This is a genomic window from Streptomyces sp. NPDC049597, from assembly GCF_040675505.1.
In the GTDB taxonomy this organism is placed as follows: domain Bacteria; phylum Actinomycetota; class Actinomycetes; order Streptomycetales; family Streptomycetaceae; genus Streptomyces.
Map to the genome: position 1 here is coordinate 1 of NZ_JBFAOY010000012.1, position 57,149 is coordinate 57,149.

Below are 57,149 nucleotides of genomic sequence, written 5' to 3' on the forward strand. Positions count from 1 at the left end.
TGCGGATGGACTCGTCCATCTCGCTGTACCAGGTGGTGTAGAAGTAGTCGAAGCGCTGGTCGACCGGACAGGCGTCGACGGCCTCGGCGCGGGGTCGGCGTTCGGGGGTCAGGCAGCGGCCTCGGTGGCCTGGGCGCTCACCTGCTGGATGACCTCGGTCAGGGAGGCCACCACCTCGGCGTCGTCGGCCGGGTGCGTCGCGGCGAAGCGCGTCACGGAACCGGGGATCGACAGCTTGACGTCCTCCAGCACCGCGGCGCCCGCGATACCGGCGGCCTTGCGGGCCTCGTCCTGCGCCCAGACACCGCCGTACTGGCCGAAGGCGGTGCCGACGACGGCGACCGGACGGCCCGAGATGGCGCCGGCGCCGTACGGGCGGGACAGCCAGTCGATCGCGTTCTTCAGGACGGCCGGCATGGTGCCGTTGTACTCGGGCGAGAACAGCAGGAGCGCGTCGGCGCGGCCGGCGGCCTCGCGCAGCAGCGCGGCGGCGGCCGGTACGGAGCCCTCGACGTCGATGTCCTCGTTGTAGAAGGGCACGTCCGCGAGCCCCTCGAAGATCTCGATGTCGACGCCCTCGGGAGCGTGCTTGACGGCGGCCTCGGCGAGCTGGCGGTTGTGCGAGCCGGTGCGGAGGCTGCCGACCAGGGCGAGGATGCGAACGGACATGGGAACTCCTGAAGGCGCTGGGGAGAGTAAACCGGACCGAGGTCCGGTTACAGTTGTACCACCTAACCGGACTACGGTCCACTTCTCGCTTTTCCGGGCTACTCTGGAGGCATGACCGGCCGCCTCCCGTCCCTGCCCCTCCTCCCGCCCGACGCCGACGGCGCGACGGATCCCGCTCTCGGCACGGCCGTCGGCTCGCCGGCCCTGCGGGCGGACGCCGCCCGCAACCGCACGCGGCTCCTGGAGGCCGCCTCGGGGCTGGTCGCCGAGTGCGGGGCGGCGAACCTGACCATGGAGGCGCTGGCCGCCGCGGCCGGAGTGGGCAAGGGCACCGTCTTCCGGCGGTTCGGCGACCGGGCCGGCCTGTTCCTGGCCCTGCTCGACCACCGTGAGCAGCAGCTTCAAGGGGCCTTCCTGTCCGGCCCGCCGCCGCTCGGTCCCGGCGCCCCGGCAGACGAGCGCCTGCACGCCTTCGGACCGGCCGTGCTGCGCCACGAAAGCGACCACCACGAGCTGATCCTGGCCGCCCGGACGGCGCACCCTGTCCGCCCGTACAGCGTGCCGGCGGCACGGCTGCGCCTGACCCACGTCATGATGCTGCTGCGCGCGACGGGCGCGGCCGGGGACGTCGAACTGATGGCGCACACCTTGCTCGGATACCTCGACACCGCCCTGGTCCACCACCTGGTCGCCGGACGGGGAATGCCGCTCGATCGCCTGGAGGCGGGCTGGCACTCGCTGGTCGACCGCCTGGCGCCGGGCCGCTGACACGGCCGGGACGCCGCCGTCGTGCCGTCCCGGCCGACCGGCCCGCGGCTCACAGCACAGCCGCCTGATCCCCCCGGCGCCGCCTCAGCCGGGACCGGCCCCCTTGACCGAAGGACGTACTCCCCGTGCTCGTCGCCCGCTCCGTCGCCCTGTTCGCCGTCGCCGCCCTCTTCGAGATCGGGGGCGCGTGGCTCGTGTGGCAGGGAGTGCGGGAACACCGCGGATGGATCTGGATCGGAGCGGGCGTGATCGCGCTCGGCCTGTACGGATTCGTCGCCACGCTCCAGCCGGACGCGGACTTCGGGCGCGTCCTCGCCGCGTACGGCGGCGTCTTCGTCGCCGGATCGATCGCCTGGGGCATGGTCGCCGACGGCTACCGCCCCGATCGCTTCGACGTCGCGGGCGCCCTCATCTGCCTCGCCGGCATGGCAGTGATCATGTACGCACCGCGCGGCGGCTGACCACTCGCCGGCCCGCCCCGGGACAGCACCTGCCAGGGGCGGCCCCCGGCCCTACAGGGCCCGGGCGGCGAGGAGTGCGACGTCGTCGTGGTCGTCGGGGTGGCGCAGGCCGTACAGCAGGAGGTCGCAGATCTGCTCGAGGGGCCGGTGGGGTTCGTCGAGGAAGCCGAGGAGAACGTCCAGGCGGTCGTCGATGGGGTGGTGCCGGGTCTCCACCAGGCCGTCGGTGTAGAGGACCATCAGGTCGCCGGGGCCGAGGTCGGTCGTCGTGGTCTCGAAGGGCAGTCCGCCGACGCCGAGCGGGACTCCCGAGGGCAGTTCGAGCAGCGCGGGGGCGCGGCCGGGGCGGGCGAGCGCGGGCGGCATGTGCCCCGCGTTGGCGATGCGGCACTGCCCCGTGCGGGGGTCGTACACCGCGTAGAGGCAGGTGACGATGTAGTGCTCCAGGTCGCAGGTGATCTTGTCCAGGTGCTGGAGCACGTCGCCCGGGTCGAGGTCGAGCTCGGCGTAGGCGCAGGTGGCGGTGCGCAGCCGGCCCATGGTGGCGGCGGCGTCGATGCCATTGCCCATGACGTCGCCGACGACCAGGGCGGTCTTGTCGTCGCTCAGGGGGATGACGTCGTACCAGTCGCCGCCCACTTCGCTGGTGGCCTGGGCGGGCTGGTAGCGGGAGGCGACTTCCAGGCCGGTGTGGTGAGGCGGGTGGTCGGGCAGCAGACTGCGCTGGAGGGTGAGGGCCGTGTTGCGCACGCTCTGGAACCAGCGGGCGTTGTCGATGGCCACGGCGGCGCGGCCGGCCAGCTCACTGGCCAGGATGACGTCGTCCTCGTCGAACGGAAGCGGGTTGCGGGTGCGCTTGAGGTCGAGGGCGCCGAGCACCTCGCCGTGGGCGATCAACGGCACGGCGAGATACGAGTGGACGCCGGCGCGGGCCAGGAGCGCGGTGGCCTCGGCGTCACGGCCGATGCGCGGCAGATCGCGGTCGCCGACGTGGCGCACCAGCACCGGCCGCCCCGTGTGGACGCACAGGGTGACCAGGCGGTCGCCGTCGTAGGCGGCGAGGTCACCGGGCGGGTCCGCGGCGCGCACGGCCTCGGTGGGGTGGGCCGCTTTGAGAGCGAGGGCGCGGAAGAGCTCCGGACCGCTGTCCGGTCTGGCGGTGCGGCGGCAGGCCAGGGCGGAGTCGAGGACGTCCACGGCGACCACGTCGGCGAGCTCGGGGGCGGCGATCTCGGCCAGCTCCTGGGCGGTCCGCTCCACCTCCAGCGTGGTGCCGACACGGGTGGAGGCGTCGGCGATGAGGGCGAGGCGCCGCCGGGCCCGGTCCGCCTCGGCGGCCGCGCGGTGCCGCTCGGTGACGTCGACGACCGAGGTGGCCGCGCCCAGGACCCGCCCGCCGGGGTCCTCCAGCCGGTAGAAGGACAGGGACCAGGCGTGCTCGTGGTCGGGGTCGGCCGGAGGGCGGCCCACGTGGTACTGATCGAGCAGCGGGGTGCCGGTGGTGAGCACCTGACGCAGAGCGGACTCGACGGTGTCGATGTCGGGGAGGGGCAGGGTCTCCCTCAGGTGACGGCCCACGTGCTCCTCGGCGGGTATGCCGTCGATGCGCTCCAGTGCCGGATTGACCAGGAGATACCGCAGATCGGGGTCCATGAGCGCCAGACCGATGGGGGACTGGTTGATCAGCCGCTCGCACAGGGCCAGATCGGTCTCGACGCGCTGGAGCAGGGCGTGGTCGGCTGCGATGCCCAGACCGTAGACGTCACCGAGTTCGTCCAGCAGCCGCATGTTGCGGAACTCCACCAGGCGGCTGCTGCCGTCCTTGTGCCGGACGGGGAAGGCGCCGGCCCAGCTCCGGCCGGTCTCCAGCACCTCGGCGAACAGACTCACCACAGCCTGCAGGTGCTCGGGGTGGATGAACAGTCGCGCCGCGTACTTGCCGAGGGCCTCCTCCGCGGTGTAGCCGAAGAGCTCACCGGCCTGTGGGGTCCAGAAGACGATGCGCCCGTCCGCGTCGACGACCACCGCGGCAACGCTCAGCACATCCAGCAGGCCGGTCGGCCGGGCCGGCTCGGGGCTGTACTCGTCACCGCTGGACGGGAAGGATTCGGCTGTCATCCCAGATCCTCCTCCACCGGCCGGCAGAAGGTGCCGACCTCTGTCGGCATCGGCGCACAATCGGTGTCCGACCACCGGCACCTTCCATGCTGCCCCCGGCCCTCCGCCTTGCCCAGCCGAGCGCACCGCCGTGCCCGGCCGAGCGCAACGGCCCGTCCGAGCGCGGTCCGGGGGCGGGGCGCCGCTCGGCGAAGCCCCTGCGGCCGGACCGGAAGCCCGCCGCCGCAGCCCCGACGGAATCCGCCGGGCCGGAAGCCCGCCGCCGCCCCCGCCGCATCCGCCGGGCCGTGCACATCGGGCGGACAAGCAGGACCATGGTCGTGTAGAGGATGGGACCAATGGATTCTGCGCGAAAAGGTTCCGATGCGCCCGCGTCCACCACGTCGCGCGATCTCTTCGACGCGTCCACCGACGCGGCCGCGGTGGTGTCCGCGGACGGCGTGGTGGTCGGCTGGACCCGGGGCGCTGAAGAACTGCTCGGCTACCCGGCCTCGGAGGTGGTCGGCGGCTCCGCCGCACGGCTGCTGGCGATGCCCGGCGATCCGGTGCGCGTGGCCGCAATCGCGGAGCGGTGCCACGCCGGGATGGGGTGGAGCGGCTTCATCTCCGTACGGCACCGCGACGGCTCGGGCATCGATGTCGACCTGAGGGTCTCGGCGTCCTTCCGTGTCGGCGAAGCCGTGTGTTTCCTGATCTCGGCACGGGAGCAGCGGCAGCAGTGGACGGTGGGCCAGTCCGTCCTCGAAGGGTTCCTGACCCGCTCGCCGGTCGGCATGGCGGTGATGGATCTGCAGCTGCGCTACGTGTGGCTGAACGACACCTTGGAACGCTTCGGCGGTGTGCCCCGTGAGCAGCGGCTGGGACGACGTCTGAGCGAGCTGTTGCCCGGGCTGCAGACGGACACCATCGAGGGACTGATGCGCAAGGTGCTGGCGACCGGGGTCCCGGTGACCGACTACGAGTACGTGGGGTGGAGTTGGGCCGATCCACACCGCCAGCACGCCTATTCCACGTCCTTCTTCCCCCTGGTGGACGCGGACGACTCGGTCACCGGGGTGTGCTACATGGTCCTCGACGTCACCGAGCGCTGGAACGCCCGCCAGCTCCTGTCGCTGGTCAACGACGCCGGGTCCAGCATCGGCCGGACCCTCGACGTGATGCGGACGGCTCAGGAGCTCGCCGACTTCGCCGTGCCCCGTTTCGCCGACTTCGTCATCGTCGATCTCCTTGAGCCCGTCCTCAGCGCCGAGGGGCACGGCGCATGGCTGACCGACGCGGGGCCGGCACCCGCCAGGCCCGTGCTGCGCCGCGCCGGGATGAGTTCGGTGCGCGAGGGCTGCCCGGAGGCGGTGGCACGGATCGGCGACCGGGTGGACTTCTACCCCCCGCAGTACGACGTGCAGATGCTCATCAACGGCGAGCCGGTTCTCATCCCGGTCCTCGACCTCTCCGACGACGTGTGGGCCGCCGAGGACCCCGCGAGAGTGGCGAAGAACCGTGCGTTCGGACTGCACTCCCTCATCTCCGTGCCCATGCGCGCGAGGAACACCGCCCTGGGCATCACCACCTTCGCCCGGACTCTCAATCCCGTCTCGTTCACGCCCGACGACGTCCTGCCGGCCCGGGAGCTGGTGGCACGAGCGGCGCTGTGCGTCGACAACGCCCGCCGCTACACCCGGGAGCACACGGCAGCGGTCACCCTTCAGCACAGTCTGCTGCCCCACGCCCTGTCGGGCGGCACAGCGCTGGAGGTGGCCTCCTCCTATCTGCCGGCGCACGCGCCGGGAGGGGTCGGCGGGGACTGGTTCGACGTGATCCCGCTGTCCGGCGCCCGCGTGGGCCTCGTCGTCGGCGACGTGGTGGGTCACGGCATCACCGCGGCGGCGGCCATGGGCCGGCTCCGTACCGCGGTCCAGACCCTCGCCGACATGGAGATGCCCCCCGACGAGCTGCTGGCTCACCTCGACGACCTCGTGCTCCGGCTGGGTGAGGAGGAGACCGAGGGCGACCCGGCCCACAGGAACACGGCCACCTTCCTCGGGGCCACCTGTCTGTACGCCGTCTACGATCCGGTCACCAGGCGGTGCACGATGGCCCGGGCCGGCCATCCGCCGCCTGTCGTCGTGGCACCCGGCAAGGGCGCCTCCTTCCCGGAACCCCCGGCCGGTCCTCCGCTCGGCCTGGGAGGCATGGCGTTCGAGGCCACCGAGATCGAGCTCGCCGAGAACAGCCTGTTCGGTCTCTACACCGACGGCCTCATCAGGGGGGCCGGCCACGACATGGAGCGGGGCATGTCCCGGCTCGGCGAGGTGCTGGCCCAGCCGGACTCCGACCTCGGAGCGCTGTGCGCATCAGCGGTGCGGCAGCTCGTCCCCGTACCCCAGGGCGACGACATCGCCCTTCTCCTGACGCGCGCGCACGCCCTGGGCGCCGAACAGGTCGTCTCGTGGGACGTGCCCGCGGATCCGGCCGCTGTCGCCGATGTCCGCGCCCGGGCGACTCGTCAGGTGGAAGCCTGGGGCTTCGGGGAACTGGCCATGACGACGGAACTCATCGTCAGCGAGCTGGTCACCAACGCGGTTCGCTACGCCGAACCGCCCCTGCGACTACGGCTGCTCCGCGACTCCCGACTGACCTGCGAGGTCTCCGACGCCAGCAGCACCGCCCCGCGGCTGAGACACGCCCGGAGCACCGACGAGGGCGGCCGCGGCCTGTTTCTGGTGGCCCAGCTCGCGCGTCGCTGGGGTGCTCGGTACACGGCCGGCGGGAAGATCATCTGGGCCGAACAGGAGATCCCGTGAACGGGACGACGCGCCGCGGCCCTGTCCCCGGCGCCCCGAGTGGCCGCCGCGGTCAGGGGTGTTGAGCTCCCGGCCGGGTCCGGGCGGCGCGAGAACGCGTCGAGGCCACCCCCCCCGCGACCGGTGCCGCCGGGCCGGGCGTACGCAGTCCCCGACGCGTCCCTCGTTCTCCCGCCGACCCCGACCGTTACAGGGCGCCCTGGGACCAGGGCCCGGTGATCGCGAACGTGATGCCGGGGGTCTGGATGTTCACGAACAGCCAGTTCCCGTTCTTCGGTTCGAACACCGAGCCGGCCCACTCCGAGCCGCGGTGGTCGGCCGCCGGGACGTTCTTGCCCGCGGTCCCGCCGCGCAGATCCACGTTGTTGGCGGCGAAGCGGAAGATCTGGCCGTCCGTGGTCAGCCCGTGGACGTACTCCGTCCCGCCGCCGTCCTCGCAGAGCACCAGGCCGCCGCGCGGGCTGACGCACATGTTGTCCGGCGCGTTGAGGACCTCGGCGCCGGGCGAGGCGAAGAGCACCCGGAACTCGTCGGTGGCCGGGTCGAGTTCGAAGACCTGGCCCTGGCGGGCGGGGCCGCCGTCGGTGGTGATCACGTAGATGCGGTCGTTGCCGTACCAGGCACCCTCCAGGCGGCTGAACACCGCGGCGCCGTTCGCCTGCGCCTGGAGCCGCACCGTGTCCGCCGCCGGGTCGACGTCCTCCACGGGCACCCAGGAGACGGTGCCGTACGCCTTCTCGCCGTCGAGGCGCGTGTCGTACGACGCGGCGCCGATGCGCAGCGCCTGGAGCCGGCCGCCCTTGGACAGGTCGCCGGGCACCGACGGGACGAACCGGTACAGCGAGGCGTCGCCGCGGTCCTCGGTCTCGTAGACGTAGCCGCTGGCCGGGTCGATGGCGATCGCCTCGTGGTTGAACCGGCCCATGGCCTTGTACGGCTCGGGGTTGCCCTTGCCCTGGGAGGCCACCTCGAAGATGTACCCGTGGCGCTTGCCCGCGGTCGTGGAGAACGTTTCCTCGCAGGTCAGCCAGGTGTTCCACGGAGTGGGGCCGCCGGCGCAGTTGCGCAGCGTGCCGCCGAGGCTGCCGTAGGACTCCAGCCACCGGCCGGCGTCCGGGTCGAAGACCAGCGTGGTGGTACCGCCCCCGGCCTCGGGGTTGTAGGCGGGGGCGGTGAAGGCGGGCCCGGCGCCGCGCTCGTGGTTGCGGACGAGGTGGACCTTGTCGCCGTAGCGGAAGGCCGCCATGCCGTCGTGCGAGCCCGGCGTGCGCACGCCGTCGTCCATGAGGTCGTTCGTCCACCCGTAGGAGATGTACTCGAACCCGCGCGGCAGCTGGAGCAGTTCCAGGCCGGTGGCCTGGTCCTTGACCGGGCTCAGGGGGCCGTATCCGGCGTCGAACGCGAGCCTGACCGGGGCGGCCGCCGCCGTGCGCGCGGCGAGGGCCTGGAACGGGACGGACGCGGCCGCGGCGACCGCGACTCCGCGCAGGAGGGTGCGTCGTTCGAAACCGGGGCCGGTCGGTCTTCCGGCGGACGTGCCTGTCATGGGAGTCCTCTCGATGCGTCGAAACGGGGAGAATGAGGGGGCGGCCGCCGGTCACCCTAGGAGCGAATCCTCCGTCCGGTCCCCAACGGCAAGTGAGCACTTTGAGAACCTCTTCGGATCGGCCGGAAAGCGCCGCCAGGTGGCGTGCCGCGGTCGTGAGGTGTCCCAGGGTCCGGGCCGTGAGGGAGGGGCGTACGCGCTCTCGGACCCGGCCTCGTCGCCTGGTCGAGGACCATGTCCGTCGTGCACTGCCTCACGGGCCCTCCCTCACGGGCGCTCTCGCCGCGAAAGCCGCGGCACCTGGTGGCCGGGACCGCGAGGCGTCGAGGACAGGAACTGTCCGCAAGGCTCGGTAGCGTGCGGGCCATGGCGACCAAGACGGTGAAGACGACGTACCCGAGGCTCGGCACCCGCGAACTGAACCGCGCCACCCTGGAACGGCAGATGCTGCTGCGCCGCGCGCCCCGCTCGGCGGTGACCGCCGAGGGTGCGGTGCGGCACCTCGTCGGGCTCCAGGCGCAGAACGTGAAGCCGCCCTACTACGCGCTCGCCGCCCGACTCGACGGCTTCGACCCGGGTGAGCTGTCGGCGGCGATGGCCGACCGCCGGGTCGCCCGCATCGTGACCATGCGCTCCACCATCCACACGCACACCGCCGACGACTGCATGGCGCTGCGGCCCCTGGTGCAGGCCGCGCGCGACCGCGAACTGGGCCAGTTCAGGAAGGGGCTCGCGGGCGTGGACCTGGTGCGGCTCGCGGCCGTCGCGCGCGACCTGGTGGAGGAGGAGCCGCGGACGATGAAGGAGTTGAGGGAGGCACTGCTCGCGCACTGGCCGGACGCCGACCCGTTCGCCCTCTCGGTCGCGGCCCGCTGCACCCTGCCCCTCGTGCAGGTCACCCCGCGAGGCCTGTGGCGGAGCAGCGGACAGGTCGCGCTGACCACGGCGGAGCACTGGTTCGGCAGGGAGACGGAGCCGGTGCCGGCTCCGGGCGAGACCGTTCTGCGCTACCTCGCGGCGTTCGGCCCCGCCTCGGTCAAGGACTTCCAGACGTGGTCGGGGCTGACCCGCACGCGCGAGGCGTTCGAGCGGCTGCGGCCGGGGCTCGTCGTCTTCCAGGACGACGAGGGCACCGAACTGTTCGACCTGCCGGAAGCGCCCCGGCCCGATCCGGACACCCCGGCGCCGCCGCGCCTCCTGCCGGAGTTCGACAACCTGCTGCTCTCGCACGCGGACCGGAGGCGGGTCGTGCCCGAGGAGCACCGGACGCGCACCTGGAAGGGGAACCAGGCCTACCGCACCTTCCTGGTCGACGGCTTCCTGGCGGGCATCTGGCGGCTGGAGGAGACGCAGGACACCGCGACGCTGACGGCCGAGCCGTTCGCCCCGCTGACACGGGAGCAGCGCGAGGAACTGACCGAGGAGGCCGCGGGTCTGCTCACCACCATGACCTCCGCACGGACGCACGACGTCCGCTTCGGGGCTGTGGGGGAGACGGGCTGACCGTCGCCGCGCCCGCCCCTCACGCCGTTGACTCGCACCCCTACGGCAGCACGCCACCCCGGCGGGCCGCCGCGACCGCCTCGCCCCGGCTGTGGGCGCCCAGCTTCCGCATGGCCGAGCGCAGATACGCCTTCACCGTCTCCGGCTTCAGCCCGAGCCGCTCCGCCGCCGCCGCGTTCGTCGCACCCGACGCCACACAGCTGAGCACGTCGACCTCGCGCGGGGCGAGCGTCACCCCCGCCGTTGGCGCGGCGCCGTCGGCGCGGGCCAGCCGGCCGCACACCGCCAGCAACTCCGCGCGCAGCGCCGGGTCCGCGATGCGCGGGGCGAGCGCCCGCAGCTCCCCGTGAGCCTCGCGGACCGTCTCCCAGGACCGCCGGTCCCCGACCGCCCCCGGGCCGGCATCCGCCCCCTGGCCGCGTGCCCCGGCCAGCAGCTGTCCCGCCTCCTCGCGCAGGAGGAGCGCCTGCTCCACGTCGCGCGCCGCCGCCACGGCCTCGTCGAGGATCCGGTCGCCGAGCGCCACGGGCCGGCGCAGCGCGCCGTACAGCACGCCGCGCACCCGCCGTCGTACGACGACCGGCACGGCGACGAGCGACCGCAGCCCCTCCGCCGCGACGGGCGTGTCGTACTCGTGGCTGATGTGCCGCGCGACCGGGTAGTCGGTCACGCGGCACGGCCGGGAGAGGGCCATCGACTTCCCGCCCAGCCCGTTGCCGGTGCGGATGGCGAGCCCGTGCAGCACGTTCGTCGCCGCACCGCTCACCTCGGCGATGCGCAACTGCCGCGCGTCGCGCGTCAGCCCGCCGAAGGCGACGGGCAGCCCGGTGGCCCGCCGCAGGCGCACGAGGGCGGCCCGTATCTCGACCGCCTCTTCCGGTCCGCTCACGCGCAGCTCCTCCCGCCGGTGCCCAGCTCCGGGACGACACCCCCGTATGGGGGTAGTGAGACCTGGGTCACCGATTACACGATGTGTGAGCCCCGTCCCGCAACGAGGAGGAAACATGACGTCTGGCGGCGCGACCGAGAGGTTCCGGGCTGCCCGGGATTTCCTGCTGGAGCACCGGGAGGACTACGCGGGCGCCTACGAGGGCTTCGAGTGGCCCCGCTTCGAGCACTTCAACTGGGCCCTCGACTGGTTCGACGTCATCGCCCGGGACAACGACCGCACCGCGCTGCACATCGTCGAGGAGGACGGCGGCGAGGTCAGGCGGACCTTCGCCGAGCTGGCGGAGCGTTCCGGCCGGGTCGCCAACTGGCTGCGCGGGCTGGGGGTGCGGCCCGGCGACCGGGTCGTCGTCATGCTCGGCAACCAGGTCGAGCTGTGGGAGACCGCGCTCGCCGCGATGAAGCTGCGGGCCGTCGTCATCCCCGCGACGCCGCTGCTGGGGCCGGCCGATCTGCGGGACCGGGTGGAGCGCGGCCGGGCGCGTCATGTGATCGTGCGCTCGCGGGACACCGCCAAGTTCGCGGAGGTGCCGGGCGACTACACCCCGATCGCCGTCGGCGACCGCGTCCCCCACTGGATCGCGTACGAGGACGCGTACGGGGCGTGCGCGCCCTTCGTGCCCGACGGGCCCACCCGCGCCGACGACCCCCTCATGCTGTACTTCACCTCCGGTACCACCGCCCGGCCCAAGCTCGTCGAGCACACCCATGTGTCGTACCCCGTCGGCCACTTGGCGACGATGTACTGGATCGGTCTCCGCCCCGGCGACGTGCACCTGAACATCTCCTCGCCCGGCTGGGCGAAGCACGCCTGGTCCAATCTCTTCGCCCCGTGGAACGCGGAGGCGACCGTCTTCATCCACAACTACACCCGCTTCGACGCGGCCCGGCTCATGGCCGAGATGGACCGCGCGGGCGTCACCAGCTTCTGCGCGCCGCCGACCGTGTGGCGCATGCTGATCCAGGCCGACCTGGGCGGCCTCGCCCGGCGCCCGCGCGAGGTCGTCGCCGCCGGCGAACCGCTCAACCCCGAGGTCATCGAGACCGTGCGGCGCGAGTGGGGCGTGGCCATCCGGGACGGGTTCGGCCAGACGGAGACCGCCGTGCAGGTCTCCAACAGCCCCGGCCAGCTGCTCAAGGCGGGCTCCATGGGCCGCCCGAGCCCCGGCTACAGGGTCGAGCTCCTCGATCCCGTCACCGGCGAGCCGGGCGCGAAGGAGGGCGAGATCGCGCTCGACCTGTCCAGCGCACCCGTCGGCCTGATGACCGGGTACCACGGCGACCCGGAGCGTACGGCCGAGGCCATGGCAGGGGGCTTCTACCGCACCGGGGACATCGCCGCCCGGGACGACGACGGGTACCTGACGTACGTGGGCCGTTCCGACGACGTGTTCAAGGCGAGCGACTACAAGATCAGCCCCTTCGAGCTGGAGAGCGCGCTGCTGGAGCACGAGGCGGTGGCGGAGGCGGCGGTCGTGCCCGCCCCCGACCCGGTGCGCCTCGCCGTGCCCAAGGCGTACGTCGTCCTCGCCGAGGGCTGGGATGCGGGGCCCGACACCGCCAAGGTGCTCTTCGAGCACTCGCGCGCGGTCCTCGCCCCGTACAAGCGGATCCGCCGGATCGAGTTCGCCGAGCTGCCCAAGACGGTGTCGGGGAAGATCCGCCGCGTCGAACTGCGCCGGCTCACCGCCGAGGGCTCGGCCGCCGAGTACGTCGAAGGGGACCTGCGATGAACCCTTCCTACACGCACGGCACGAGCGGCACCGCGCTGCTCGGCGACACGATCGGCGCGAACCTCGACCGCGCGGTCGAGGCCTGGCCCGACCGGGAGGCGCTCGTCGACGTGCCGTCGGGCCGCCGCTGGACCTACGCCGAGTTCGGCGCGGCCGTGCGCCTGGTGGCGCGCGGACTGCTCGGCTCCGGCGTCGCGAAGGGGGACCGGGTCGGCATCTGGGCCGTCAACTGCGCGGAGTGGGTGCTGATCCAGTACGCCACCGCCCGCATCGGCGCCGTCATGGTGAACATCAACCCGGCCTACCGCGCCCACGAGCTCGAGTACGTCCTGAACCAGGCCGGGATCTCGGTCCTCGTCGCCTCGCAGACCCACAAGACGAGCGACTACCGGGCGATGGTCGACACCGTCCGCGCCTCGTGTCCGCGCCTCGTGTCCGTGCACTACATCGGCGACGCCTCCTGGGACGCGCTGGTGGCGGCGGCCGCGTCCGTCACGGAGGACCGGCTCGCCGCGCGTGAGGCGGAGCTGTCCTGCGACGACCCCGTCAACATCCAGTACACCTCGGGGACGACCGGGTTCCCCAAGGGAGCGACGCTCTCCCACCACAACATCCTCAACAACGGGTACTTCGTGGGCGAGATGATCGCCTACTCCGAGCAGGACCGCGTCTGCATCCCCGTACCCTTCTACCACTGCTTCGGCATGGTCATGGGCAACCTCGCGGCCACCTCGCACGGCGCGTGCATGGTGATCCCCGCGCCCTCCTTCGACCCGGCCGCGACCCTGCGGGCCGTCGCCGACGAGCGGTGCACGTCGCTGTACGGGGTGCCGACGATGTTCATCGCGGAGCTCAACCTCCCCGACTTCGCCTCCTACGACCTCAGTTCACTGCGCACGGGCATCATGGCGGGCTCGCCGTGCCCGGTGGAGGTGATGAAGCGGGTCGTCGCGGAGATGAACATGGCGGAGGTGTCGATCGGTTACGGCATGACGGAGACGTCGCCCGTCTCCACGCAGACCCGCCGCGACGACGACCTGGAACGCCGTACGGGCACGGTCGGCCGCGTCATGCCCCACGTCGAGGTCAAGGTCGTCGACCCGGTCACCGGCGTGACACTGCCGCGCGGCGAGGCGGGCGAGCTGTGCACGCGCGGCTACAGCGTCATGCTGGGCTACTGGGAGGAGCCGGAGAAGACGGCGGAGGCCATCGACGCCGGCCGCTGGATGCACACGGGCGACCTGGCCGTGATGCGCGAGGACGGATACCTCCAGATCGTCGGCCGCATCAAGGACATGATCATCAGGGGCGGGGAGAACGTGTATCCGCGCGAGATCGAGGAGTTCCTCTACACGCACCCCAAGGTGGCGGACGTGCAGGTGGTGGGGCTGCCGGACGCGCGGTACGGGGAGGAGATCCTCGCGTGCGTGATCCCGCGCGACGCGGGGGACCCGCCGACGCTGGAGGAGATCACGGAGTTCTGCCGGGAGCGCCTTGCGCACTACAAGATCCCGCGCCGGGTGGAGATCCTGGCGGAGTTCCCGATGACGGTGAGCGGCAAGGTCCGCAAGGTCGAACTCCGCGACCGCTTCAGCTGACCCAGGGGCGTCGCGCCCCGGGTAGGCCTCGCGCACGCGGCCCGTTCCGCCGGGTGGTCGTCCCCACGGTCGGGATCGATGCCCGTTCCGGGCCGGTGCGGGCGGCTGCCCGACGGAAAGCCACCGCGCACCCGGCCGCGTCACGCGCACGGACCGGGCCCGGCACCCGAGAGCCGGTCACGCCCCGGGTGCGCCGCGCTCACGGAATCGGCCGCGCACGAGAGTGCGACCCGGTCCGGGCATCAGCAGACCGCCGTCCCGCGCGAAGTGGGGCAGGTGCAGCACGAGCGCCCTGTCGCCGTGCAGCGCCACCGACATCTGCACCCGCGGCACACTCGCGCTGCCACGCAGCGGCCGCTCCGGCGGCGGGTGTGCCTCGCGCAACGAGGCCAGCAGGTGGCGCGCCGCCGGCGTCTGACGCGGAACGAACCAGAGCGCGACCGCTCCCGCCACCGGCACCGCCGCCGCCGCTGTCGGCGCCGGGGAGTCGGGCGCGACCACCAGGCCGGCCGCGACCGTCACCGGCACCGCGACCAGCAGCGCACGGGCCGCGTGCCGGCGCCTGCGGGGCCGCAGCAGGCCCTGGGCCGCGAGTTGGTCGCTCAAGCCGTCCAGGGCGCGCCGCACCCGCGGCACGGTGAGCAGCACCTGGATGCCCACCGGGCGGCGCAGGGAGGTGTGGACGGCGAGCTGCAGGGGATCGCGGACCGCGGTCGCCCAGCCGTCGATCCGCACCGTGCCCCTGCGCCCGCTCGTGACGACACCGCGCTGTTGGAGGGCGACGAGCGCCACGGTCACGGCCGCCCGGCGTCCGCCGCGCAGGAGGGCCACGGACTGCGGAGCGGGCGCACCGGTCGTGTCCGCGCCCGGCGTACCGGCCCTCAGAAGCACGGCCGCCGCCGTGAGCGCCACGCACGCCGCTCCGGTGAACCACCACATGTCGAGGGGCATCACGCCCACCTCCCCCGAGCCGTGTCCGCGGCTGTAGGAGGTATCTGCCCATGCGCAGGGGGGCGCGAAGCCCGAAACGGCCGATTCTGAGCTTTACTTGAGATTCCGCCCGGTTGCGTGGGCTACGTGCCGATCGCGAGCAGCTCGTCCGCGGGCGCGTTGACCGGCTGGGGGCAGCCCGTGAGGTCCATGACGAACAGCGGGATGCCCAGCCGGTCCGCGCGTGCCCGCGCATCGTCCGCGTAGCCCGCGAGGGAGAAGAAGACGCTCTGCGCGGACGCGTTGAGTCCGTTCAGCCACAGGCACTCGACGGCGCGGATGCCGGCCGGCCGGGTCGACGGATCGACCTGGGCCACCACGCCCCGCCCGCGCAGGTCGATGCCGGACGCGGGTCTGACCTCCGGCTGGACGACGTCCTTGAAGCCGAGCCACCGCAGATACATCGCGGCGGCCGTCACCGCGTCGCGTGCGGTGCGGATGGTCACCGGCCGGAAGACGGGACGGGCCGCCGTCCCGGTGGGGGACAGGGGCAGCCGCGTGGGGCGGGGGGCGTCCGGCGTCGTGGCCGGGGTGGCCTGGCCCGGGTCGGGGGCGGGTGTGCTCACCGGGCGCACCGCGATGCGCAGCACGGTTCCGCAGGCGCAGTCGAGCTCCGGCTGCGGCCACTGGTCCTGCCGCTCGCAGAAAGGGCAGCGCACGGTCACCCAGTCCTCGGTCCAGGTGCGGTGGGTGATCGGCTCCGGGGGTGCGCCGCGCAGCAGCGGGGGAGCGAGCGGCGCGCCGCAGGGGCACGGATAGACCGGCGGTGCGTACAGATGGTCACGGCGGCAGGCCGGACAGCGCACCGGCACGCTCTCGACCGTCACGGCACCTCCCCCTCGTGGCTGCCGTCCATCGTCCACCAACGGCGGCGAGTTGGCGAGGCACTTCGCGGACTGCGCCCCCTGCGCTCCGGAGCCGCCCCCTCGCCTCCCGCCTCCCTTGACGCCCGACCGGGCTCGCCCTACATTTGCTTCCGTATAGCAGAACTAGACTTCCGTAATACGGAATACTGGACACCGACGCGGGACGACGCTCTCAGGTGGCGCGACAGAGCCGATCCCCAAGGCCGGAGCAGGAGCACCCCATGCCTCGTATGACCGCCGCCCGAGCGGCAGTTGAGATCCTCAAGCGTGAAGGCGTCACCCACGCGTTCGGAGTGCCGGGCGCCGCGATCAACCCCTTCTACCGGGCGCTCAAGGAGGGCGGTGGCGTCGACCACACGCTCGCGCGTCACGTCGAGGGCGCCTCGCACATGGCCGAGGGCTACACCCGCGCCAAGGCGGGCAACATCGGGGTCTGCATCGGCACCTCCGGCCCCGCCGGCACCGACATGATCACCGGTCTGTACTCCGCGATCGCGGACTCGATCCCGATCCTGTGCATCACCGGCCAGGCCCCGGTCTCGAAGCTCCACAAGGAGGACTTCCAGGCCGTCGACATCGCCGCGATCGCGAAGCCGGTCACCAAGAAGGCCACCACCGTCCTCGAGGCCGCCCAGGTCCCGGGCGTGTTCCAGGAGGCCTTCCACCTGATGCGCTCCGGCCGCCCCGGCCCGGTCCTCATCGACCTGCCGATCGACGTCCAGCAGACCGAGATCGACTTCGACCCCGAGACCTACGAGCCGCTGCCGGTCTACAAGCCGCGGGCCACCCGGGCCCAGGCCGAGAAGGCCATCCGGTTCCTGCTGGAGTCCGAGCGCCCGCTGATCGTCGCCGGCGGCGGCATCATCAACGCCGACGCCTCCGGCCTGCTGGTCGAGTTCGCCGAGCTGACCGGCGTCCCGGTCATCTCCACCCTGATGGGCTGGGGCACGATCCCGGACGACCACGAGCTCAGCGCCGGCATGGTCGGCGTGCAGACCTCCCACCGCTACGGCAACGCGACGTTCCTCGAGTCGGACTTCGTGCTCGGCATCGGCAACCGCTGGGCCAACCGCCACACCGGTTACAACCTCGACGCCTACACCAAGGGCCGCAAGTTCGTCCACGTCGACATCGAGCCCACCCAGATCGGCAAGATCTTCGCCCCGGACTACGGCTTCGCCTCCGACGCCAAGGCGGCTCTGGAGCTCTTCATCGAGGTCGCGAAGGACCTCAAGGCGGAGGGCAAGCTGCCGGACTTCGGCGAGTGGGCCGCCTCCGCCCAGGAGCGCAAGGCCACGCTGCTGCGCCGCACGCACTTCGACAACATCCCGATGAAGCCGCAGCGCGTCTACGAGGAGATGAACAAGGCGTTCGGCCCGGAGACCCGCTACGTCACCACCATCGGCCTCTCCCAGATCGCCGGCGCCCAGATGCTGCACGTCTACAAGCCGCGCCACTGGATCAACTGCGGCCAGGCCGGCCCGCTCGGCTGGACCATCCCGGCCGCGCTGGGCGCCGCCACCGCCGACCCGCAGACCCCGATCGTCGCGCTCTCGGGCGACTACGACTTCCAGTTCATGCTGGAGGAGCTGGCGGTCGGTGCGCAGCACAAGATCCCGTACGTCCACGTCCTCGTGAACAACGCCTACCTGGGCCTCATCCGGCAGGCGCAGATCGGCCTGGACATCAACTTCCAGGTCAACCTGGAGTTCGAGAACATCAACACCCCGGAGATCGGCGTCTACGGTGTCGACCACATCAAGGTCGTCGAGGGCCTCGGGTGCAAGGCGATCCGGGTCACCGACCCGAACGAGCTGGGGGCCGCCTTCGAGGAGGCCAAGAAGCTCGCCGCCGAGTACAGCGTCCCGGTGGTCGTCGAGGCCATCCTGGAGCGCGTCACCAACATCTCGATGAGCAAGACGGTCGACATGAGCAACGTGACGGAGTTCGAGGAGCTCGCCACCGAGCCCGGCCACGCCCCGACCGCGATCAAGGCCCTGAAGGTCTGATCCCCCGGCCCTGCGAGGCCACATGGCCCGGTCCGCACCCGCGGACCGGGCCTTCGTCGTACCGGGCGCCCGGCGCGGTCACAGGGGCACCTGAGGGGGGCAGGTCCGCCGGCTCTCGCAGGTCTCGGGTGCGGGTGCGGGCAACCGGCCGCGGCTCCCGCTCTGTCTCTTCCCCCGGGCGGCACACGCCGTCCGCGGAGCCACCGCAGGGAAGCGGATCGACGGGGGAGGACGCCGTGGCGGGATTCCGGCCGAACTGGCGGGCGTTGCTCGTCGCCTTGCCGCCGGTGGTGGCCGCGCTGTGGCTGTGGGTCGCCTTCGTCGAGGACATGGGGGCCGGGGAGGCCACCTGGACGGCGATGGCGGCGGCGGGGTTCCTGTGCGTCCTCTCCGTGGCGGAGGACGCGTGGGAGCACTGGCGGAGGTCGCCGCGGGGGCGACCGAGGCACCGGCGGGGACCGCGAGGCGCAGACGGATCAGGGCCCGGTCTCTGTGCGCGGACCGGGCCCTGATCACCGAGCGCGAAGTACGGGACCGTAACCGACTCCGCGCTCTGTCTGTGAAGTTGTTGCCGCCCGACGGTGCGAGGCTGGCGCGACAGGACGTTCGCGCCGCCGGGCGGGTCCGGGAATGGCCGGGGACCGCGGCGGGGCGATCGGCCGCCGGTCCTCCTCACGTCAGGTCGGAGAGGGGGACCGGCGCCTTCACCACCGCACTGGCATCGCAGGCCGCCGCGGTCCTCAAGCCGTCCGCACCGGTGACCACCCCTCATCCGGGCCACCGATCCGGACTGCGCACCGTCACCGGCAGGACGCCGGCTCCGGTGCGCCGTCTGTGACTAGTCCTCGCGCAGGGCGCGGACCGCCTCCTCCACGCGCCTGCCGTAGTCGGCGTCGGCGGCGTGGAAGTGGGCCAGGTTCTTCTCGATCACGTCGTCGCGGGTGACCTGGGACAGGCCGCCGGCGATGTTCGCGACCAGGCGCTGCTTCTCCTCCTGCGACATCAGGCGGTAGAGCTCGCCGGCCTGGAAGAAGTCGTCGTCCTTGACGTGCGCGGGCGCCGCGTGGGTGCCGGTCCAGCCGGTGACGGCCAGCGGGGCGGAGAGCGCCGCGTCCGTCTGGGCGGGGCCGGCGTACGAGTTGGGCTCGTAGTTCTTGTCGTGGCGCGAGCCGTTGCGGGTGGCCATGAGGCCGTCACGGCCGTAGTTGTCCGCGACCGTCGCCTTGGGCGCGTTCACCGGCAGCTGCGTGTGGTTGACGCCGAGGCGGTAGCGGTGGGCGTCGGCGTAGGCGAAGAGGCGGCCCTGGAGCATCTTGTCCGGGGACGGGCCGATGCCGGGCACGAAGTTGTTCGGGGAGAACGCGGCCTGCTCGACCTCGGCGAAGACGTTGTCCGGGTTGCGGTCGAGGACCAGACGGCCCACGCGCTGCAGCGGGTAGTCGCTGTGCGGCCACACCTTGGTGAGGTCGAACGGGTTGAAGCGGTAGTCCGCCGCCTCGGCGGCCGGCATGACCTGGACGTAGAGGGTCCAGGACGGGTTCACACCGCGCTCGATGGCCTGCAGCAGGTCCGTCTGGTGCGAGTTGGCGTCCTTGCCGACCAGCTCGGCCGCCTGCTCGGAGGACAGGCAGCGGATGCCCTGGTTGGTCTTGAAGTGGTACTTCACGAAGAAGGCCTCGCCCGCCTCGTTGGTCCACTGGTAGGTGTGCGAGCCGTAGCCGTTCATGTGGCGGTACGAGGCGGGGATGCCGCGGTCGCCCATCAGCCAGGTCACCTGGTGCGTCGCCTCGGGCGCGTGCGCCCAGAAGTCCCAGACGTTGTCCGGCTCCTGACGGCCCGTGAAGGGGTCGCGCTTCTGCGAGTGGATGAAGTCGGGGAACTTGATCGGGTCCTTGATGAAGAACACCGGGGTGTTGTTGCCGACGAGGTCGTAGTTGCCCTCCTCGGTGTAGAACTTCACCGCGAAGCCGCGCGGGTCGCGGACCGCGTCCGCGCCGCCGAGCGAGTCGGCCACGGTCGAGAAGCGCAGGAAGGTCTCGGTGCGCTTGCCCACCTGGGAGAGGAAGTCGGCCTTCGTCCAGCCGGTGACGTCGTCGGTCACCTCGAAGTAGCCGTACGCGCCGCTGCCGCGGGCGTGGACCACGCGCTCCGGGATGCGCTCACGGTTGAAGCGGGCGAGCTTCTCCAGCAGGTGCTGGTCCTGCAGGAGCAGCGGGCCACCGACGCCGGCGGTGGCGGAGTTCTGGTTGTCGGCGACCGGGGCGCCGGACTCGGTCGTAAGCACGCGCTTCGACATCGTGACCTTCCGATACGTACGGGAGCTGCTGGCGGTGCGAGGAGCGTAAGGACGCCCCCGACCTCGCGTCAACAGTTTGTTGAAATTGAAGAGGAGTGTTCCGGCCGGTGCCGGCGCCTGGGCGCGACAGGACAGGTGTCAGCGCCGACACCGGCCGGGGCATGTGGGGGCCGTGGCCCGTCCGGGCAGGGACTCGGGTGGGTGCCGCCCGGCTGATCCCCCAGAGGGCCCGGGCTGTGCAGGGCCGCGGTCCGCGTTCCGGGGGCCGGGGCGTCAGACCTGCGCGCCCGAGAGGCGCTCGACGGCGCGCAGCAGCGCCGAGTGGTCCAGGCCGCCGTCGCCCTGGGCGCGCAGGGAGGCGACCAGCTGGGCCACGACCGCGCCGACCGGCAGGGCGGCGCCCACGTTGCGGGCGGCGTCGGTGACGATGCCCATGTCCTTGTGGTGGAGGTCGATCCGGAAGCCGGGCTTGAAGTCCCGGTTCAGGAAGTTGTCCTTCTTGCGCGTCAGCACGGTGGAGCCGGCCAGGCCGCCGCCCAGCACGTCGAGCGCGGCCTTCAGGTCCACGCCCGACTTCTCCAGGAAGACCACGGCCTCGGCGCACGCCTGGATGTTGACCGCGACGATCAGCTGGTTGGCGGCCTTCACCGTCTGGCCAGAGCCGTGCGGGCCGCACAGCACGATGGTCTTGCCGAGGGCCTCCAGGATCGGCTTGGCGGTCTCGAAGTCCGCCTGCTCGCCGCCGACCATGATGGACAGCACCGCCTCGATGGCACCCGCCTCGCCGCCGGAGACCGGGGCGTCGAGCACCCGGATGCCCTTCTCGGAGGCGGCCTTCGCGAGGTCGACCGAGGTCTGCGGGGTGATCGAGGACATGTCGATCAGCAGCGCGCCCTGCTTCGCGTTCTCCAGGATGCCGTCGGGGCCGTAGGCGATGGCCTCCACCTGGGGCGAGGCCGGGACCATGGTGATCACGACGTCCGCGTCCCGGACCGCCTCGGCGATCGAGGAGGCCGCGGTGCCGCCGGCCGCGGCGAGGCGGTCCAGCTTGTCCTGCTCCAGCGTGAAGCCGGTGACCTGGTAACCGGCCTTCAGCAGGTTCTCGGACATGGGCGAGCCCATGATGCCGAGCCCGATCCAGGCAACCGCCGGGCGGGCGGGGCGGGAGGAATCAGCAAGAGTGCTCATGAGGTACCTCTTTCAAAAATGCTTGCGGGGTAGGTCAGTTGGCCGCTCGGGCCGCCGGGGGCAGCCAGCCGAACGACTCGGCGCCCGGGCGGTCGCCGGCCTTGTACTCCAGGCCGACCCAGCCCTCGTATCCGGCCTTCCTCAGCTCGTCGAGGAGCTGCTCCAGCGGGAGCGAGCCGGTGCCCGGAGCGCCGCGGCCCGGGTTGTCGGCGATCTGGACGTGACCGGTCTTGTCCGCGTGGGCCGCGATGACCTGGGACACGTCCTCGCCGTTCATGGACAGGTGGTAGATGTCCAGGAGGAACTTGGCGTTGCCGAGGCCCGTCGCCGCGTTCACCTTGTCGACGACCTCGATCGCGGCGGGCGCGCTCACCAGCGGGTAGAGCGGCGACTCCGGCTTGTTCAGGGTCTCGACCAGCAGGATCGCGCCGATGCGGTCGGCCGCGCGGGCCGCGAGGACCAGGTTCTCCAGGGCGAGGGCGTCCTGGATCTGCGGGTCGACGCCGTCGACGCGGTTGCCGTAGAGCGCGTTGAGCGCCGTGCAGCCCACCGAGGCGGCGAAGTCGGCGGTCACCTCGATGTTGGCCCGGAAGCGGTCGGACTCCTCACCCGGCACGGAGAGCGCGCCGCGGTCGGGGCCCGGCAGCTGCCCGGCGTAGAAGTTCAGGCCCACCAGCTGGGTGCCGGCGTCGTCGAGCGCCTTCTTGAGGGCGTCGAGCTCCGCCTGCGGCGGGGTGGGGGTCTCGATCCAGGGCCACCACAGCTCGACCGCCGTGAAGCCCGCCGCGGCGGCTGCCGCGGGACGCTCCAGAAGCGGGAGTTCCGTGAAGAGGATCGAGAGGTTCACATCGAAGCGCTGGTCCGCGTATCCCATGAGGGCTGTGCGCTCCTTCCGTATTGCGGAAGTTTCTTTCTGCTTAATGGAATTCTGTCGAGCGGTGGCCTGAGCTGTCAAGACGCGGACGCAAAAAAGCGCCTCCGAGCTGGGACGGCGCGGCCCTGCGGGGGCTGCTGCCGTCCCGGCCCAAAGGCGCGGGAGGGGAGAAGGCTGGGGCTCTAGAGGGCGTCGACGGCGCTCACCTTCCAGCCGGCGTCCGTGCGCGACATCGTCATCCGCACCCGGTTGAGATCGACCCGCGAGCCGGTCACCTGGGTGCTGGTGGTGACCTGGTTGACGAACAGCAGGACGACCACCTTGTCCGGCGACGCCGACACCACCGACGCGGCCGGGGCGCCGCCGTCCGGCGGGCGCACCACGGAGGCCTTGACCGTGCCGCGGTACTTCGTCGCCGTCGGCGCGACCACCGCCTTCGTGGTCCTGCCGTACTCGTCGCGGAACGAGCCGGTCAGCCAGGTGCGTGCGGTCGCGAAATCCTTGTCCAGCCGCCGGTGGTCGTACGACAGCACCACCGGCGCCGCCTTGCGGGCCGCCGCCAGCGCCTCGGTCCGCGCGGTGTCCGTGTCCCGGCCGCGGACGTACTCCCGGCCCAGCACGCCGGCCGCGACCAGGGCGGCCACCAGCAGCACCGCGAGCGCGGCGCACACCCGGCCACGGGTGATCAGGCCGCCCCGCGTGACCTCCGCGGCCACCAGCACCCGTCCGACGTGCTGCTCATCGGGCCTGCGCGCCTGCGAGACGTCGTCCGGGGCCTCGGCCGGGACCTCCGCGAGAGGCACGGCACGGGACGCCGCCGCGATGCCCGAACCGCGCGGACCGCCCGAGGAGCCCGGCGCACCGGACCTGACGCGCTCGGTCCTCTTGGCCGCCGCCCGTGCGGCGGCGGCCATCGTGCGCTGCCCCGCCGACGCGGCGCCGCGCCCCCGGGTCGTCGGATTCGCCATGGTCCTGCTCCTCACTGCTGGTGGTACGGGGGTGGACGTTCGGGGCGGTCAGCCGACGAACTCGACGTTGGAGGTGAGCCAGCGACCGCCTTCGAGCACGAGGTCGAGCTGCAGGCGGTAGGTGCGCGCCTGCCCCTCGGGTGCGGCGGTGTTGGTCACCTTGCTGTCGGCGACGACGAGGACCCGGGCCGACCGCTCGTCCGCCCGCGCGATGCCCGCCTCCAGCACCTGGCCCTGGGACACCGACTTGTTTGCGGCGACCAGCTTCGTCAACTCGGCGGTCTGGGCGGTGAACTGCTCCTTGAAGTCGCCGGTCGCGCCCTTGAGCACGTTCGCGCTGTCACGCTCGTAGTGCCGGTAGTCGAGCGAGGTGAAGTTCAGTGCCGACTGGCGGGCGGCGGCCAGGATGTCCTGCTCCCGCTGCGCCTCCGCGCGCTGCTCGTACACCTGCACGCACAGCCACCCGCTGAGCGCGGTGACGACGACGGTGCCCAGGGCCAGTGCCGCGGCCGTCCACCGGCCACGCGCCACCCGTCCGGCGGCCTGCCGCAGGCCGCGTGCGCGGGCCCCGCGTGCGCCCTCCGTGTGGGCTCGCCCCGGCGTGCCGGGGACGTCCGAGCCGTCCTGCTCCCCTGCGGGTGCGGTGCGCTCCGAGCCGGACGTCCCAGGCCCGTCCTCCTCCGCGTCCGCAGCAGCGGCTCGCGCCGTGCCGCCCTCCGCGCGGGCCTGCGTCGCGACCGCGGTCGCACGCGGTGCCCCGCCCGCGGTGGCCTCCGCCGAGGACGCGGTCCCGTCGGCGGACGCGTCCGGCGCCTCCGCCGCCGTTCGGGCGCCGGCGGCTGACGAGGGCGTCGCCCTGTCCTCGGACGCCCCCGGCGTCCCCGTGGCGTTGTCGGTCATGCCATCGGTCCCACGAGCAGCCATTGCCACGAGTCCTTTCCGAACGTACTGCGTTCACCGCCCGTCGAGCCGATCTCGACGAACGAACCGTCCGGCCCGGTGAGGGTGCCGGTCTCCGGGTCGTACGGGGTGACGTGCGCCGCCTGCCGCGCGCCGCCCGCCCCCGAGGAGGGGCCGGGCGCGTTCTGGGCGCCGCGCACCGAGGTACCGCTGCCACGCGGCTCGGTGCAGCGTGCCCGGGTGTTGGCGGGCCGCTGAGAGGTGTCCGCCGGGTCGCGCCGCTGGGTGCCGTACCCCTGGCGGCACGGCGGCGGCTCGTCGGCGTTCACGACCATGCCGAAGTGGGTGGTGCCGTCACCGGGGATCACGGTGTAGCTGCCGGCGACGATCACCGGGAACGTCACCAGCGCCTGCTCCACCCCGGGCAGGCGGGCCACGGTCACCTGACCGCCGCTGATCAGATTGGAGAGCAGCACCGGCAGATGCGTCTCGTTGGACCTCAGCAGCGAGTCGACCTCCTGCGCCGCGGGGGCGCTGTTGCCCACCAGCCGCCTCAGATCGCCGTCACGCGCCTTCAGCTCCGCGGTCAGCGCGGCCAGGTCGCGCGAGAACGACGTGATCGCCGATCCCTTGTCGCTCTGGGTCTTCAGCACCACCCGGGAGTCCTCGATGAGGGAGGTCGTCTCGGGCAGGTTCTCCGAGGCCGACTCGACCAGCAGGTTCCCGGAGTCCACCAGCTTGCTCAGATGCGGCCCGGTGCCGGCGAAGGCCTTGCCGAGTTCGTCGACCGTGACCCGCAGATCGTCCTTGCCGACCGAGTTGACCAGCCGGTCCAGGCTGAGGACGAGCTCCGTGGTGGGCAGCGGGACCCTGGTGTCGGCGCGCGGGATCTCGCTGCCCTCGTGCAGATACGGGCCGCCGGAGCGGCGCGGCTGGAGGTCGACGTACTGCTCGCCGACCGCGGAACGGTTCGCCACCACGGCCAGCGTGTCCGCCGGTATCCGGGTTCCGTCCTCGATGTCCAGCGCCACCGAGACACCGTCCGCGCCGGCGAGCCGCAGTTCACCGACCCGGCCCACCGGAACGCCCCGGTAGGTGACCTCGGCGCCCTGGAAGATGCCGCCGGAGTCGGCGAAGTCGGCCCGCACCGTGTATCCGCGGTCCATCAGGCTGTCCGCCAGGCCGGTGTACTGGGCGCCGACGTACGAGCAACCGACGGCGGTGACCGCGGCGAAGGCGATCAACTGGCCCCTGACCGTACGTGTGATCACGGCTGCATCCCCTTCAGCATCAGCTCGGCCAGTGCCAGATCGATCCCCTCGGGCAGCCGGCGCCCGTCTGCGGACGTGCCCTCGTAGGAGGCGTGGCTGCCGGTGCACACCGGCGGACACAGCGGTCCGTCGCCGCCGGGCGGCGGGGGAGCACCCGGCGTCGGTGCGCCGGGAACCGAGGGGGGCCCGCTCGGCAGGGGCGCTTCCGGCAGGCCGGGTACCTCGGGCGCGCCGGGAACCTCCGGCAGCCCGGGCTCCCGCGGGGTGCCGGGCTTGTCCGGTTCCTCCGCGAGGTTGCCGTAGATGCTCGCGAGGTCCAGATCCGCGGTGATCTTGAGGTTGACGTAGTCGCCCTTGATGGCGCCGGTCGCGTTCCGCGGGAACGGATAGGTGGTCAGGATCTCCAGCGAGTTGGGCAGATCGCTGCCGGCCTTGTTCAGCTCCTGCAGGATCGGCTGCAGACTCCTGAGGTTGGCCACCGTGTCCGCGCGGGAGGCGTTGATCACCTTGGTGCCCGTCTTCCCGAGCTCCGAGAGCGAGGTCAGCATCGCCGTCAGATTGCGGCGCTGGTCGGCCAGCACCTTCAGCGCGCCGGGCATCGTGTCCACGGCCTGCGCGATCGTCTTCTTCTCCGCGGCCAGCCGCTTCGCCAGCCGGTCGATGCCCTTGAGCGCCCGGACGATCTCCTTGCGCTGCTCGTCGAGCCCGCCGATGAACGTGTCCAGCTCGCCGAGCAGCTCCTTGACCCGGTTCTCCCGGCCCTCCAGCGCCTTGTTCAGCTCCACGGTGATCGTCTTGAGCTGCGCCACACCGCCGCCGTTCAGCAGCGCGGACAGGGCGGAGAGCACCTCCTCGATCTCGGGGTTGCGCCCGGTGCGCGACAGCGGGATGCGCGCACCGTCGGTGAGCCGCCCGCTGGGTTCGATGCCCACCGGCGGGGACAGGGCCACGTACTTCTCCCCGAGCATGCTGGTCTGCCGCAGTTCGGCGATCGCATTGCCGGGCAGCTTCACGTCGTCGGCGATACGCAGCCGCACCCGGGCGTGCCAGCCGACCAGTTCCACCTTCTCGACCGCGCCCACGGTGACGTTGTTGACCTTCACCGCCGACTGCGGGACCAGGTCGAGGACGTCCCTGAAGTCGGCCGTCACGTGGTAGGCGTTGCCGTCGGCGGCCGCGCCGCCGGGGAGGTTCACGTCGTACAGGCCGTTGAACTCGCAGCCGGTGAGCAGCACGGAGCCCATGGCCGTCACCAGGGCCACGGCCCTGCGCCTGCGGGGTGCACTCATGCGCGTGCCTCCAGGATTCCGCCGAGCGTCCGGTCGACCTGGCCGGTGCCCGACACGGGGACGGAGCTCGGCACCTCGGGCAGTGAGTCGAACAGCTTGTCCAGCTCCGCGCAGTCGGGGTTCTCGCCCCCCGCGTCGCCGGTGGTCTTCAGCAGCGAGCACAGCAGCGCCGCGGGGTCCTGCGGATGGTCGGGGTTGTTGCGGGTGTCGAGGGTGCCGGACGAGGGGTTGTAAGCGTTCTGGAGGTTCGACAGGCCGGTGGGCGCGACCTCCAGCAGCTCCGCCAGCGCCGCACGCTGGGTGACCAGCACCTTGGTGACCTTGCTGAGTCCCTTCACGTCCTCGGTCAGCGCGTTCTTGTTGTTCTTCACGAACCTCGACACGTCGCCGAGTGCCACCCCCAGGTGCTTGAGCGCCGCCGCGAGATCCTTGCGCTCCCCGGCGAGCTGATCGGCGACCGCGGCGAGACTGTCGTTGAACGACCGCACGCTCTTGTCGTCGGCGGCGAGCGCCGCGGTGAACACCTGCAGATTGCGTACGGTGCCGAACAGGTCCTGCCGGCCGTCGGACAGCGTGGTGACCGCGAGGGACAGGTCCTCCACCGTCTGGTGCATCTGTTCGCCCTGGCCGTCCAGGTTGTCGGCGCTCACCCCCAGCAGCCGTGAGAGCGAGCCGTCCTTGTTGGCACCCTTGGGGCCGAGCGCCTCGGCCGTGGTGTGCAGGCTGTCGAAGACCCGGTCCAGCTCCACCGGCACCGCCGTGCGGCTCTGAGGGATCACCGCGCCGTCGCGCATCACGGGCCCGCCCTTGTACACCGGCAGCATCTGTACGTAACGGTCGCTGACGACCGAGGAGTTGATGATGGCGGCCTGGGCGTCGGCCGGGATCTTGCGGCCGGGTTCGTACTCGAGCTCCACCCGCACGCGGCCGCCCTCGGGGACGATCTCGGTGACCTCACCGACGCGTACGCCGAGCACCCGCACGTCGGAGCCCGGATAGATGCCCACCGTGCGCGGGAAGTACGCGGTGACGCGCACCGGTTCCTCGCGCGGCCACAGCACGACCGCGGCGCAGACCACCAGCGCCACGGCGACGGCGGCGGCCGTCAGCCGGGCCGTACGGCCCTTCGGGTTGAAGCGGATGCGGCCCTTCATCGCGACCCTCCTGTCCGGGGGACCACCGGAGCGGCGACCATGTTCTGGATGTAGCTGTCGAACCAGCGCCCGTTGCCGAGGGTGTTGGTGAAGACCCGCACGTACGGGGCGAGCAGGGCGACGCTGCGGTCGAGACTGGCCTGGTTGCGCTCCAGCATCCGCACCACCTGGTTCAGCCCTTTGAGCGCCGGGCCGATCTCCTTCTCGTTGTCCCTGACGAGTCCGGACAGCTGGATGCCGAGCGCCGCCGAGCTCTTGAGCAGCGCGTGGATGGCCGCCCGGCGACGGGATATCTCCTTGAAGAGCGCGTCTCCGTCCTTGACCAGGGTGGTGAACTCCCCGGAGCGCTCAGCGAGCACCTTGGTGACGGAGTCGGCGTGCTTCAGCAGCTCGCGCAGGTCCTCGTCACGCGAGGCCACCGTCCTCGAGATCCTCGACAGGCCCTTGATCGAGGCGCGCACCTCCTCCGGCGAGTCCTCGAAGGTCGTCGAGATGGTGTCCAGGGCCTTCGCGAGCTGCTCCGTGTCGACCTTTTCGCTGGTCGTCGTCAGATCGCTGAACGCCTGGACGACGTCGTACGCCGGCGTCGTGCGCTCCAGCGGGATCTCGCTGCCGGGCCGCAGCTGTCCGGAGCCCTTCGGCTCCAGGGCCAGGTACTTCGCGCCCAGGATCGTCTTGATCCGGATGGCCGCGCCGGTCCGCGTGCCGAACTGCGGGTCCCCCTTGACGCGGAAGACGACCTTCACATGGTCGCCGTCGAGATCGACCTCGTCGACCTTGCCGACCTTGACCCCGGCGATGCGCACCTCGTCGCCGGGCTTGAGACCGCCGGCCTCCGAGAACGCGGCGCTGTAGGTATCGCCGCTGCCGATGACCGGCAGGTCGTCGGCGTTGAACGCGGCCGTCGCCAGCAGGGCCAGGGTGGTGAGGCCGACCGCGCCGATCACCACCGGGTTCCTGTCGCGGAACGGGCCGAGCCTGGGCAGGAATCGTGTGGTCATCCGCCGCACCTCGCCCGTGCCACGTGCAGCTCCGGAGTGATCACCTCTCGGGTCTTCGGCAGCACGATCCGGCCGTCGAAGTCACAGAGGTAGAAGTTGAACCAGGAACCGTACGAGGCGGTCCCCGTCAGCTTGTTGAGCTTGTTCGGCAGCCGCTTCAGCACGCCCTCCACGGTCTTCTCGTTGTCGTTCAGCGTCTTGGTGAGGTCCCTCAGCTCGGCGATGTCGCCCTTCAGCGGCGGCCGGGCGTCCTCGAGCAGCCCGGAGGTCGCCTCGGTCAGCGAGCCGATGTTCTCCAGCGAGGACCCGATCGGCTTGCGGTCGGCGGACAGGCCGGAGATCAGCCGCTGCAGCTGCTTGAGCAGCCCGGAGAACCGCGCGCCGCGCTTGTCGAGGGTCTGCAGCGTGGTGTTGAGGTTGTCGATCACCGATCCGATCAGCTCGTCCCGGTCGGCGAGGGTCGTGGTCAGGGACGCGGTGTGCGCGAGCAGGCTGTTGACCGTTCCGCCCTCGCCCTGCAGCGTCTTGATGATCTCGGTCGCGAGCTGGTTGACGTCCTTCGGGCTGAGCGCGGCGAACAGCGGCTTGAAGCCGCCCAGCAGGGCGTTGAGGTCGAGCGCCGGCTGCGTCCGCTCCAGCGGGATCGTCCCGCCCGGCTTCAGCCTCGTCCCGTCGCCCGCGCCCTCGGTGAGCGCCACATAGCGCTGGCCGACCAGGCTCCGGTAGCGGATGACCGCACCGGTGCTGGTCAGCAGCGGCCGGTCGTGGGAGACGGTGAAGGTCACCTCCGCCAGGGTGCGGTCCTTGATGCGGATGTCCTGGACCTCGCCGACCCGCACTCCCGCGACGCGGATGTCGTCGCCCTCCTCCAGGCTGGTGACATCGCTGAACACCGCACGGTAGGTGTGCTCCGGCGTAAAGGAGAGGTTGACGATCGTCGCCGCGAGCAGCGTCGTCGCCAGGATCGTCACCAGGGCGAAGAGGAGGAACTTGACCAGCGGTGCCGTGGTCGCGGTGGCTCGTGACGCCTTCATGCCACACTCACCGCCGTCCCGCGTGCCATGGGCCCGAAGAGCAGCGTCGCGACCGCGGGCACCCGGTCGGCGGGCACTCCGAGGACCGGTGCGACCAGCGAGCCGACGGCACGCTGCTCGGCCGCCGTCGCGGAGACCGGGCCGGCTCCGGGCGGGCCGCCGGCAGCGACATCCTTCGTACCGTCGTCGAGCTTGGTGTGTCCCGACGGCACGGAAGGGTTGGGGATGCTTCTGCAGTTGGGGCCGGAGCGCTCGGCATAGCGCGGTTCCTCACCGGGTCGGTACGCGGGTCGCGGATGGACGAATTCGAGGGTGATACGCATCTCGCCGCCCCTGAACGCCTTCTCCGACTCCCTGGTCTGGCGCTCCAGGCCGTCCAGGAGGCACGGGTACTCGGGCGAGTAGCGGGCGAACAGGTCGAGGGTCGGGCGGGAGACACGGCCCAGGGTGATCAGGCGCTCACCGTTGTCGTCGAAGAACTTCTCCGCCGTGCCGGCGACCTTCGCCGTTCCCGTCAGGGCGGCGGCCAGCTGCTCGCGCTTCTCCACGATCGTGCGGCTCGTGGTGACGGAGTTGCGCAGGATGTTCATCAGGTCAGGTGCCGCGTCCCCGTAGACCTCGGCGACGTCGGCGAAGCGGGAGATGTCCTCCTGCATGGACGGCATGTGGGGGTTGAGCTCGCGCAGATAGCGCTCCAGCCGCACCAGGTTGTCGCCGATGCGGTCCCCGCGCCCTTCCAGCGCGGTGGAGAACGCGTGCAGCGTGGCGTTGAGATCCGCGGGCCGCACGGTGCGCAGCAGCGGGAGCAGGTCGTTCATCAGGTGCTGCACCTCGATGCCGGCCCTGGTGCGGTCCTGGGTGATCACGTCACCGGCCCTGATGTGTCTGCCGGACGAGCCGGGCGGTGTCACCAGGTCGACGAACTTCTCACCGAACAGCGTCTTCGGCAGCAGCCGTGCCTGCACATCGGCCGGGATCCGTTCGACGTGCTCCGGCTTCAGCGCGATGTCGAGCGTCGCCTTCTCCCCGTCGGCCCGCACCTCGCGCACCTCGCCGACGAGCAGCCCGCGCAGCTTCACGTCGGCCCGCGGGTCGAGCTGGTTGCCGAGCGTGTCGGCCTCGAGCGTGATGCGCACGACCGAGGTGAACACCTGCTGGTACGCGGCCACGGAGAGCGACAGCAGCAGGGCGATGACGGCGAGGAACACGATGCCGTACAGCCGCAGCCTGCCACTGCGCGCCGCGGCGCCTCCTTCGATGCTCATCGGCCCCTACCCCGCTATCCGTACGGTCGTGTTGGCGCCCCAGATCGCCAGGCTGAGGAAGAAGTCGAGAATGTTGATCGCCACGATCGAGGTGCGCACCGCACGGCCGACGGCGACGCCGACCCCTGCCGGGCCGCCGCCGGCGTAGTAGCCGTAGTAGCAGTGCACCAGGATGATCACGACGGCGAAGACGATCACCTTGCCGAAGGACCACAGCACGTCCACCGGTGGCAGGTACTGCTGGAAGTAGTGGTCGTACGTGCCCGTCGACTGCCCGTAGTAGCCGGTGGTGATCGTGCGGGCGGCGAAGTACGACGACAGGAGCCCGATCACGTACAGCGGGATCACGGCCACGAACCCGGCGATCATCCGCGTCGTCACCAGGAACGGCAGCGACGGGACGCCCATCACCTCGAGCGCGTCGGTCTCCTCGCTGATCCGCATCGCGCCCAGCTGCGCGGTGAACCCGGCCCCGACCGTCGCCGAGAGTGCCAGGCCCGCCACCAGCGGGGCGATCTCACGGGTGTTGAAGTACGCGGACAGGAACGCCACGAAGTTCGACGTGCCGAGCTGGTTGAGCGCCGCGTATCCCTGCAGACCCACCTCGGTGCCGGTGAAGAACGACAGGAACGCGATCACACCGACGGTCCCGCCGACGACGGCGAGCGCACCGCGGCCGAAGCTCACCTCGGCGAGCAGCCGCAGGATCTCCTTCTTGTAGCGGCGCAGGGTGCGGCCGGTCCAGGCCAGCGAACGGCCGTAGAAGGACAGCTGCCTGCCCAGCTCCTCGAGCTGCGGCGGCAGCAGACGATTCATCAGCGGCATCGCTCAGCCCCTCTGCGGAACGATTTGGAAGTACACGGCGGTCATCACGAAGTTCGTCACGAACAGCAACATGAAGGTGATGACCACCGACTGGTTCACCGCGTCACCGACGCCCTTCGGGCCGCCCTTCGCGGTCAGCCCCTTGTACGAGGCGACGATCGCGGCGATCGCCCCGAACACGAGTGCCTTGAGCTCCGCCGCCCACAGGTCGGAGAGCTGGGCCAGAGTGGTGAACGAGGCGAGATAGGCGCCCGGTGTGCCGTTCTGCAGCACCACGTTGAAGAAGTAGCCGCCGGCCACTCCGACCACCGACACCAGGCCGTTGAGCAGTACCGCCACCAGCATGGTGGCCAGCACCCGCGGCACCACCAGGCGGTGGATCGGATCGATGCCGAGCACCTGCATCGCGTCGATCTCCTCGCGGATCTTGCGCGCGCCGAGGTCCGCGCAGATCGCCGTGCCGCCCGCCCCCGCGATCAGCAGCGCCGTGACGATCGGCGACGCCTCCCGCAGCACCGCCAGCACCGAGGCCGCGCCCGAGAAGGACTGGGCGCCCAGCTGCCGGGTGAGACTGCCGATCTGCAGGGCGATCACCGCGCCGAACGGAATGGACACCAGGGCGGTCGGCAGGATCGTCACACTCGCGACGAACCATGCCTGCTGGATGAACTCACGTGCCTGGAAAGGCCGTTTGGGGATCGTCCGCAGCACGTCCAGTCCCATCGCGAACAGACTGCCGGAATGCCGCAGGGCACCCGTGGGGGACCAGCTCATGCGCCCGCCGCCTTCCCGCGCACCGCGGCGCGCATCTGTCGCAGCGACTCGCGCTCGGCGATCGCCTCCCAGCGGGGAGGCCGGTCGATGCCCTTGGTGGGCAGCAGCCGGGGTGTCAGGTCGGGCAGGCCCTGCTGCTCGTCGTCGGCGTCGCCCAGCTGGGCGAGTTCCTGCTCGACCTGGGCGGCGTCCTTCTCCTCCGCCATCCCGATCGGGCCCTGCATGCGGCCGTTCAGGAACTGCCGCACGACCGGTTCGTCGCTGGTGAGCAACTGCTCCCTCGGGCCGAACATCACCAGCTCCCGCCGGAACAGCAGCCCGATGTTGTCCGGCACCTGCCGGGCCGAGGCGATGTCGTGCGTGACGATGAGGAACGTGGCGTCGATCTGGGCGTTCAGATCGACGATGAGCTGGTTGAGGTAGGCCACGCGCACCGGGTCGAGTCCCGAGTCCGGCTCGTCGAACAGGATGATCTCCGGGTCGAGCACGAGGGCACGGGCGAGTCCGGCACGTTTGCGCATGCCGCCGGAGATCTCGCCGGGCAGTTTCTCCTCGGCGCCGATGAGGCCGACCATGTCCATCTTCTCGAGGACGATCCGGCGGATCTCGCTCTCCGGCTTGCGGGTGTGCTCGCGGAGCGGGAAGGCGATGTTGTCGTAGAGATTCATCGACCCGAACAGCGCGCCGTCCTGGAAGAGGACGCCGAAGAGCTTGCGCACCTCGTAGAGCTCGTGCTCGCGCAGCGAGGTGATGTCCGTGCCCGCGACGCGGATCGATCCGCGCTCGGGTTTCAACAGTCCGACGAGGGTCTTGAGGAAGACCGACTTGCCGGTGCCGGAGGGCCCGAGCATGACCGAGACCTCACCGGCGGGCAGGGTCAGGGAGACGTCCTGCCAGATGACCTGGTGCCCGAAGGACTTGGTGAGCCCTTCCACACAGATCTCGACACCCATCCGGTTCACCCTTCAGCCGTGGAGCGGTCCGACACCTGCTCTACGGGGAGGGCCGCCGCGTCCGTCGCGCCGAAGCGAAATTTTTTTCGGGCGGGTTACGGGAGGGTGCCGACCGCGTTGTCCACGGCGCGCCCGTCGGGGCCCGCCCCAAGCCCCGCGCCTCAATCGCCGGCGGGGCGTGGTGTACCCAATCGGCGGCAGACGCCGACGGGGCGAGACGCCGATGGGCTTGCATGCGCCCGCGGGCATGAAGCGGTGGCGGGGCGGCATGTACTGCGGTGGGCTGGGGCGCGCAGCGGTCCCCGCCCGCCGGGCCGTAGGGGCGCGGTACGGGGCCCGGGGCGGAGCCCCAGTTACGGGAAGGAGGGGGGAAACGCCCCCTACGGGAGCGTCGGCACCGGGACCGGCACCGACGGCGACGGCACAGGCAAAGGCGTGAGCTCCGGGAGCCGCGAGGTCCCGGCCGGGACCTCGGGGACCCGCACCTCGGGGACGTCGACGCCCTCCGGCAGCACCGGCAGCCGCGGCACCGGCGACGACCTGAGCGGCAGCGGCGGCAGCGACACCTCCGGCAGTGGAAGCTCCGGCAGCACCGGCTCCGAGTGCCGATCCGCCCCGCCCGACGGCACCGGCTGCTCCCGCGAGCCGAGCGGCGAGGGCTCGGCCGGACCGGGCCCGCCCGGCCCCGGCTCCCGCGAGGTCGAGACCGAAGGCGTCGACGGGCGCGGCGCGGGCGTGTCCCCACCCGGCGCGTACGGCAGAACGAGCCCCGCGACCGCCAGCGTCGCCGCCGTCGACGCCACGGCGACCGCCTGCGCGTGGCCGCCCCGCGGCCGGCCGCGGCCGCACAGCCACAGCGCGACACCGAGCGTCGCCGCCAGCGAGTTGCGCAGCGTCCGCCGGGCCCTGGCCAGCAGGGACTCGACGGTCCGGTAGCTCAGGCCCATCTTCACGGCGACCTGCTCGACGTCCAGGTCCTCCGACTTCAGCCACAGCGCCTCGGCCTGCCGGGCGGGCAGCTCACCGCTGCGTACGGCCAGCCAGCGCGCCTCGGCGCGGTCGCACACCGCCTCGTCCACCGGCACCGGCCGCGGCGGGTGCAGCGTCGGGCTCGTACGGACCTCGGCCTCGCGGCTGACCTGGCGGTGCCGGTCGACGCACAGCCGCATCGTGACCGTCGTCAGCCACGCGCCCAGCCGCTCGTCGTCGAGGTGGGGCCGCTCCGCGGCACGGAGCATCGCCTCGTGCACGGCGTCCTCGGCGTCCTCCATGCTGACGGACCGGCGCCGGGCCACCCGGAGCAACTGCTCCCGGTGGCTCCAGGCGCGTTGCCAGCGCTCGTGCGCCGACTCGGCGCCCCGTCCATCGGAGTGCTCAGGCTGTGTGTCCGTCGCCATGAGGGCCCCCTTGCTCTCACCACCGGCCGCGTGCTTGTCCGGCGGATGGCGACATTACCGCCCGGTATCCGGAGTTGTGGAGAGGGAGAGCCCCATCGAGTCCTTTCTGTTGCAGGAGGGGGCGTGGAGATCAGTCTCCGCTGGTCAGTGGGGTGGGCAGAGGGGCTCCGGGGAGCACTGTGACGGGGACCGGCAGGGACGGCACCGGCTGCGCGGGACTGGTCGTGCCGGCCGGCTCGGTCGGCCGCGCGGACGGCGACGGCGAGGGGGCCGCGGACCGCGACGGGGCCGCGGACGACGGTGACGGCGCGGGCGACGGCGTCCTCGTGCCGGACGCCGCCGGTTCGGCGGAGCGGGTCGGATCCGGCGAGGGACGTGCCTCGCCGCGCTGCCCCCCGGCGGTCGCGCTGTCGGGCACCACCGTGTGCCCGTCGAGGTAGTACGCGAACCACGCCCGCACGGTGAGCAGGTACGCGGTGGAACGGTTGTAGCCGAGAAGGGCCCGGTCCAGGTCGCCGGCGTCGGACAGGTCGCGCCCGCCCGCGCACAGGTAGCGCCCCGCGGCGAGCGCGGCGTCGAAGACGTTCCCCGGGTCGCGGACCCCGTCACCGTTGCCGTCCGCGCCCCAGCCGGCCCAGGTCGAGGGGATGAACTGCAGAGGGCCGACGGCCCGGTCGTACTCGGTGTCCCCGTCGTACCGGCCACCGTCGCTGTCCCGGATGAGGGCGAAGCCGTTGCCGTCCAGGCGCGGGCCGAGGATCGGCGTCAGCGTGGTGCCGTCCGCGGCCACCTGGCCGCCGCGAGCCTGGCCCGACTCGACCTGGCCGATCGCCGCGAGGAGCTGCCAGCGCAGCCCGCAGCCGGGGGCACTGCGGGCCAGCTCCGATTCGGCGGCCCGGTACGCGGCGAACACCGTCGCGGGCAGCGAGCCGACCGACGCCGTGGCCGGCGTACCCCCCGGCCGTTCCCCGGCGCCGCCCGTGCCCGGCACCCGCAGCGGCGGGAGCTCGGTGCGGTACGTGCCGTCCCCGGACACGCTCGGCCCCTGCGAGGGCTCGGCGCTCTGCTGCCCCGAGGGCGTGGCGGCCCCCGGCCCCTGCGACGCGGTGAGCGCCGCCATCGCCGCGGTCGCGACCGCCGTCGCCCTGACACCTCTGCGCGTACGTCCTGCCATCTTCGGACCCCTCCCTGACCCACGGGCTCTCGTGCTCACCCGCTCTACGCGCGAGTAACGCCGGTCCGTCGGTCGCTGGCCCGGGATTTTCGCGGTTTCGAGCACGGGGGAGCGGGGGTCGGAACCCGGCAGGGCACGGCTACCGTGGGGGCATGCGACTGAGAGTGGAGTTCACGACCGAGCCGTTCGACCTGGACGAACCGCCCGCCCACGCGGTGGCGGTGCGCGAGGTCGTCCAGGGCTCCGGTCTGGACAAGGTGGACGTCGGCCCCTTCGGCAACACCGCCGAGGGCGGGGCCGACCAGGTGCTCGGTGCCGTCGACGCGCTGCTGCGCAAGGCGCTGGAGACCGGTGCGACCCGGGTGTCGCTGCAGGTCAACGTGGTGGAGGAGGAGGGATGACCGAGCCTGCGGACCACGCGCTCGCCCGGGCTGTCAAGCCTCTCGTCGACGCCATGGGCGGAGTGCTGATCACCCCCGGCGAGGCCGCCGAGGACGACGTCGTGCTGAGCTGGGAGGGCGAAGAGGTCGTCGCCGTACGCCTGCCGCAGCTCGCGGACTCCCTCGACCACATCCTCGCGGCCATGGAGCGGCAGCACGGCAGGCCGCTCGCCGAACTCGACCGCAAGACGAAGCAGTCGGTCGTCAGGACACTGGAGGCGCGGGGCGCGTTCTCCGTGCGCCACGGCGTCGAGACGGTGGCGGGCGCTCTCGGCGTCAGCCGCTTCACCGTCTACAACTACCTGAACAGGGAAAACGCGGCCAAGGGCGACTGAGCGCTGCCGTCTGTCGCCGCCGTCCGGCGCGTCGGGCGGCGGCTTTTGTGTACGCGATTTTTCAACAAAGTGTTGACGTCGCGTTCCGGAGGGCGTTAGCTATCCGCAGCCCGTCCGACGCACCACGATGAACAAGCCACGGAGGCCCCCGTGACGTCACTCTCGAACCCGGGCCTCGCCCGGTTCAACGCCTCCGAGGACAGCGTGGCCCAGGCTGCACTGCACGAGGTGTGCGCCAGTTCGGCCTGGGGGAGCAAGATCCTCGCCCAGCGGCCGTACGCCACCACCGAAGCCCTGTTCGAGGCCAGCGACGCCGCCATGGCCGAGCTGACCGCCGAGGACCTGGCCGAGGCGATGGCCGGTCACCCGCCGATCGGCCGGCCGAAGCCCGGCGACCCGACCTCCTCCCGCGAACAGAGCGGCATGGCCGGAGCGTCCGAGGCGCTCAAGGCGGAGATGCTCGAACTGAACCTCGCCTACCAGGAGAAGTTCGGTCATGTCTTCCTGATCTGCGCCACCGGCCGCACCGGTGAGCAGATGAGGGACGCCGTTCGCGAGCGGATCGAAAACTCGCCCGAGCAGGAGCGGGAGATCGTCCGCACCGAACTGGGCAAGATCAACCGCATCCGGCTGACCCGCCTCGTAGAGCTCGCAGAGGAAGAAAGCGCATGAGCACGGAAACCACGGCTTCGGTGTCCACGCACATCCTGGACACCAGCCTCGGCCGCCCCGCCGAAGGCGTCGCCGTCTCGCTGTCGGCCCGCAGCGGCCCGGACGCGCACTGGGCGCCGCTCGGCGGATCGGCGACCGACGCGGACGGACGCTGCAAGGACCTGCCGGCACTGCCGGAGGGAACGACCCATGTACGTCTCGACTTCGAGACCGAGACGTACTTCGTGAAGAAGAAGCAAGCCGAGGCACAGCAGGACGCCCCCGCGCTACGGGACAGCGGCGTGTTCTTCCCCGAGGTGGCGATCACGTTCGCCGTCGTACCGGGCGAGCACTACCACGTACCGCTGCTGCTCAACCCGTTCGGCTACTCCGTTTACCGAGGGAGCTAGCAGACATGCCCACGATTCTCGGCCAGAATCAGTACGGCAAGGCAGAGAACCGCGTAGTCAGGATCACGCGGGACGGCGACACCCACCACATCAAGGACCTGAACGTCTCGGTCGCCCTCTCCGGCGACATGTCCGACGTGCACCTGTCCGGTTCGAACGCCAACTGCCTGCCGACCGACACCACCAAGAACACGGTGTACGCGTTCGCCAAGGAGTACGGCATCGAGTCCGCCGAGCAGTTCGGCATCCACCTGGCCCGTCACTTCGTGACCAGCCAGGAGCCGATCCACCGGGCGCGCATCCGGATCGAGGAGTACGCCTGGGAGCGCATCGAGGCGTCGGACGCCAACTCGAAGTTCATCGGCTCCGACGACGTCAAGCACTCCTTCGTCCGCAAGGGCCAGGAGACCCGGGTCACGCAGATCACCTACGACGGTTCGTCGTGGCAGGTCATCTCCGGTCTCAAGGACCTGATCGTGATGAACTCGACGAACTCCGAGTTCTGGGGCTACGTCAAGGACAAGTACACGACGCTCCAGGAGGCCTACGACCGCATCCTGGCCACCCAGGTGTCCGGCCGCTGGCGGTTCAACTGGACCGACGACGAGCAGAAGATGCCCAACTGGGAGAAGTCCTACGAGCAGGTCAAGAAGCACATGCTCCAGGCGTTCGCCGAGACCTACTCCCTCTCGCTGCAGCAGACGCTGTACCAGATGGGCTCGCGCATCATCAACAGCCGCAACGAGATCGACGAAGTCCGCTTCTCGCTCCCGAACAAGCACCACTTCCTGGTCGACCTCGAGCCGTTCGGCCTCAAGAACGACAACGAGGTCTACTACGCGGCGGACCGCCCGTACGGCCTGATCGAGGCCACCATCCTGCGGGACGGCGTCGAGCCGCAGATCCCGGTCGACATGACCAACCTCTGACGCGGGACCGATCCGCCCCCCGCCGCAGCCGGCGGGGGCGGGTCGTGGACCGGAGGGAAGACCATGGCACAGCCTGCAACAGGGTCAAAGGCAGCAGCGCGGTCGTCTCGCTCGTTCCGATGCCCGTCCTCGGCGGCGCCGGCATCCTCCTGTCCGGCCCGATCGCCGTCAGCGGCATCCGTACGCTCTCCGAGGCGGGACCCGACGACAGTTCCGGCATCGTCCCGGTGGCCGTCCCGCTCGCCGCGCCCGCCTTCCCCGCGGACGTCCCGGCCCGGGCGCAGACCGCCCTCGACTCCGGGATCAGCGCCGGAGCGCTCGTCGCGGTCCTGCTCACCCCGTTCTTCCACCCTCTCGGCACCCGCAGCCGCCCGGCTGTGGCACTCAAATCCTCCTAGGGTCCTGCCGTGCCCTCTCCCCCGAGGACGTCGTCCCGGGGGGACCTCCAGCCACTCGCCAAGACAGGAGAAGGAAGCACCATGGCACCTTCGGCAGCCCACGACAGCGCGGTCGAGCGCATCGTCATCGAGAACTGCGCGATCGCGACGGTCGACGCCGGCGACACCGAGTACGCCTCGGGCCACATCGTCGTGGCCGGCAACCGCATCGAGTCGGTAGGAGCGGGACCGGGCCCCCAGGGCCTCGAGAACGTCGTACGCCGCGTCGACGGCACCGGCCACCTCGCGACACCCGGTCTGATCAACACCCACCACCACTTCTACCAGTGGATCACCCGGGGTCTGGCCACCGACCACAACCTCTTCAACTGGCTGGTCGCCCTCTACCCGACCTGGGCCCGCATCGACGAGCCCATGGTCCGCGCGGCCGCCCAGGGCTCGCTCGCGATGATGGCCCGCGGCGGCGTCACCACGGCCATGGACCACCACTACGTCTACCCGCAGGGATCCGGTGACCTGTCCGGCGCGATCATCGGCGCCGCACGCGACATGGGCGTACGGTTCACCCTCGCCCGCGGCTCCATGGACCGCGGGAAGTCGGACGGCGGCCTGCCGCCGGACTTCGCCGTCGAGTCCCTCGAGGGCGCTCTCGCCGGCACCGAGGAGACCATCGACAAGCACCACGACGCCTCCTTCGACGCGATGACGCAGATCGCCGTCGCGCCCTGCTCCCCGTTCTCCGTCTCCACCGAACTGCTGCGCCAGGGCGCCGAACTGGCCCGCCGCAAGGGCGTGCGCATGCACACCCACGGCTCGGAGACCGTCGAGGAGGAGGAGTTCTGCAAGGAGCTCTTCGGCATGGGCCCCACCGACTACTTCGAGTCGACCGGCTGGCTCGGCGAGGACGTGTGGATGGCGCACTGCGTCCACATGAACGACTCCGACATCGCGGCCTTCGCCCGTACGAAGACCGGTGTCGCGCACTGCCCGTCGTCCAACGCGCGCCTCGCCGCCGGCATCGCCCGCGTCCCCGACATGCTCAAGGCGGGTGTTCCGGTCGGCCTCGGCGTCGACGGCACCGCTTCCAACGAGTCGGGCGAACTCCACACGGAGCTGCGCAACGCGCTGCTGATCAACCGGCTCGGCGCCCACCGCGAGGCCGCCCTCAACGCCCGACAGGCGCTGCGGCTCGGCACCTACGGCGGCGCGCAGGTCCTCGGCCGGGCCACCCAGATCGGCTCGCTGGAGGCCGGCAAGCTCGCCGACCTCGTGCTGTGGAAGCTCGACACATTCGCACACTCCTCCATCGCCGACCCGGTCGTCGCGCTCGTCTTCGGCGCCGCGGCGCCCGTGACGCTCTCGCTCGTCGACGGAAAGCCCGTGGTCGAGGGCAACCACCTGACCACGGTTGACGAGGACGCCATCGCCCGCTCCACGCGGAACGAGGCGCAGCGCCTCGCGCGGATCGCCACGCAGGGCTGACCCACGGGAAGTCCGGCCGGGGGGGACGGCCCCCGGCCGGCGGCCGCGGACCCGAGCGGGGTCCACGGCAGCCCTCGCCGGGGGGCGCGCGCGACAAAGGCGCGTGCCCCCCGGTGAAGGTGACACGTGCCAACAGCTTCCGGCACGGTCGCCTTCCGCACCACCGGTCTGGGCGATCCGGTATGTGCACGCCGCATCAGAGCAACAACTGCACCACCCGCACCACCTCCTTGACACCCATGTCCCCGACGACGTGTTACCCGACCGGAGGCACCGCCGTGGCCGCGCACACCTCGACCGCCGAGGCACCAGACCGGAAGCATCCGGTCGACGAGACCCTTCCGCCGTTCAAAATGTTCACCACCGGGCTGCAGCACGTGGCCGCCATGTACGCGGGTGTGGTGGCCCCGCCGATGATCGTCGGCCCCGCCGTGGGCCTCGACGCCAAGGACACCGCGTTCCTCATGGGCGCGAGTCTGTTCACCGCCGGAATCGCGACCCTGCTGCAGACGCTCGGCTTCTGGCGCGTCGGCGCCCGGCTGCCGTTCGTCAACGGCGTCTCGTTCGCCGGTGTGACGCCGATGGTCGCCATCGGCCGCGACCGCGGATACGACGGGATCGCCGTCATCTTCGGCGCGATCATCGTCGCCAGCGTCCTGGGCTTCGTGCTCACCCCGTACTTCTCGAAGCTCGTCCGCTTCTTCCCGCCCGTCGTCACCGGCACCGTCATCACACTGATCGGCGTCTCGCTGCTGCCCGTCGCCTTCAACTGGTCGCAGGGCGGCAACCCGGCCGCCGACGACTACGGTTCGATGAAGAACATCGGCATGGCGGCGCTCACGTTCGTCGTCGTGCTGGCCCTGCGCAAACTGCTGCGCGGCTTCCTCCAGCAGATCGCCATCCTGCTGGGCCTGGTCGTCGGCACCCTCGTCGCCCTGCCGCTCGGCATGACGAATCTCGACGCCATCAAGGACGCCGGCCTCGTCGGCTTCCCGACGCCGTTCCACTTCGGCGCACCGCAGTTCGAGATCGCGGCCATCGTCTCCATGTGCATCGTGATGCTGGTGTGCATGACCGAGTCCACGGCCGACATGCTGGCCCTCGGCCGGATCGTGGAACGCCCCGCGGACGAGCGCGTCATCGAGGGCGGCCTGCGCGCCGACACGCTCGGCTCGGCCATCAGCCCGCTCTTCAACGGCTTCATGTGCAGCGCCTTCGCCCAGAACATCGGGCTCGTCGCGATGACGAAGGTCCGCAGCCGCTTCGTCGTCGCCGCGGGCGGCGGCATCCTGATCCTGCTGGGCCTGTGCCCGGTGGCCGCCTCGGTGATCGCCCTGGTGCCGCTGCCGGTCCTCGGCGGCGCGGGCATCGTGCTGTTCGGCACGGTCGCGTCGAGCGGGATCCAGACGCTGGCGACGGCGGCCCTGGAGAAGGGCGAGAACGCGCTGATCGTGGCCGCCGCCGTCGGTATCGGGCTGATCCCGATCGCGGCACCCGAGTTCTACCACGCCTTCCCCAAGGACCTGCTCGTCGTGCTGGACTCGGGCATCTCCACCGGGTGCATCGTGGCGATCGTGCTCAACCTGGCCTTCAACCACCTGGGGAAGAAGGGCACATCGCAGGAGGACGCCGCGTCGGAGTCCGGAAAGGTCCCGGCGCAGGCCGCGGTGCACTGAGCACGCGGACACACCGCGGCGGGCGGCGCCGGGACTGTTCCCGGGCCGCCCGCCGCGTCGTCCGGGCGCGGGAACGAAGCCGCCCGACCGCGACCCGGCTCGACGCCTCTCCCTCTGTCGTTCGGGCCGGTGCCCCTCGTCAGTGAGGTGGCCGGCAGCGGCACCGCCTTCCGCCCGCAGCTCTCCGTGGTCAGGGCTGTGGGCCGGAGGGTTTCGTGAGGACTGCCTGGGTGGCGAGGAAGGCCTCCAGCGCCTTGGGAGCCATGGGCGGGGAGTAGTAGAAGCCCTGACCGTGAGGGCAGCCGAGTGAGCGCAACCGCACGGCCTGGTGGGGGGTTTCGATGCCTTCCGCGATCACGTCCAGGTCGAGAGCGTGCCCGACGTGGAGGATGGCCTGGATGAGGCTGTTGTCCAGATCGCTGGCGCCTCGCAGGACGAAGCTCTGGTCGATCTTGACGATGTCGGCCGGAAGGTCGCGCAGGTAGGCCAGGGAGGAGTACCCGGTGCCGAAGTCGTCGATGGAGATGCGTACACCGAGGTCGCGCAGTGCGCGGATGTAGGCGGCCGTCGTCTCGGCGTCGGTGACGAGGGTGCTCTCGGTGATCTCCAGTACCAGTGAGGCCGGGGGGAACCCGGTCTCGTGCAGGATCTGCCGTACGGCGTGGGGGAAGCGGTGGTCCTTGAGCTGCCCGCCGGAGACGTTCACGGCCACGCTCAGAGCCCCGGCCTTCGCGATGCTGTCGTGCCAGTGCCGGCCGTGGCGGCAGGCTTCCCGCAGCACCCAGGTCCCGATGGGACGAATCAGGCCCGTCTCCTCGGCGATGGGCACGAACACCTCGGGCGGGGTGGGGGAGCCGCCGGCCCGCTGCCAGCGCAGCAGGGCCTCGACGCCGGCGACACGTCCGGTGGGCAGGTGGATCACGGGCTGGTAGTGGACGGTGAGTTCGTCGCGGGGCAGGGCGTACCGAAGGTCCTGGGCGATACGGGCGTGGCTCTGCTGTGCCAGGCTCATCGCGGGCTCGAAGATCTCGGCGCGGTTGCGGCCGCGTTCCTTGGCCGCGTACAGGGCGATGTCGGCGATGCGGAGGGCATCGTTGGCCGTGCCCGGTTCGGTGGCGGCGACGACGCCGATGCTGGCCGTGATGAAGACGGTGCGACTGTCGGAGAAGGCGAAGGGTTCCTTGAAGCGGTCCAGGAACCGGTGCGCGTAGGCCTCGGCGGGAATCTCCTTGAGGTCTTCGGCGAGGACGGCGAACTCGTCCCCGCCCACGCGGGCGACCGTGTCGTTGCGGCGCGCCGCACCGAGGAGCCGGTGGCCGACGGCGATGAGCAGCTCGTCGCCGACCGGATGGCCGAGGCTGTCGTTGACGTCCTTGAAACGGTCGAGGTCGATCAGCAGCAGGACGGTGTTACGGGCCGCCGAGGGGCGGCTGAGGGCGCGTTCCAGTCGCTCGAAGAACAGCGCCCGGTTGGCCAGACCGGTCAGCGCGTCATGGAAGGCCTGGTGCGTGAGCTGCCGCTGCAGCGACATCTGCTGCCGCAGGGCGTCCTCGGCGATGCGGGCCCGGTCCCTGGCCTGGTCGGCCTGGGTCTCGGCGAACCGCGCCAGGAGCATGATGCGCACCACCAGCAGCACGGTCAGGGCGGCCACGATGCTCCCGATGGCCACGACGTGCATGGGCTGCCCGCGCACGCCGGCGACGTCTGCGATCAGCAGGGCAGGACCGAGGAGGGCGGGCAGGGTGAGTGCGGTCATGCGGGCGCGGGACAGCCGCTCCTGGCTGCGCGGCACCAGCCGGGTCGTACCGGCCATGGACGGGTGCAGCGCGCTCGCGGCGAGCAGCGCGTACGAGGCCATCCACAGGGCATTGGAGGCGTAAGCGCCGATGGGCGCGCCGGTGGCCGCAAGCGTCGAGTAGTACAGGGCGTCGGCCACCAGCGTGACACCCACCCACAAGGTGAGCAGTCCGAGGGCCGGCAGACGGAATCCCGAGACGAACACCAGCTTGGCGACGATGCCCAGCAGGAGGAGGTCAGCCAGCGGATACGCCAGCGAAACCACCAGCGGCAGCGCCGACAGATGACCGCGCAGATAGGGCATGACGATGAACGCCCAAGTCAGGGTGGACATCCCCAGGGTGACGATGCCCGCATCCAGCACGGCTCCCCATCGCACGCCGCTGCCCCATGCCGCCATCAGGCTCACCAGGCCGGCGGCGAAGCACGGATAAGCCGCCAGATACAGCACGTCGGCCGGCGAAGGGACCGGCACCGGCGTGCCCGCGAACTGAAAGGCACCGAAGAAGGCGTCCGCCACGGCGAACAGCCCCATGCCCGCGGCGACGAGACACCAGGACCGGCTCGGGCGCGGCCGGTGCCGGCGGATGCCGACCAGCATCGCCACCGTGGCGCACACCGCGAGCACACAGGGCAACAGATGACGTACCGGGGCGGTGACCACGGTGTAGACACCGATCACGACAGCGCCGGCGACCAGGAACCACCACCAGGCGTGCCTGCGCTGTTGCCGGCCCTGCGCTTCCCGCATGACACCTCCGCGCACGCAACCGGTCGTGCTGGCCGAGGGCCGGGTGGCCCACAGGAGCTGCCTGTCCTTCCAGCCAAAGGCGACCCGGTGAAGATCGCAACCCTGCCGCTCGTCGTGCCTGCCCGGCGCGACTCGATGCCAGTGGTCCGTCCATGCGGCGAACCGCTTGCGGCCGTCGGGCAGTGCGGTGCCGAATCCCCTGCGTACACCCCTGCGGGCGGTCTTTCGCGGCCGATCGTTCGGAGCGAAAACCGATCGATACGCTTGCGGCGGTACGCCGTCGGCGGAGCGGAAGTGGGGGCGGACATGAGGCAGCATGTCGATCAGCGTCATGCGCGGGTGCTGGAACTGGTCAGGCAGCGGGGCAGGCTGCGCGTCGCCGATCTCGCCGACGAACTGGGCGTCTCCGCCGTGACCCTGCGCCGCGACGTGGAGGCGCTCGCCGCCCAGGGGCGGGTGCGGCGCACCCACGGCTCCGTCCTCTGGCCCGAGGGGAGCGCCGAGGAGCCGCCGCCGGCGGAGGGTGACGGACCGCTGATCGGAATGATCGTGCCGACCACCAACTTCGTCTTCGCCGACATCGTGCGCGGCGCGCGCGAAGCGGTCGAGGCGCAGGGCGGCCGGCTCGTCCTCGGGATGACCGGCTACCTCGACGCCGAGGACCCGGTGCAGGCCGGTCGCCTGCTCGCCGGCGGCGCCGACGGGCTGCTGGTGGCCCCCAGTTGGTTCGACGGCGTGCCCTCGGGGGGCCAGGAGGAGTGGCTGCTCGGGTGCGGGTCCCCGGTCGTGCTCGTGGAGCGCTGGGCGCCCGCGGGCAACCCGGCGGCGGGCCTCGACCGGGTGCGTACGGACCGGGCGCAGGGAGCCGTGATGGCGATGGCCCACTTCGCCGCCCTCGGACACCGCACGGTGACCGCCGTGGTCCAGGAGGGCCCGCACGCGGCGCAGATCACCGCCGGCTACCGGGTGGCCGTGGACGCCCTGGGACTTGATCCGGCACCGGGCTCACCGCTCGCCTTCGCCCCCGACCGTCAGGGGCACGCCCGCTACGACGCGCCGGCCGCGCACCTCGCCGAGGCCGTGACCCGCCACGGCGTGACGGCGGCCCTGGTGCACGGCGACGAGGACGCGATCGTGCTGGTGGCCAGGCTGCAGGCGCAGGGCATCACGGTCCCGGGCGACCTGGCGCTCATCGCGTACGACGACGAGGTCGCGGGCATGGCGGACGTACCGCTCACCGCTGTGGCGCCGCCCAAGCGGTCGGTCGGCGGCCTGGCGGCCGGCCTGCTGCTCCAGCGGCTCGCCGAGCGCGGCTCGGGCGGCGGGCCGTCGCCGCGTCAGCATGTGGACCTGCTCCCCGAGTTGAGGGTGCGCGCCTCCTGCGGAGCACCGACGGGCACGGCGGCGGGCTGAGCCGGGCGGCCCGCGGCGCGTGCCGACGGGCGGTGGGGCGCTTGGCCCGTGGGCCCGCGCCGGCCCGGCCCGCAGGGCGTGACTGCGCCTGCCCGGGCGGCGCCCTTGCCGGGGCCGCGGGCCGCCGCCCCTTCGCGTCAGCCGAGCCGGACAGTGATCTTCTGGGTGGCGCCGGCCGTGCCGCTCAGGTCCCCGAACGTCAGCCGCAGCGACGCGCCCGTCGTCGCCGATGCGACCGTCGGCGGCTTGGAGATCACCGCGGCGACGGCCCGGTTCCACGTCAGGGTCAGCGACGTCGCCGTCCGCGTCGGATCGGCGACGCAGACCACCGCCGTCCCGTCGTCCTTCTCCCGGATCATCACGGCACACGGGGCGCCGGCCACCAGCGGGCCGACCGTCCCGCCGGCCCAGAAAGCGACCCCGGTGAAGCCGAGTGCCGCCACCTGGATGCCCTGCTGGGAGCGGGAGTTGGCGAGGATCCGCGTCCGGGTGGACGCCGCCGCGCGCGCCGCCGTCCGCGCGGCGCTCGCGCCCGGCAGCAGTTGACAGGCGTATCCCGCGTCCACCGGGTCCGTGCCGTGGTCCACGTACAGCGTCAGATAGCGCCTGCTGATCGCGTCCGTGGAGCCCCCCCTGTTGATGTCGCTCCACCGGCCGGTGCGCTGCTCGCGCAGGCCCTTGAGCCCGGTGCCGTCCATGAACACGTAACCGCCGAACCCGCCGATGTGCGCCCAGCCGGCCCCGGACAGCGACGCCGACCAGGGGAGCGTCGAGGGCCGGACCGTGCCGTCGACGGTCAGGGCGTGCGTTCCCGAAGCGCCCAGGTTGCGGTTGTCGACGACCGTCTCGACGGCCGTGCCGTCGGTGCAGGTGATGCCCGCGCCCAGGCAGACGATCGCGTCGTCGAGACAGAACCACGCCTTGTGCGCCGTGAGAGTGCTGCCGAGGCCCTTCAGGTGCTGGCCGACGGCCGCGTAGGTGCCGTCGGTGGCCCCGCCGACCCAGGTCGCGTCCGGCCGGGACGCGCCCCAGTCGCCGCCCGCCGCGTCGGCCAGGGGCTTCTTCGACACGGTGGTGCCGGGCAGCCGGTAGGGGTCGACGGTGGGCCAGAAGGCGTCCGAATACTGCCCGTTGCCGTAACTGTCGCCCCACCAGTAGAGCATTCCGCTTCCGGTGTGCCAGCCCCGCAGGTTCTCCCCGTTGCCCGTCTCGTAGTGCGTGATGCGCCGGGACGCCATGCTGATCGAGGCGGCCCACCCCGGCCTTCGGTGGGTGGCCCGGTCCATGGCCGCGAACAGCCGGTGCGCGGTGGGTTCGGCGAGGGGGGAGACCGATGTGTCGTTGTGCACCCCGGACAGCCGGGCCAGCGCCGCGAGTCCGAGCGAGGGGTCCTCGATCGCCGGGCTGTAGTAGCCGCGCTGCATCCAGCCCTTGACCAGTCCGCGCCAGCGCGCGTTCTCGGCGGTGCTCGCTCCCTGGCCGAGCAGGACGATCGACGCCAGGACGAGGTGCCCGCGGGTGTGGTCGTCCTGCTGGATGCGCCGGGGGTCGGACGCGGACACCCCGCGGCTCGGCGCGCGGCCGGAGACGCCGTCCATCATCAGACCGTTGTAGAGGAACGGTGCCCAGGCGTTCTCGACCGCGTCCAGCACGGTCTGCCGGCCCGGGTCGGTCACGCTCCACGACGACCCGGTGAGCAGCGCGAGGAGCATGCCGATGCCGCCGAGCATGACCGAGCCGTACGAGCCCGTGTACGGCACCCAGGTGTGCTGGACGAACGACCCGTCGGCGTACAGCCCGTCGCCGGAGGTGACGTACGGGAAGACCGGCGAGAGCGCGTCACGGGCCAGGGCGACCTTCGCGGCGTTCTTGCCGACGACCCCGCGCACCGCGATGACCCGGCACAGGTCGACGCGGTTGGCGCCGGTGCTCGTGCCGGTGTACGAGGCGACCGCCGAGTCCGGTACGAAGTGGTCGACGGCGGCGCAATAGGCGGCGATGCGGTCGGCGGGGATCAGGTCGTACATCAGGGCGCAGACGTCGAGGAGGCGTTGCGGGGCCCCGATCTGCCAGCTCCACCAGTTGCCGTACCGGGTGCGGTTCTCGTTGTACACCTCCGTGTACAGGTGGTCGAGGCCGGTGAGGACGGCGGTGGCCAGTCGGGCGTCCCCGGTGAGACCGGTGCCCTGGCGCACGTACGCCTCCGCCATCGTCAGCAGGCGGGCGTAACTGTCCACGATCTTCGCGGAGTAGCCGTACGACTCCTGGTCGGTGTCCGGTTCGGGGTCGGCGAAGACCAGGTCGGGCCAGAGCGAACCGGGTCCGGGGTTCATGGAGTCGCGCCAGCCGGCGGCGGTGGCGCCGAGCTCCGCGAGGCGGGAGCGGAACGGCTCGGCGGTGGGGCTGAAGCCGGTGCCGAGGACGAGATCGCGCCAGGTCGCGCGCAGCGTGTTGAACTCGTCGGCGGCGGCGGAGCCTTGTGCCGCGGTGGCGGCCCCGGCCGCCGGGGCCGGAGCGGCGATCGTCAGCGCGAGGGCGGTGCTGCCTGTCACATGCAGAAAGCCGCGACGGGTCCAGGCGGTCGTCATCGGGTCTCCTCCGGTGCCGAGGGGTGGTCAAGTGACCGGTTTCTAGCACCGGATTGCTCAATCGCTCAATACAACTGACGTAATTGAGCGTTTCGATCGCTTCTCTCGATTGTTCCGCGCCGCGGCAGCCCGGTGCGGGCGCAGCACGGCGCGACGCAGGCCCCGGACGTCCGGGGCCTGCGGGACCCGGGAGGGCGGGGCGCCTGCGGGACCTGGGAGGGCGGGGCGCCTGCGGGACCTGGGAGGGCGGGGCGCCTGCGGGACCTGGGAGGGCGGGGCGCCTGCGGGACCTGGGAGGTCGGGGGCCGGGCCTCAGTCCGTCTCCGTCTCCGCCGCCGTCTCCGTCTCTGTCTCCGCTCGCGTCCGCGTCTGCGGGGCCCAGAGCATGAGCTTGCTGAAGAGGTCCGCCTGTTCGACGGCGTCGTCCAGCGCGTGGTGGGTGTGCCGGCGCGCGGACAGCAGCGCCGGCGGCATCGTGCCCTTGGCCACGGCGCGCAGCGGCAGGCGCGCCTTGGTCGCGTACAGGGTCTTCATGTCCAGGCAGCCGGAGTGGCCGAACGGGCTCCCACCGGTGAACCGGATCAGATACCAGTAGAGGAACGTCCAGTCGTACGACGCCGGATACCCGCACATCACCGGCTGCGCACCCGCCTCCCGGGCGGCCTCGCGCACCCACGCGGCGAACTCGGCCATCACCGCACCCGGTTCTCCGCCCTCGCGCAGCAGACGCCCGCGGTCGAGACCGCTGACGGCAAGGGCCTCGGGCACGAAGTCGTCGCTGATGGGCCGCAGTTCACGGTAGAACGTGCGCGCCTCGGGATCGGCCGGCAGGTAGCCGTCCGCGTCCTGCCGGCCCGCCACGGCGGCGCCGAAGCTGATCATCGAATACGGGCCCGGAATCGGGCCGTCGGCCTCGACGTCGACGGAGATGTAGAGCGAGGGCTTCGGCCGCGTACGGCGTGAGGGGCCTGACACAGGGGGCATGGAGGGAGCATGGCAGGGCCGGGCCCGCGGCTCCCGCGGATTTCCGCGGGCGGACCGGGGCGGGCCCGCGCGGACCGGGGCAGGCCCGCGCTGCCGCGGCCCGCCCGCGGGGTCGGCTCAGCGGGCGTCCGCGGGCGTCCAGCCCGGGCGACGGCCGCTGAGACCCACGATCCGGTCCAGCAGCGGTGCGCCGTCCGGCACCTCGACCACCGGGCCGAAGATGCCCTCCCGCAGCTCGTCGTCGCCCGTCGGGGTCAGCATCTCCCGCGACACGGCCATGCTCGCCTCGTCGGGCGCGTACGGCTGGCCCGTGGCGCGGGCCAGGTCCCAGCCGTGGATGACGAGCTCGTTCAGCGCGACCCGGCCCGCAACCGCCCCGGGCAGCGCGATGCCCCCGGCCCGGGTCATGCCCTCCCAGGCACCCGGCGCCCGCCAGGCCTCGACCAGCTCGTCCAGGCGCTGCGGAATCGCGGTGCGCCAGTCGTCGTCCAGCACCGGACGCTCGTCGCCCGGGCTGCTGTCGGTGGTGGGGCCGAGATCCTTGCGCCCGGCGTCCCGGAAGGCCGTGGCCAGCCCGTGGATGTGGGCGAGGATCTCCCGCACCGCGTACGCGGGACAGGGCGTCGGATCGCCCAGCTTCTCGTCGTCGATCTGGGGGAGCAGTCTCGCGATGCCGTCGGCGGCGGACCGGAGGTCGGGTACGGGGGTCGTCCCGGCGGCAGCAGGTGTGGCAGAAGCAGTCATGCAGGGGTGACCGGCCGCGGTCCCGGAACTCATCGCCGCCCCGCCGGGGAGTCCGCCCGCGCCGCAGGAGGCGCAGGTGAGCCGGTCGCTCGCTCGATCGGGCTACCCCGCGTCCGGTGGAGCGGCCTGGGGCCTGCCCGGTTTCATACGCTCCCCGCGTGACTCGTACCACTGCGCTGAACACCGGACTCGACGACTTCCTCGCCTGGGCCGCCCGGGAGCGGGGCACCGCCCTGCCCGCGCGCCCCGCGGACGCGGTGCTGACCCTGCTCGCGCTGCGCGGCGCGGACCGCAGGAGCGGCGTGCCCGAACCGACACCGCAGCTGGTCGCCCAGGTGCTCCACGAGGACCTGCCCGGGCTGCTGTGGGCGTCCGACGAGGAGCTGGCGGCCGTGCCGGCCGTGCTGAGCGCGCTCGCGGACCGCGTCCGCGCGGCGGGCCGTCTCAACGCCAAGCGGCACGCCCGGCTGCTCGCGGCGATCGACGACGCGGTGCCCGGCTTCCGCGCCGCCATGGCCGACCCGGCCGGCCTGACGTGGCCGCGCTGGTACGCCTCGCTCCTGAGGGCCGATGGCACTAACCCGGACGACGCCGACGCCGTACGGGCCTGGCTCGACGCGCACGAGCGCACCCCGCGGGCCGACCGGCCTCCGCTCCCCGAGCCGCTGCACCGCTTCGAGATCGCCGGCCGCACCTTCGCCACCCGCGCCCGGCTCGCGGAGGCGCTGCTCGCGGCCTTCGCACGGGACACCGCCGGGACCTCTCCGGCCGGTCCGCTGCTCCCGGCCCCGCCCCTCGACGCCGACCGGCCCGACGACGCGCTCGGCGCCGAACTGGAACGCATCGCGGACGCCTTGACCAGCCGTTGGACCGCCGCCGGGCTGACCGAGGCGCTCGCCGGGCCCCACGCCCTCCTGGCGCCGAGCCCCGAGGCACTGCCCCACGCCGCACTGGCGGACCGCATGCTCGACGAACACCTCGACTACTACGGCGCGTCGTCGGTCCCCCTGCCGCCCCCGGCCCGCGTGCCCGCCCCCGGGGACATCCGCGCCCTGCTGCACGCGGCCCCGCTCCCGGCCGCCCTGGCCGCGGGCGGCGACCTGGACGACGAGCGGCGGGAGATCGCCGAACGCTGCGGCCTCCCCGGGCCCGCGACCCCCGTATGGGAGGAGGGCACACCGCAGGAGCTCATCGAGCTGGCCGCCGACATCCTGGCCGCCCAGGTCGAGTTGCTGCCCACCGTGAGCGGCCCGCAGGACAACTGGTCCCTGGACGGCGCCCACATCCTCTACTCCCTCTACGAACGCGGCAGCACACCGGACTCGGTGGCCCGCAAGGCCTCCGACACCGAGGTCGCGGAGATCCCGCCCGAACTGGAGGACGCCCCGGCGCAGGTGCCGGCCATCGCACCGGCGGCGTACGAGACACCGTCCCCCGAGGAGCTGTCGGTGCTGCTCGGGCTGCCCGGCCGGACCGAGGCCGACCGCGAGGCGATCGACGCCACCGCCCGCTCCCTCGCCGCGCTCGTCGACCGCCTGGCCGAGACGGGCTGCGTGTTCCGCCGGGGCGACACCTTCGGCCTGACGCCGCTCGGCGGCGCGGTCATGCGGCACGTCATGGCCGCGGGCCAGGTCGCCGCGCCCGACGCCGACACGGTCGCCGGGTGGGACGCGGCGCACACCGTCGCCGCCGTCCGCAACTGGCCCCCGCGCATCGCCGCACGGACCCTCGCCGCCTGGGCCGACCGCCGTCAGGCGGTGGACAAGGAGAGCGGTGCGGCCTGGGTCCCGCTGCTCACCGCGGTCTCCGAGGCGAAGGCGGCCGACCGCCAAGGGACCCGCGTGCGCGAGTGCTTCGCCCTCCTCGACCGGGCCGGCATCCCGAACGCGTCCCTGCGCACCGCGCTCACCGACCCGGTGACCGGCGCCGAGGCCCGCCGCCTCCTGCTCGCGCGCGGCGAGGACGTGCCCGGGGAGAGCGTGCCACCGAGCGCCCGGGCGACGCTGCTCGCCGAGGAGCTGGACGCGCGGTGGACGGAGGACATGCGGGCGCATGTGGCGGAGCGGCAGGAGAACGGCGGCGCCTCCGTCCCCGGCCCGGACGCGATCCCGCCCACCACTCTGCTCCCCTCCTTCGACGAGGAGGCAGCCGCCTGGCCCGGAGGCGCTCCGGCCCTGATCGGGGCCCTCGCCGCCGAGGACCCCGGCACCGCCCACCGCGTCCTGACCGCCCTGCGGGACCACCACCCCGACAAGCGGGTGTCGAATGCCGCGGCGCACGCCCTGAAGTCCGCACACCGGGCGGCCGGGCGCGGCCGCCGCTGACCGCGTGGCGCCACGGAGGTGCGGATACCGTGGCGTCATGTCCGCGTTCATACAACAGCTTCCGGCCCTCCTGGGTGTGGTGATCGGCGCACTCGGTTCCTACGTGGCGATCATGCGCGGTGACCGGGCCCGCTTCCGGCGTGAACAGGCGGCGCGCTGGGAGGAGCGGCGGCTGGCGGTGTACTCCGACTACGCGCGGTCCCTGAAGAAGTCGGTCACCCTGACGCACCGGGTCGCGGCCCACCTGGGCAACGACCCGCATCCACACCCCCTTTCGCCCGGGGAGGCGGCGCCCCTCCTCGCCGCGGCGAGCGACGCACGCGACCCGTCGGGCGAGGCGCTGCTGATGCTCGGCTCCCGTGACGTGGTCCAGAAGGCACGCGAATGGGTCGTCGTGGTGCTGGAGATGGAGAGCTTCCTGCGCGAGCACCGACGGGCGCCGGACACCTGGGCGGCCCTGCTGGCGAAGCAGCGCACGGCCCGGGAGGCGTACTACGCGTCCGTACGCGAGGACTTGGAGCTCTCACCGGGCCACTCCGGCCTCTGGGAGCTGCCGCCGGGCCGCGACCGGTAGCCGGGTTCCCGCTCGCACCGGCCCTGGAGGCGCTTCACCTCCGGGCCTCCGCGCAACGACACGAACCCACTCCCGACACCACGGCGGCCTGCACCACCCGGTCGCACAGGTCGGCGTCCCTCGGACTCACCAACAGCGTCCGGGGGTTGGGTCGGGAGCGGTCGGCTCGGGGTTTACGGCGGGCCGCCGGGGAGGCCGCCGACCGTGTAGGTGTCGTAGACGTCGAAGAGGTCCTCCTCGGCGTCCAGCCAGAGGGCCGGCGGCATTCGGCAGACCATGGCCGTCAGCCGGAGCAGGGCGGTGAGGCCCGGCAGGAGGTCGCCCTGATCGGCAGGCAACGGCTCCGCCTCGGGCCACTCGTCGGCGAGCGCCAGCAGGCAGTCCCGCCGCGCCCGGGCCTCGTCGGTGTCCGCCCGGTCGTCCGCGACGTGCCACAGGCCCGCGGTCGGGGACGGGCCGGCACGCGGCGACGAACCGCCGCCGAAGTGCCGGGTCCGCCCCCTGCCACGAGGCGGGGAGGGGGTGGTGGCCGGCCAGGGCCGCCGCGGCCTTCTCTTCCGCCTCGGACAGGCGGTCCGCGGGAAGGCCCAGCGCGGTCAGCCCGTAGGGGGGCTCACCGTGCCAGTGCAGCAGGCACACCGTCCGCGGACGGTTCGTCACAGGCCCATCTCGTCCCAGTCGTTTGAGGCGGCAGTGCAGGTGACGGTAGCTGATGGTCGTGGCGCGTGCCGGTGCTCGTCCTCGGCCGGGCCGAGCCGACCGTTCGCCGTGTGGCGGCGCGCGGGGGTTGGAGCCTTCGATGTGGCTGAAGAGTTCCTGCTCGCCCTTGCGGCGTGTGCGGAAGACCGTGCGGTCGATGAGGTCCGTGCCGCCCTGTGGCCGTTGGGCGCACGGGCACCAGGCGCACGAAGCTCCTTTGCGGGCAACGGTCGATGTCGATCGTGAGCCTGCCCATCGGCAGCCTGACCGGTTCGTACGGTTCCGCCGACCACCAGATCCCGCAGTCAGGTTGGATAGGCCTCTTGCGCCCCATCGTCCGTCAGCTGATGAGGAGAGGAACTGTGGCCGAGCTGTTGCGGCAGGAACAGTTGGATGTCGAAGTCGCCTTCCGAGGGTTCGGGTTCCAGGAGTCCGATGACAGCGCGGTGCCTGTGCCGTTTGGGGACGACTACGAATGGGGGGTGTTCCTGAATCAGCATGTTCGCCGGTTCGATCTCTTCAGCGCAGGACACACCCACACGGCCGCGGTGACGGTTCGCATCTGGGACGGCGAGCCGCAGGAGGAGAAGGCCGACTGGGACGAGCAGGGGGAGGTTGACTTCGAGTCGACGACCGGCGATGTCGCAGTGTGGACGACGACCCTCGGTCGCTCGCAGCAGTTGATACGCCTGGGTTCGCCGGGCACGTGGCGGGTCCGAGTCGGGTGTACCGGCCGTGCCGAGGTCGAGAGAGTGACACGCGCGGAGGGCGATGCGTACGGGGTGGAGCGGTACGTGATGGATTTCTGGCCGAAGGCACTCTGATTGAAGCGGCTGGTGCGGGGCGAGGGTGCCCGCACCAGCCGCGCATCAACGGGTCAGTCGATCTTGACGATGAAGCCGTCTTCCTGACCGTCGATCATCCTGTTGGAGGTGTAGAACCCGCTCAGAAGGTTTCCGGCGGCTCCGTTCTGGACTCCGTCCAAGGGCATGACGGAGTAGTTCTTCTTCTCGACGTGCACGTCGAACTCTTCGGCCGCCGATCCCTCGTAAGTGGTGGCGAAGGGGAACTCGTCGCATTCCTTGCCACCGTCGGCGTAATTCTGCCCCCAGTACCGCGTGCACTCACGGACCGCGACGGCCCGATTGCGCTTCCTGCGCCGCTCGTCCAGGTAGAGGCGGTGCAGTGGCTCCTTGATGAGGTCCCCCGGGACGTTCTTGAGAGCATTCAGCGGCTTGGTGGCCGTCGGGTCGGCGAATGCCTTCTTGATGTGCTGGGCGACTGCTTGCTCAGGGGCTCCCGGCTGGGAGCTGTACTCGAGCGTGGCGAGCACACTGAAGGCGGCACCTCCCCTGTTCGCGGAATTGCCGGCCCCGTTGGAGTTCCGCAGATACGTCGCCGAGTCCCACCGTGGGGCGAACATCAACGGCTTACCGGTCTGGGGGCTGTTGCCCACCCACCCCGCCGGCAGGGTGGAGGTGATCTCGGGCTGATACACGGCGAAGACGACGTCCGCTGCACCCGCGCCGGTGCCCTGTCCCGGCGCATATCGAACGGTTTGGGTGTAGTGCGGACTTGCCTTCATCTGCGGCCACGTCTTGGTGACGGGGAGAGTATTGCTGATGACCGGCTTGGCCGCAGCGGGCCAGTCCTGCGCAAGGACGCCCTTGAGCCCGATCTTGAGGCCTTCGACGCCGGTGGTCCCGATTTGCGTGAAGTCGACGACGTCGTAGTCGAAGTACATGGTGCGGTCGGTTTCCTTGGGGACGGTGCCCCGTATGTACACGGTGTAGGTGCTGGTGCCGATCGGGCTGGTCCGTTTCGTCCAGATCGTGGTCACCTTGATCGCGGTACAGACGGCGAAGCGGGACTTGATATGGACCTGAACGGAGCCGCCCATGTTCCGCTTGCATTCGTTCAGGCTCATGGTCCGGGCCGGTTCGGGGTATGTCACCGCTGCCGGCGATGCGCCGGACTTCAGTGATGCGGTGCGTCGGTTGTCGTGGACAGAGGCCGGGACGGTGGCCTTCGTTCCGTACCCAGCTGCCGGGCCGACCACCTCGAGCGGGGTCGTCGGGGTGTCGGCCGGCTCGGCCAGGCTTGTGAGTGCCTGTCCCACGGTGTCGGCTTGCAGCTCGCCCAGGGTGGGGACGGGCGCACTCGGTGGCAGCATCACGGTATGGGCGTGTAATGAGCCGACCTCGTCCGCTGCTGATGCGGGGCTGGACACCGGCAGCACTGCAGCTGCGGTCAGAGCGGCCAGTGCGGATATTCGGGCACGACGAAATCGTGGTGCGGTACTGATGTTTCCCCCTAGATCACGCGATCCGGTTCGGTCGTGCGGCGGCGGGTGCCGCCGCGGCACCAACTCCTACCGAATGAATGATCGATTCCCGTTGATCCGAGGCGCGGCTTGTCCTGATTCGACGCATCCCTGACCGAGCTCGGGGAAGGTGGTGGTCGCTGCTTCGGCCGTGCCGACTCATCCCTGAGCCGTCGGGGCCATTGCGGCGGTGTGAACCTCTGTTTGGCGTGAACTGGTTGGGAGCTGAGGCGCGGGTGTGGGCGGTCCTCGCTGGCA

46 protein-coding genes and 1 pseudogene are annotated in these 57,149 nt (G+C 71.8%); 19 read left to right on the forward strand and 28 right to left on the reverse strand.

Annotation, left to right across the window (positions count from 1 at the left end; all coding sequences use genetic code 11):
• Positions 1–108 precede the first annotated feature (108 nt).
• Complete coding sequence (locus tag AB0K02_RS15750) at positions 109–669, reverse strand: NAD(P)H-dependent oxidoreductase (RefSeq protein WP_365992987.1); 561 nt, start codon at positions 667–669, stop codon at positions 109–111.
• Between the two features lie 111 nt (positions 670–780).
• Between AB0K02_RS15750 and AB0K02_RS15755 the strand changes: the two genes are divergently transcribed.
• Together AB0K02_RS15755 and AB0K02_RS15760 are read left to right on the forward strand one after the other, a co-directional pair.
• Entirely contained in the window at positions 781–1,437 is a 657-nt protein-coding gene (locus AB0K02_RS15755; protein ID WP_365992988.1) for a helix-turn-helix domain-containing protein, read from the forward strand.
• Positions 1,438–1,562: 125 nt separating this feature from the next.
• A complete protein-coding gene (locus tag AB0K02_RS15760) occupies positions 1,563–1,898 on the forward strand; it encodes a YnfA family protein (protein WP_365992989.1) in 336 nt (111 codons plus the stop codon).
• Positions 1,899–1,949: 51 nt separating this feature from the next.
• Here AB0K02_RS15760 and AB0K02_RS15765 read toward each other — a convergent pair whose 3' ends face one another.
• A complete protein-coding gene (locus tag AB0K02_RS15765) occupies positions 1,950–4,016 on the reverse strand; it encodes a SpoIIE family protein phosphatase (protein WP_365992990.1) in 2,067 nt (688 codons plus the stop codon).
• 338 nt (positions 4,017–4,354) lie between these two features.
• Between AB0K02_RS15765 and AB0K02_RS15770 the strand changes: the two genes are divergently transcribed.
• Positions 4,355–6,817, forward strand: coding sequence for a SpoIIE family protein phosphatase (locus AB0K02_RS15770; RefSeq protein WP_365992991.1), 2,463 nt, complete (start codon positions 4,355–4,357; stop codon positions 6,815–6,817).
• Positions 6,818–7,004: 187 nt separating this feature from the next.
• Here the strand turns inward: AB0K02_RS15770 and AB0K02_RS15775 are convergent, their stop codons facing one another.
• Positions 7,005–8,363 (reverse strand): alkaline phosphatase PhoX, encoded by a 1,359-nt coding sequence (locus tag AB0K02_RS15775; RefSeq protein ID WP_365992992.1) that lies wholly within the window; start codon positions 8,361–8,363, stop codon positions 7,005–7,007.
• A 366-nt stretch (positions 8,364–8,729) separates the two neighbouring features.
• On the opposite strand from AB0K02_RS15775, the gene AB0K02_RS15780 reads away from it, so the two are divergent.
• The gene (locus AB0K02_RS15780; protein WP_365992993.1) at positions 8,730–9,866 is read left to right on the forward strand and encodes a winged helix DNA-binding domain-containing protein; all 1,137 of its coding nucleotides are present in this window, start codon (positions 8,730–8,732) and stop codon (positions 9,864–9,866) included.
• Positions 9,867–9,906: 40 nt separating this feature from the next.
• Here the strand turns inward: AB0K02_RS15780 and AB0K02_RS15785 are convergent, their stop codons facing one another.
• Positions 9,907–10,755, reverse strand: coding sequence for a LuxR C-terminal-related transcriptional regulator (locus AB0K02_RS15785; RefSeq protein WP_365992994.1), 849 nt, complete (start codon positions 10,753–10,755; stop codon positions 9,907–9,909).
• Positions 10,756–10,870: 115 nt separating this feature from the next.
• Between AB0K02_RS15785 and AB0K02_RS15790 the strand changes: the two genes are divergently transcribed.
• Positions 10,871–12,547 (forward strand): AMP-binding protein, encoded by a 1,677-nt coding sequence (locus tag AB0K02_RS15790; RefSeq protein ID WP_365992996.1) that lies wholly within the window; start codon positions 10,871–10,873, stop codon positions 12,545–12,547.
• On the forward strand, positions 12,544–14,145 hold the full coding sequence (locus tag AB0K02_RS15795; protein ID WP_365992997.1) for an AMP-binding protein: 1,602 nt from the start codon (positions 12,544–12,546) through the stop codon (positions 14,143–14,145). Before AB0K02_RS15790 ends, AB0K02_RS15795 begins: the two co-directional genes overlap by 4 nt.
• 177 nt (positions 14,146–14,322) lie before the next feature.
• On the opposite strand, the gene AB0K02_RS15800 is transcribed toward AB0K02_RS15795, so the two are convergent.
• Complete coding sequence (locus AB0K02_RS15800) at positions 14,323–15,096, reverse strand: TIGR04222 domain-containing membrane protein (RefSeq protein ID WP_365992998.1); 774 nt, start codon at positions 15,094–15,096, stop codon at positions 14,323–14,325.
• Positions 15,097–15,218: 122 nt separating this feature from the next.
• Positions 15,219–15,962, reverse strand: coding sequence for a hypothetical protein (locus AB0K02_RS15805; protein ID WP_365992999.1), 744 nt, complete (start codon positions 15,960–15,962; stop codon positions 15,219–15,221).
• A 269-nt stretch (positions 15,963–16,231) separates the two neighbouring features.
• On the opposite strand from AB0K02_RS15805, the gene gcl reads away from it, so the two are divergent.
• Positions 16,232–18,010 carry a glyoxylate carboligase gene (gene gcl, locus AB0K02_RS15810; RefSeq protein WP_365993171.1) on the forward strand — a complete coding sequence of 593 codons (1,779 nt, stop codon included), beginning with the start codon at positions 16,232–16,234 and terminating at the stop codon, positions 18,008–18,010.
• An 838-nt stretch (positions 18,011–18,848) separates the two neighbouring features.
• On the opposite strand, the gene AB0K02_RS15815 is transcribed toward gcl, so the two are convergent.
• The 16 genes from AB0K02_RS15815 to AB0K02_RS15890 form a co-directional block, all read right to left on the reverse strand.
• A complete protein-coding gene (locus tag AB0K02_RS15815) occupies positions 18,849–20,306 on the reverse strand; it encodes a catalase (protein WP_365993000.1) in 1,458 nt (485 codons plus the stop codon).
• Positions 20,307–20,579: 273 nt separating this feature from the next.
• Positions 20,580–21,494, reverse strand: a complete 915-nt coding sequence (locus tag AB0K02_RS15820) for a 2-hydroxy-3-oxopropionate reductase (RefSeq protein WP_365993001.1) — start codon at positions 21,492–21,494, stop codon at positions 20,580–20,582.
• 34 nt (positions 21,495–21,528) lie between these two features.
• Positions 21,529–22,368: a TIM barrel protein gene (locus AB0K02_RS15825; protein WP_365993002.1), complete on the reverse strand. Its 840-nt coding sequence runs from the start codon at positions 22,366–22,368 to the stop codon at positions 21,529–21,531.
• A gap of 182 nt (positions 22,369–22,550) precedes the next feature.
• A complete protein-coding gene (locus AB0K02_RS15830; protein ID WP_365993003.1) occupies positions 22,551–23,336 on the reverse strand; it encodes a hypothetical protein in 786 nt (261 codons plus the stop codon).
• A gap of 48 nt (positions 23,337–23,384) precedes the next feature.
• Positions 23,385–23,867: a hypothetical protein gene (locus AB0K02_RS15835; protein WP_365993172.1), complete on the reverse strand. Its 483-nt coding sequence runs from the start codon at positions 23,865–23,867 to the stop codon at positions 23,385–23,387.
• 365 nt (positions 23,868–24,232) lie between these two features.
• Positions 24,233–25,507 carry an MlaD family protein gene (locus AB0K02_RS15840; RefSeq protein WP_365993004.1) on the reverse strand — a complete coding sequence of 425 codons (1,275 nt, stop codon included), beginning with the start codon at positions 25,505–25,507 and terminating at the stop codon, positions 24,233–24,235.
• Positions 25,504–26,796: an MCE family protein gene (locus tag AB0K02_RS15845; RefSeq protein WP_365993006.1), complete on the reverse strand. Its 1,293-nt coding sequence runs from the start codon at positions 26,794–26,796 to the stop codon at positions 25,504–25,506. The genes AB0K02_RS15840 and AB0K02_RS15845 overlap by 4 nt, the downstream gene beginning before the upstream one ends.
• Positions 26,793–27,950 (reverse strand): MCE family protein, encoded by a 1,158-nt coding sequence (locus AB0K02_RS15850; protein ID WP_365993007.1) that lies wholly within the window; start codon positions 27,948–27,950, stop codon positions 26,793–26,795. The genes AB0K02_RS15845 and AB0K02_RS15850 overlap by 4 nt, the downstream gene beginning before the upstream one ends.
• Complete coding sequence (locus tag AB0K02_RS15855; RefSeq protein ID WP_365993008.1) at positions 27,947–28,951, reverse strand: MCE family protein; 1,005 nt, start codon at positions 28,949–28,951, stop codon at positions 27,947–27,949. The genes AB0K02_RS15850 and AB0K02_RS15855 overlap by 4 nt, the downstream gene beginning before the upstream one ends.
• Complete coding sequence (locus AB0K02_RS15860; RefSeq protein ID WP_365993009.1) at positions 28,948–29,985, reverse strand: MlaD family protein; 1,038 nt, start codon at positions 29,983–29,985, stop codon at positions 28,948–28,950. The genes AB0K02_RS15855 and AB0K02_RS15860 overlap by 4 nt, the downstream gene beginning before the upstream one ends.
• Positions 29,982–31,250, reverse strand: coding sequence for an MCE family protein (locus AB0K02_RS15865; RefSeq protein WP_365993010.1), 1,269 nt, complete (start codon positions 31,248–31,250; stop codon positions 29,982–29,984). The genes AB0K02_RS15860 and AB0K02_RS15865 overlap by 4 nt, the downstream gene beginning before the upstream one ends.
• Before the next feature lie 6 nt (positions 31,251–31,256).
• Positions 31,257–32,075, reverse strand: coding sequence for an ABC transporter permease (locus AB0K02_RS15870; RefSeq protein WP_365993011.1), 819 nt, complete (start codon positions 32,073–32,075; stop codon positions 31,257–31,259).
• A 3-nt stretch (positions 32,076–32,078) separates the two neighbouring features.
• Positions 32,079–32,849 carry an ABC transporter permease gene (locus AB0K02_RS15875; RefSeq protein WP_307712734.1) on the reverse strand — a complete coding sequence of 257 codons (771 nt, stop codon included), beginning with the start codon at positions 32,847–32,849 and terminating at the stop codon, positions 32,079–32,081.
• A complete protein-coding gene (locus tag AB0K02_RS15880) occupies positions 32,846–33,802 on the reverse strand; it encodes an ABC transporter ATP-binding protein (protein ID WP_365993012.1) in 957 nt (318 codons plus the stop codon). Before AB0K02_RS15880 ends, AB0K02_RS15875 begins: the two co-directional genes overlap by 4 nt.
• Positions 33,803–34,182: 380 nt before the next feature.
• Positions 34,183–35,199, reverse strand: coding sequence for a sigma-70 family RNA polymerase sigma factor (locus tag AB0K02_RS15885; RefSeq protein WP_365993013.1), 1,017 nt, complete (start codon positions 35,197–35,199; stop codon positions 34,183–34,185).
• A gap of 130 nt (positions 35,200–35,329) precedes the next feature.
• On the reverse strand, positions 35,330–36,373 hold the full coding sequence (locus AB0K02_RS15890) for a lytic transglycosylase domain-containing protein (protein ID WP_365993014.1): 1,044 nt from the start codon (positions 36,371–36,373) through the stop codon (positions 35,330–35,332).
• A 152-nt stretch (positions 36,374–36,525) separates the two neighbouring features.
• Between AB0K02_RS15890 and AB0K02_RS15895 the strand changes: the two genes are divergently transcribed.
• The 8 genes and pseudogenes from AB0K02_RS15895 (at position 36,526) to AB0K02_RS15930 (ending at position 42,694) form a co-directional block, all read left to right on the forward strand.
• Positions 36,526–36,774 carry a thiamine-binding protein gene (locus tag AB0K02_RS15895; protein WP_365993015.1) on the forward strand — a complete coding sequence of 83 codons (249 nt, stop codon included), beginning with the start codon at positions 36,526–36,528 and terminating at the stop codon, positions 36,772–36,774.
• A complete protein-coding gene (locus AB0K02_RS15900) occupies positions 36,771–37,148 on the forward strand; it encodes a helix-turn-helix domain-containing protein (RefSeq protein WP_365993016.1) in 378 nt (125 codons plus the stop codon). The genes AB0K02_RS15895 and AB0K02_RS15900 overlap by 4 nt, the downstream gene beginning before the upstream one ends.
• A gap of 150 nt (positions 37,149–37,298) precedes the next feature.
• Positions 37,299–37,820, forward strand: coding sequence for a 2-oxo-4-hydroxy-4-carboxy-5-ureidoimidazoline decarboxylase (gene uraD, locus AB0K02_RS15905; protein ID WP_365993017.1), 522 nt, complete (start codon positions 37,299–37,301; stop codon positions 37,818–37,820).
• The gene (gene uraH / locus AB0K02_RS15910; protein ID WP_365993018.1) at positions 37,817–38,209 is read left to right on the forward strand and encodes a hydroxyisourate hydrolase; all 393 of its coding nucleotides are present in this window, start codon (positions 37,817–37,819) and stop codon (positions 38,207–38,209) included. Before uraD ends, uraH begins: the two co-directional genes overlap by 4 nt.
• 5 nt (positions 38,210–38,214) lie before the next feature.
• Complete coding sequence (gene pucL / locus AB0K02_RS15915) at positions 38,215–39,138, forward strand: factor-independent urate hydroxylase (protein WP_365993019.1); 924 nt, start codon at positions 38,215–38,217, stop codon at positions 39,136–39,138.
• Between the two features lie 98 nt (positions 39,139–39,236).
• Positions 39,237–39,536, forward strand: a pseudogene (locus AB0K02_RS15920) (purine permease); the annotation flags it as partial.
• An 81-nt stretch (positions 39,537–39,617) separates the two neighbouring features.
• Positions 39,618–41,018 (forward strand): 8-oxoguanine deaminase, encoded by a 1,401-nt coding sequence (locus tag AB0K02_RS15925; protein WP_365993020.1) that lies wholly within the window; start codon positions 39,618–39,620, stop codon positions 41,016–41,018.
• 353 nt (positions 41,019–41,371) lie between these two features.
• Complete coding sequence (locus AB0K02_RS15930; protein ID WP_365993173.1) at positions 41,372–42,694, forward strand: nucleobase:cation symporter-2 family protein; 1,323 nt, start codon at positions 41,372–41,374, stop codon at positions 42,692–42,694.
• A 190-nt stretch (positions 42,695–42,884) separates the two neighbouring features.
• On the opposite strand, the gene AB0K02_RS15935 is transcribed toward AB0K02_RS15930, so the two are convergent.
• Positions 42,885–45,242 (reverse strand): EAL domain-containing protein, encoded by a 2,358-nt coding sequence (locus AB0K02_RS15935; protein WP_365993021.1) that lies wholly within the window; start codon positions 45,240–45,242, stop codon positions 42,885–42,887.
• Positions 45,243–45,548: 306 nt separating this feature from the next.
• Between AB0K02_RS15935 and AB0K02_RS15940 the strand changes: the two genes are divergently transcribed.
• A complete protein-coding gene (locus tag AB0K02_RS15940; RefSeq protein WP_365993022.1) occupies positions 45,549–46,655 on the forward strand; it encodes a substrate-binding domain-containing protein in 1,107 nt (368 codons plus the stop codon).
• A 137-nt stretch (positions 46,656–46,792) separates the two neighbouring features.
• On the opposite strand, the gene AB0K02_RS15945 is transcribed toward AB0K02_RS15940, so the two are convergent.
• The 3 genes from AB0K02_RS15945 to AB0K02_RS15955 form a co-directional block, all read right to left on the reverse strand.
• Complete coding sequence (locus AB0K02_RS15945) at positions 46,793–49,243, reverse strand: polysaccharide lyase 8 family protein (RefSeq protein WP_365993023.1); 2,451 nt, start codon at positions 49,241–49,243, stop codon at positions 46,793–46,795.
• A 312-nt stretch (positions 49,244–49,555) separates the two neighbouring features.
• Positions 49,556–50,227: an exonuclease gene (locus AB0K02_RS15950; protein WP_365993024.1), complete on the reverse strand. Its 672-nt coding sequence runs from the start codon at positions 50,225–50,227 to the stop codon at positions 49,556–49,558.
• Positions 50,228–50,344: 117 nt separating this feature from the next.
• Positions 50,345–50,971: a TIGR03086 family metal-binding protein gene (locus AB0K02_RS15955; RefSeq protein ID WP_365993025.1), complete on the reverse strand. Its 627-nt coding sequence runs from the start codon at positions 50,969–50,971 to the stop codon at positions 50,345–50,347.
• Positions 50,972–51,129: 158 nt separating this feature from the next.
• Between AB0K02_RS15955 and AB0K02_RS15960 the strand changes: the two genes are divergently transcribed.
• Entirely contained in the window at positions 51,130–53,295 is a 2,166-nt protein-coding gene (locus AB0K02_RS15960; RefSeq protein ID WP_365993026.1) for a hypothetical protein, read from the forward strand.
• Positions 53,296–53,332: 37 nt separating this feature from the next.
• The gene (locus tag AB0K02_RS15965) at positions 53,333–53,869 is read left to right on the forward strand and encodes a hypothetical protein (RefSeq protein ID WP_365993027.1); all 537 of its coding nucleotides are present in this window, start codon (positions 53,333–53,335) and stop codon (positions 53,867–53,869) included.
• A 173-nt stretch (positions 53,870–54,042) separates the two neighbouring features.
• Here AB0K02_RS15965 and AB0K02_RS15970 read toward each other — a convergent pair whose 3' ends face one another.
• Entirely contained in the window at positions 54,043–54,207 is a 165-nt protein-coding gene (locus tag AB0K02_RS15970; RefSeq protein WP_365993028.1) for a hypothetical protein, read from the reverse strand.
• Positions 54,208–54,930: 723 nt separating this feature from the next.
• Here AB0K02_RS15970 and AB0K02_RS15975 point away from each other — a divergent pair.
• Complete coding sequence (locus tag AB0K02_RS15975) at positions 54,931–55,392, forward strand: hypothetical protein (RefSeq protein WP_365993029.1); 462 nt, start codon at positions 54,931–54,933, stop codon at positions 55,390–55,392.
• A 53-nt stretch (positions 55,393–55,445) separates the two neighbouring features.
• On the opposite strand, the gene AB0K02_RS15980 is transcribed toward AB0K02_RS15975, so the two are convergent.
• The gene (locus AB0K02_RS15980; RefSeq protein WP_365993030.1) at positions 55,446–56,798 is read right to left on the reverse strand and encodes a hypothetical protein; all 1,353 of its coding nucleotides are present in this window, start codon (positions 56,796–56,798) and stop codon (positions 55,446–55,448) included.
• Positions 56,799–57,149: the final 351 nt, after the last annotated feature.

Excerpts from the sequence above, each read along its gene's own strand:
- AB0K02_RS15750 (WP_365992987.1), bottom strand. The coding sequence starts at position 669 with ATGTCCGTTCGCATCCTCGCCCTGGTCGGCAGCCTCCGCACCGGCTCG.
- AB0K02_RS15755 (WP_365992988.1), top strand. The coding sequence starts at position 781 with ATGACCGGCCGCCTCCCGTCCCTGCCCCTCCTCCCGCCCGACGCCGAC.
- AB0K02_RS15765 (WP_365992990.1), bottom strand. The coding sequence starts at position 4,016 with ATGACAGCCGAATCCTTCCCGTCCAGCGGTGACGAGTACAGCCCCGAG.
- AB0K02_RS15770 (WP_365992991.1), top strand. The coding sequence starts at position 4,355 with ATGGATTCTGCGCGAAAAGGTTCCGATGCGCCCGCGTCCACCACGTCG.
- AB0K02_RS15775 (WP_365992992.1), bottom strand. The coding sequence starts at position 8,363 with ATGACAGGCACGTCCGCCGGAAGACCGACCGGCCCCGGTTTCGAACGA.
- AB0K02_RS15780 (WP_365992993.1), top strand. The coding sequence starts at position 8,730 with ATGGCGACCAAGACGGTGAAGACGACGTACCCGAGGCTCGGCACCCGC.
- AB0K02_RS15790 (WP_365992996.1), top strand. The coding sequence starts at position 10,871 with ATGACGTCTGGCGGCGCGACCGAGAGGTTCCGGGCTGCCCGGGATTTC.
- AB0K02_RS15795 (WP_365992997.1), top strand. The coding sequence starts at position 12,544 with ATGAACCCTTCCTACACGCACGGCACGAGCGGCACCGCGCTGCTCGGC.
- AB0K02_RS15800 (WP_365992998.1), bottom strand. The coding sequence starts at position 15,096 with ATGCCCCTCGACATGTGGTGGTTCACCGGAGCGGCGTGCGTGGCGCTC.
- gcl (WP_365993171.1), top strand. The coding sequence starts at position 16,232 with ATGACCGCCGCCCGAGCGGCAGTTGAGATCCTCAAGCGTGAAGGCGTC.
- AB0K02_RS15815 (WP_365993000.1), bottom strand. The coding sequence starts at position 20,306 with ATGTCGAAGCGCGTGCTTACGACCGAGTCCGGCGCCCCGGTCGCCGAC.
- AB0K02_RS15820 (WP_365993001.1), bottom strand. The coding sequence starts at position 21,494 with ATGAGCACTCTTGCTGATTCCTCCCGCCCCGCCCGCCCGGCGGTTGCC.
- AB0K02_RS15825 (WP_365993002.1), bottom strand. The coding sequence starts at position 22,368 with ATGGGATACGCGGACCAGCGCTTCGATGTGAACCTCTCGATCCTCTTC.
- AB0K02_RS15830 (WP_365993003.1), bottom strand. The coding sequence starts at position 23,336 with ATGGCGAATCCGACGACCCGGGGGCGCGGCGCCGCGTCGGCGGGGCAG.
- AB0K02_RS15845 (WP_365993006.1), bottom strand. The coding sequence starts at position 26,796 with ATGAGTGCACCCCGCAGGCGCAGGGCCGTGGCCCTGGTGACGGCCATG.
- AB0K02_RS15850 (WP_365993007.1), bottom strand. The coding sequence starts at position 27,950 with ATGAAGGGCCGCATCCGCTTCAACCCGAAGGGCCGTACGGCCCGGCTG.
- AB0K02_RS15855 (WP_365993008.1), bottom strand. The coding sequence starts at position 28,951 with ATGACCACACGATTCCTGCCCAGGCTCGGCCCGTTCCGCGACAGGAAC.
- AB0K02_RS15860 (WP_365993009.1), bottom strand. The coding sequence starts at position 29,985 with ATGAAGGCGTCACGAGCCACCGCGACCACGGCACCGCTGGTCAAGTTC.
- AB0K02_RS15865 (WP_365993010.1), bottom strand. The coding sequence starts at position 31,250 with ATGAGCATCGAAGGAGGCGCCGCGGCGCGCAGTGGCAGGCTGCGGCTG.
- AB0K02_RS15870 (WP_365993011.1), bottom strand. The coding sequence starts at position 32,075 with ATGCCGCTGATGAATCGTCTGCTGCCGCCGCAGCTCGAGGAGCTGGGC.
- AB0K02_RS15875 (WP_307712734.1), bottom strand. The coding sequence starts at position 32,849 with ATGAGCTGGTCCCCCACGGGTGCCCTGCGGCATTCCGGCAGTCTGTTC.
- AB0K02_RS15880 (WP_365993012.1), bottom strand. The coding sequence starts at position 33,802 with ATGGGTGTCGAGATCTGTGTGGAAGGGCTCACCAAGTCCTTCGGGCAC.
- AB0K02_RS15885 (WP_365993013.1), bottom strand. The coding sequence starts at position 35,199 with ATGGCGACGGACACACAGCCTGAGCACTCCGATGGACGGGGCGCCGAG.
- AB0K02_RS15890 (WP_365993014.1), bottom strand. The coding sequence starts at position 36,373 with ATGGCAGGACGTACGCGCAGAGGTGTCAGGGCGACGGCGGTCGCGACC.
- AB0K02_RS15895 (WP_365993015.1), top strand. The coding sequence starts at position 36,526 with ATGCGACTGAGAGTGGAGTTCACGACCGAGCCGTTCGACCTGGACGAA.
- AB0K02_RS15900 (WP_365993016.1), top strand. The coding sequence starts at position 36,771 with ATGACCGAGCCTGCGGACCACGCGCTCGCCCGGGCTGTCAAGCCTCTC.
- uraH (WP_365993018.1), top strand. The coding sequence starts at position 37,817 with ATGAGCACGGAAACCACGGCTTCGGTGTCCACGCACATCCTGGACACC.
- pucL (WP_365993019.1), top strand. The coding sequence starts at position 38,215 with ATGCCCACGATTCTCGGCCAGAATCAGTACGGCAAGGCAGAGAACCGC.
- AB0K02_RS15925 (WP_365993020.1), top strand. The coding sequence starts at position 39,618 with ATGGCACCTTCGGCAGCCCACGACAGCGCGGTCGAGCGCATCGTCATC.
- AB0K02_RS15930 (WP_365993173.1), top strand. The coding sequence starts at position 41,372 with ATGTTCACCACCGGGCTGCAGCACGTGGCCGCCATGTACGCGGGTGTG.
- AB0K02_RS15935 (WP_365993021.1), bottom strand. The coding sequence starts at position 45,242 with ATGCGGGAAGCGCAGGGCCGGCAACAGCGCAGGCACGCCTGGTGGTGG.
- AB0K02_RS15940 (WP_365993022.1), top strand. The coding sequence starts at position 45,549 with ATGAGGCAGCATGTCGATCAGCGTCATGCGCGGGTGCTGGAACTGGTC.
- AB0K02_RS15945 (WP_365993023.1), bottom strand. The coding sequence starts at position 49,243 with ATGACGACCGCCTGGACCCGTCGCGGCTTTCTGCATGTGACAGGCAGC.
- AB0K02_RS15950 (WP_365993024.1), bottom strand. The coding sequence starts at position 50,227 with ATGCCCCCTGTGTCAGGCCCCTCACGCCGTACGCGGCCGAAGCCCTCG.
- AB0K02_RS15955 (WP_365993025.1), bottom strand. The coding sequence starts at position 50,971 with ATGACTGCTTCTGCCACACCTGCTGCCGCCGGGACGACCCCCGTACCC.
- AB0K02_RS15965 (WP_365993027.1), top strand. The coding sequence starts at position 53,333 with ATGTCCGCGTTCATACAACAGCTTCCGGCCCTCCTGGGTGTGGTGATC.